43 protein-coding genes and 3 pseudogenes (1 of these 46 cut by a window edge) are annotated in these 57,442 nt (G+C 72.8%); 28 read left to right on the top strand and 18 right to left on the bottom strand.

Translation table 11 applies throughout. The features are described from left to right. Both ABZ449_RS26245 and ABZ449_RS26250 read left to right on the top strand, forming a co-directional pair. Positions 1 to 171: pseudogene (locus tag ABZ449_RS26245) on the top strand (zinc-dependent alcohol dehydrogenase); the annotation flags it as partial. A 50-nt stretch (positions 172 to 221) separates the two neighbouring features. Beyond that, entirely contained in the window at positions 222 to 719 is a 498-nt protein-coding gene (locus tag ABZ449_RS26250; RefSeq protein WP_360350521.1) for a universal stress protein, read from the top strand. A gap of 8 nt (positions 720 to 727) precedes the next feature. On the opposite strand, the gene ABZ449_RS26255 is transcribed toward ABZ449_RS26250, so the two are convergent. The 3 genes from ABZ449_RS26255 to ABZ449_RS26265 all read right to left on the bottom strand — a co-directional run bounded on the left by ABZ449_RS26255 (position 728) and on the right by ABZ449_RS26265 (position 4,997). Further along, a complete protein-coding gene (locus tag ABZ449_RS26255) occupies positions 728 to 1,210 on the bottom strand; it encodes an SRPBCC family protein (RefSeq protein ID WP_360350524.1) in 483 nt (160 codons plus the stop codon). A 127-nt stretch (positions 1,211 to 1,337) separates the two neighbouring features. After that, the gene (locus ABZ449_RS26260; RefSeq protein ID WP_360350527.1) at positions 1,338 to 4,145 is read right to left on the bottom strand and encodes an AAA family ATPase; all 2,808 of its coding nucleotides are present in this window, start codon (positions 4,143 to 4,145) and stop codon (positions 1,338 to 1,340) included. A gap of 144 nt (positions 4,146 to 4,289) precedes the next feature. Beyond that, complete coding sequence (locus ABZ449_RS26265; protein ID WP_360350529.1) at positions 4,290 to 4,997, bottom strand: helix-turn-helix domain-containing protein; 708 nt, start codon at positions 4,995 to 4,997, stop codon at positions 4,290 to 4,292. A 37-nt stretch (positions 4,998 to 5,034) separates the two neighbouring features. On the opposite strand from ABZ449_RS26265, the gene ABZ449_RS26270 reads away from it, so the two are divergent. Both ABZ449_RS26270 and ABZ449_RS26275 read left to right on the top strand, forming a co-directional pair. Continuing rightward, complete coding sequence (locus ABZ449_RS26270) at positions 5,035 to 5,361, top strand: rhodanese-like domain-containing protein (protein ID WP_360350532.1); 327 nt, start codon at positions 5,035 to 5,037, stop codon at positions 5,359 to 5,361. A gap of 100 nt (positions 5,362 to 5,461) precedes the next feature. Next, positions 5,462 to 8,917 carry a hypothetical protein gene (locus ABZ449_RS26275; protein WP_360350535.1) on the top strand — a complete coding sequence of 1,152 codons (3,456 nt, stop codon included), beginning with the start codon at positions 5,462 to 5,464 and terminating at the stop codon, positions 8,915 to 8,917. Positions 8,918 to 8,984: 67 nt separating this feature from the next. Here ABZ449_RS26275 and ABZ449_RS26280 read toward each other — a convergent pair whose 3' ends face one another. Further along, positions 8,985 to 10,658: an FAD-binding dehydrogenase gene (locus tag ABZ449_RS26280; protein WP_360350538.1), complete on the bottom strand. Its 1,674-nt coding sequence runs from the start codon at positions 10,656 to 10,658 to the stop codon at positions 8,985 to 8,987. A gap of 192 nt (positions 10,659 to 10,850) precedes the next feature. On the opposite strand from ABZ449_RS26280, the gene ABZ449_RS26285 reads away from it, so the two are divergent. The 8 genes from ABZ449_RS26285 to ABZ449_RS26320 all read left to right on the top strand — a co-directional run bounded on the left by ABZ449_RS26285 (position 10,851) and on the right by ABZ449_RS26320 (position 22,033). Further along, entirely contained in the window at positions 10,851 to 11,807 is a 957-nt protein-coding gene (locus ABZ449_RS26285; protein ID WP_360350542.1) for a formylglycine-generating enzyme family protein, read from the top strand. A gap of 85 nt (positions 11,808 to 11,892) precedes the next feature. Beyond that, positions 11,893 to 12,459 (top strand): PadR family transcriptional regulator, encoded by a 567-nt coding sequence (locus tag ABZ449_RS26290; protein WP_360350545.1) that lies wholly within the window; start codon positions 11,893 to 11,895, stop codon positions 12,457 to 12,459. 228 nt (positions 12,460 to 12,687) lie between these two features. Further along, on the top strand, positions 12,688 to 14,262 hold the full coding sequence (locus tag ABZ449_RS26295) for a sulfatase (RefSeq protein WP_360350548.1): 1,575 nt from the start codon (positions 12,688 to 12,690) through the stop codon (positions 14,260 to 14,262). Between the two features lie 25 nt (positions 14,263 to 14,287). Next, positions 14,288 to 15,661, top strand: a complete 1,374-nt coding sequence (locus ABZ449_RS26300; protein WP_360350551.1) for an MFS transporter — start codon at positions 14,288 to 14,290, stop codon at positions 15,659 to 15,661. Between the two features lie 15 nt (positions 15,662 to 15,676). Then, positions 15,677 to 17,122, top strand: coding sequence for a sulfatase-like hydrolase/transferase (locus ABZ449_RS26305; RefSeq protein WP_360350554.1), 1,446 nt, complete (start codon positions 15,677 to 15,679; stop codon positions 17,120 to 17,122). A 40-nt stretch (positions 17,123 to 17,162) separates the two neighbouring features. Next, positions 17,163 to 19,613 carry a glycoside hydrolase family 3 C-terminal domain-containing protein gene (locus tag ABZ449_RS26310; RefSeq protein WP_360350556.1) on the top strand — a complete coding sequence of 817 codons (2,451 nt, stop codon included), beginning with the start codon at positions 17,163 to 17,165 and terminating at the stop codon, positions 19,611 to 19,613. Between the two features lie 102 nt (positions 19,614 to 19,715). After that, positions 19,716 to 20,057: a DUF202 domain-containing protein gene (locus tag ABZ449_RS26315; protein ID WP_360350559.1), complete on the top strand. Its 342-nt coding sequence runs from the start codon at positions 19,716 to 19,718 to the stop codon at positions 20,055 to 20,057. Between the two features lie 113 nt (positions 20,058 to 20,170). Beyond that, positions 20,171 to 22,033, top strand: a complete 1,863-nt coding sequence (locus ABZ449_RS26320) for a sulfatase (protein WP_360350562.1) — start codon at positions 20,171 to 20,173, stop codon at positions 22,031 to 22,033. 183 nt (positions 22,034 to 22,216) lie between these two features. On the opposite strand, the gene ABZ449_RS26325 is transcribed toward ABZ449_RS26320, so the two are convergent. Then, complete coding sequence (locus ABZ449_RS26325) at positions 22,217 to 22,753, bottom strand: hypothetical protein (RefSeq protein WP_360350565.1); 537 nt, start codon at positions 22,751 to 22,753, stop codon at positions 22,217 to 22,219. Between the two features lie 562 nt (positions 22,754 to 23,315). On the opposite strand from ABZ449_RS26325, the gene ABZ449_RS26330 reads away from it, so the two are divergent. From ABZ449_RS26330 to ABZ449_RS26340, 3 genes are all read left to right on the top strand, one after another. Next, on the top strand, positions 23,316 to 25,514 hold the full coding sequence (locus ABZ449_RS26330) for a M4 family metallopeptidase (protein WP_360350634.1): 2,199 nt from the start codon (positions 23,316 to 23,318) through the stop codon (positions 25,512 to 25,514). A 280-nt stretch (positions 25,515 to 25,794) separates the two neighbouring features. Continuing rightward, the gene (locus ABZ449_RS26335) at positions 25,795 to 28,029 is read left to right on the top strand and encodes an RICIN domain-containing protein (protein ID WP_360350568.1); all 2,235 of its coding nucleotides are present in this window, start codon (positions 25,795 to 25,797) and stop codon (positions 28,027 to 28,029) included. 180 nt (positions 28,030 to 28,209) lie between these two features. After that, a complete protein-coding gene (locus ABZ449_RS26340) occupies positions 28,210 to 28,854 on the top strand; it encodes a hypothetical protein (RefSeq protein ID WP_360350571.1) in 645 nt (214 codons plus the stop codon). Positions 28,855 to 28,935: 81 nt separating this feature from the next. Here the strand turns inward: ABZ449_RS26340 and ABZ449_RS26345 are convergent, their stop codons facing one another. Then, the gene (locus ABZ449_RS26345) at positions 28,936 to 30,873 is read right to left on the bottom strand and encodes a BTAD domain-containing putative transcriptional regulator (RefSeq protein WP_360350574.1); all 1,938 of its coding nucleotides are present in this window, start codon (positions 30,871 to 30,873) and stop codon (positions 28,936 to 28,938) included. A gap of 111 nt (positions 30,874 to 30,984) precedes the next feature. Here ABZ449_RS26345 and ABZ449_RS26350 point away from each other — a divergent pair, with 111 nt between their 5' ends. Next, entirely contained in the window at positions 30,985 to 31,863 is an 879-nt protein-coding gene (locus tag ABZ449_RS26350) for an alpha/beta hydrolase (protein WP_360350577.1), read from the top strand. Between the two features lie 125 nt (positions 31,864 to 31,988). After that, positions 31,989 to 33,200, top strand: a complete 1,212-nt coding sequence (locus ABZ449_RS26355; protein ID WP_360350580.1) for a cytochrome P450 — start codon at positions 31,989 to 31,991, stop codon at positions 33,198 to 33,200. A gap of 177 nt (positions 33,201 to 33,377) precedes the next feature. Here the strand turns inward: ABZ449_RS26355 and ABZ449_RS26360 are convergent, their stop codons facing one another. After that, positions 33,378 to 33,875: a MarR family winged helix-turn-helix transcriptional regulator gene (locus ABZ449_RS26360; protein WP_360350583.1), complete on the bottom strand. Its 498-nt coding sequence runs from the start codon at positions 33,873 to 33,875 to the stop codon at positions 33,378 to 33,380. Between the two features lie 110 nt (positions 33,876 to 33,985). On the opposite strand from ABZ449_RS26360, the gene ABZ449_RS26365 reads away from it, so the two are divergent. Both ABZ449_RS26365 and ABZ449_RS26370 read left to right on the top strand, forming a co-directional pair. Next, positions 33,986 to 34,837, top strand: a complete 852-nt coding sequence (locus ABZ449_RS26365) for an NAD(P)H-binding protein (RefSeq protein ID WP_360350586.1) — start codon at positions 33,986 to 33,988, stop codon at positions 34,835 to 34,837. 60 nt (positions 34,838 to 34,897) lie between these two features. Further along, on the top strand, positions 34,898 to 35,311 hold the full coding sequence (locus tag ABZ449_RS26370) for a MarR family winged helix-turn-helix transcriptional regulator (RefSeq protein ID WP_360350589.1): 414 nt from the start codon (positions 34,898 to 34,900) through the stop codon (positions 35,309 to 35,311). A 554-nt stretch (positions 35,312 to 35,865) separates the two neighbouring features. On the opposite strand, the gene ABZ449_RS26375 is transcribed toward ABZ449_RS26370, so the two are convergent. Both ABZ449_RS26375 and ABZ449_RS26380 read right to left on the bottom strand, forming a co-directional pair. Then, on the bottom strand, positions 35,866 to 37,953 hold the full coding sequence (locus ABZ449_RS26375; RefSeq protein WP_360350592.1) for a cation-translocating P-type ATPase: 2,088 nt from the start codon (positions 37,951 to 37,953) through the stop codon (positions 35,866 to 35,868). Continuing rightward, entirely contained in the window at positions 37,946 to 38,353 is a 408-nt protein-coding gene (locus tag ABZ449_RS26380) for a helix-turn-helix domain-containing protein (protein WP_360350637.1), read from the bottom strand. The genes ABZ449_RS26375 and ABZ449_RS26380 overlap by 8 nt, the downstream gene beginning before the upstream one ends. A gap of 113 nt (positions 38,354 to 38,466) precedes the next feature. On the opposite strand from ABZ449_RS26380, the gene ABZ449_RS26385 reads away from it, so the two are divergent. Continuing rightward, positions 38,467 to 38,598 carry a hypothetical protein gene (locus ABZ449_RS26385; protein ID WP_360350594.1) on the top strand — a complete coding sequence of 44 codons (132 nt, stop codon included), beginning with the start codon at positions 38,467 to 38,469 and terminating at the stop codon, positions 38,596 to 38,598. 243 nt (positions 38,599 to 38,841) lie between these two features. Here ABZ449_RS26385 and ABZ449_RS26390 read toward each other — a convergent pair whose 3' ends face one another. The 4 genes from ABZ449_RS26390 to ABZ449_RS26405 form a co-directional block, all read right to left on the bottom strand. Beyond that, the gene (locus tag ABZ449_RS26390) at positions 38,842 to 39,744 is read right to left on the bottom strand and encodes a glycosyltransferase (RefSeq protein WP_360350597.1); all 903 of its coding nucleotides are present in this window, start codon (positions 39,742 to 39,744) and stop codon (positions 38,842 to 38,844) included. Continuing rightward, complete coding sequence (locus ABZ449_RS26395; RefSeq protein WP_360350600.1) at positions 39,741 to 40,817, bottom strand: polysaccharide pyruvyl transferase family protein; 1,077 nt, start codon at positions 40,815 to 40,817, stop codon at positions 39,741 to 39,743. Before ABZ449_RS26395 ends, ABZ449_RS26390 begins: the two co-directional genes overlap by 4 nt. Next, positions 40,817 to 41,926, bottom strand: coding sequence for a hypothetical protein (locus ABZ449_RS26400; RefSeq protein ID WP_360350603.1), 1,110 nt, complete (start codon positions 41,924 to 41,926; stop codon positions 40,817 to 40,819). The genes ABZ449_RS26395 and ABZ449_RS26400 overlap by 1 nt, the downstream gene beginning before the upstream one ends. Before the next feature lie 127 nt (positions 41,927 to 42,053). After that, positions 42,054 to 43,184: an S-adenosylmethionine:tRNA ribosyltransferase-isomerase gene (locus ABZ449_RS26405; protein ID WP_360350606.1), complete on the bottom strand. Its 1,131-nt coding sequence runs from the start codon at positions 43,182 to 43,184 to the stop codon at positions 42,054 to 42,056. 411 nt (positions 43,185 to 43,595) lie between these two features. Here ABZ449_RS26405 and ABZ449_RS26410 point away from each other — a divergent pair, with 411 nt between their 5' ends. From ABZ449_RS26410 to ABZ449_RS26435, 6 genes and pseudogenes are all read left to right on the top strand, one after another. Next, complete coding sequence (locus ABZ449_RS26410; protein WP_360350609.1) at positions 43,596 to 44,144, top strand: flavoprotein; 549 nt, start codon at positions 43,596 to 43,598, stop codon at positions 44,142 to 44,144. A gap of 156 nt (positions 44,145 to 44,300) precedes the next feature. Then, positions 44,301 to 44,411, top strand: a pseudogene (locus ABZ449_RS26415) (family 1 glycosylhydrolase); the annotation flags it as partial. 353 nt (positions 44,412 to 44,764) lie between these two features. Continuing rightward, positions 44,765 to 46,069: a discoidin domain-containing protein gene (locus ABZ449_RS26420; RefSeq protein ID WP_360350612.1), complete on the top strand. Its 1,305-nt coding sequence runs from the start codon at positions 44,765 to 44,767 to the stop codon at positions 46,067 to 46,069. Between the two features lie 2 nt (positions 46,070 to 46,071). Next, positions 46,072 to 47,337 carry an MFS transporter gene (locus tag ABZ449_RS26425; RefSeq protein ID WP_360350640.1) on the top strand — a complete coding sequence of 422 codons (1,266 nt, stop codon included), beginning with the start codon at positions 46,072 to 46,074 and terminating at the stop codon, positions 47,335 to 47,337. Further along, entirely contained in the window at positions 47,334 to 48,305 is a 972-nt protein-coding gene (locus tag ABZ449_RS26430; RefSeq protein ID WP_360350615.1) for a hypothetical protein, read from the top strand. Before ABZ449_RS26425 ends, ABZ449_RS26430 begins: the two co-directional genes overlap by 4 nt. Positions 48,306 to 48,535: 230 nt before the next feature. Then, positions 48,536 to 49,114, top strand: a pseudogene (locus ABZ449_RS26435) (helix-turn-helix domain-containing protein); the annotation flags it as partial. A 166-nt stretch (positions 49,115 to 49,280) separates the two neighbouring features. Here the strand turns inward: ABZ449_RS26435 and ABZ449_RS26440 are convergent. The 5 genes from ABZ449_RS26440 to ABZ449_RS26460 form a co-directional block, all read right to left on the bottom strand. After that, positions 49,281 to 50,015: a DUF899 domain-containing protein gene (locus tag ABZ449_RS26440; RefSeq protein WP_360350617.1), complete on the bottom strand. Its 735-nt coding sequence runs from the start codon at positions 50,013 to 50,015 to the stop codon at positions 49,281 to 49,283. Positions 50,016 to 50,354: 339 nt separating this feature from the next. Continuing rightward, positions 50,355 to 51,422: a polyprenyl synthetase family protein gene (locus ABZ449_RS26445; RefSeq protein ID WP_360350643.1), complete on the bottom strand. Its 1,068-nt coding sequence runs from the start codon at positions 51,420 to 51,422 to the stop codon at positions 50,355 to 50,357. Positions 51,423 to 51,781: 359 nt separating this feature from the next. Then, complete coding sequence (locus ABZ449_RS26450; RefSeq protein ID WP_360350620.1) at positions 51,782 to 53,614, bottom strand: thiamine pyrophosphate-binding protein; 1,833 nt, start codon at positions 53,612 to 53,614, stop codon at positions 51,782 to 51,784. Next, positions 53,611 to 55,719 (bottom strand): FAD-dependent oxidoreductase, encoded by a 2,109-nt coding sequence (locus tag ABZ449_RS26455; RefSeq protein WP_360350623.1) that lies wholly within the window; start codon positions 55,717 to 55,719, stop codon positions 53,611 to 53,613. The genes ABZ449_RS26450 and ABZ449_RS26455 overlap by 4 nt, the downstream gene beginning before the upstream one ends. Positions 55,720 to 55,744: 25 nt before the next feature. Further along, positions 55,745 to 55,924 carry a hypothetical protein gene (locus tag ABZ449_RS26460; RefSeq protein ID WP_360350626.1) on the bottom strand — a complete coding sequence of 60 codons (180 nt, stop codon included), beginning with the start codon at positions 55,922 to 55,924 and terminating at the stop codon, positions 55,745 to 55,747. Between the two features lie 203 nt (positions 55,925 to 56,127). On the opposite strand from ABZ449_RS26460, the gene ABZ449_RS26465 reads away from it, so the two are divergent. Both ABZ449_RS26465 and ABZ449_RS26470 read left to right on the top strand, forming a co-directional pair. Continuing rightward, complete coding sequence (locus ABZ449_RS26465; RefSeq protein ID WP_360350629.1) at positions 56,128 to 56,295, top strand: hypothetical protein; 168 nt, start codon at positions 56,128 to 56,130, stop codon at positions 56,293 to 56,295. A gap of 238 nt (positions 56,296 to 56,533) precedes the next feature. Beyond that, the coding region annotated (locus ABZ449_RS26470) for a type I polyketide synthase (RefSeq protein WP_360350631.1) crosses the window boundary (this coding region is incomplete at its 3' end): on the top strand, positions 56,534 to 57,442 show 909 of its 10,444 nt. Its footprint extends 9,535 nt past the window's final position.

Genomic DNA, 57,442 nt, shown 5'->3' on the forward strand with positions numbered 1-57,442 from the left:
GGCTCGATCGTCGGCACCCGCGAGGACCTCGCCGAGGTCTTCCGGCTGCACGCCCTCGGCCGCACCCGGGTGATCCGCGAAACCCGCCGACTCGACGACGTGAACGCCTGCTTCGACGAGGTCCTGGCCGGAAAGGTCTCCGCCCGCCTGGTCTTCGACCTGCGCGGCTGAACTCCGGGCCGCGCCCCCAACCCTGCTCAACAGACACGAAAGGGAACACCATGGACAGGATGACGGCGCAGCGGCGGATCGTGGTGGGCGTCGACGGATCGGCGTCCTCCCGGGCCGCCCTGCGGTGGGCGGCACGGCAGGCCGCCCTGGTCGGTGCCACGGTCGAGGCGGTGATCACCTGGGAGTACCCGGCCGTCTACGGCTGGGGTGTGCCCGTGGCCGAAGCGGACGACGCGGAGATCGCCGCGTACGCCGGAAAGACGCTCGCCGAGGCCGTCGCACAGGAGGTCGGCCCGCAGTGCCCGGTCGAGGTGCGCGAGCGGGTGGAGTGCGGCAACGCCGCCCAGGTCCTGTTGAAGGTCGCCGAGGATGCCGAACTCCTGGTCCTCGGCAACCGCGGCCACGGGGGCTTCGCCGGAGCGCTGCTCGGCTCGGTCAGCCAGCACTGTGTCCACCACGCCTCGTGCCCGGTCGTCGTCGTCCGGGACACCGGGCACGAGCAGACCGAGCACACCGGGCACGCCGAGGGGCCGGCCGCCGGACGGTGACCCGCAGGTCAGGAACTCCAGGGAGCGTGGTCCGCGATCCGCTCGATCTGTGCGTCCCACAGGTCGCTCAGATGCTCCGTCCAGGTCTCGGCCAGCCTGTCGAGACTCTTGGGGGCGGTACCGCGGACGACGTTCTCGGTCACGATGTGCGTGCCGTCCTCGGCGGCACCGAACAACCAGGCCTGGTACAGCTGCACGCCTGCGCCGATACCCAGCCATCCGATCCTGTGGGGTGGATCGCTCTCCCCCAGGAGGACCTCGAACCGGTGCCCGTGCCACTGCACGGTGAACATCTCCGCGAGAGCGTCGATGCTCACCTCGGTGACGCCCGGGGACCACATCGGCCACTGCGCCAGATCGGTGAGCAGCGCGAAGGCCCGATCGGGGGCGGTGCGCACCACGGCCTTGCGCTGGAAGAAGCAGTGCGCGTCGCCGGGTGAGAAGCCGGCCGGCCAGTGGATGTCCGGATGGGCGCCGGGAGCGTCGTGCATCTGGTGTTTCCCTTTCGCGCTGCTGCGGTGCCGGTGCGTGGCCGGGGTTGTCGACCCGGAGGCCGCTCGTACCTTCATGGTGTGCGACGGGCCGGAGTCGCACATACGTCATCTGACTGGTCGGGCGCTACCGGCCTCCGCCGCTCTCCTGGTCGGTGAGGGAGTCGAGGGCGTCGCGCAGCGCCGTCCGGGAGCTGATGCCGAGTTTGGGGTAGATCTGGTACAGGTGTGTGCCGACGGTACGGTGCGAGAGGATCAGCCGCTCGCCGATCTGCTTGTTGGTCAGCCCACTGGCCGCGAGTCTGGCGATCTGCATCTCCTGGGCGGTGAGGTCGGCGGCTCTCGCCTGGGCGACGGCGGGGCCGGCGGGGCCGGCGTAGCCCGCGGCGCGGAGTTCGGCGCCGGCGCGTGCGCTCCAGGGGGCCGCGCCGAGCTGCTCGAAGGTCTCCAGAGCGGCGGCCAGCTGGTCGCGCGCCCCCTTCGTGGAGCGCTGGCGTCGCAGGCGCTCACCGTAGAAGAGCCGCACCCGGGCGACGTCGAAGGGCCATTGCTCGCGCTCGGCGGGGGCGAGTGCCCGCTCGAAGAGTGCGAGGGCATCGGCGCCGGGTGTCACCAGGGCCTGGGAGGCCAGGACGAGGAGTTCCAGCCGGGGGGAGAGGCCGGCCATCGCGGATTCGCGCATGGCGGTGGCGTGGGCGACGGCCTGCTCGGTCCTGCCGGTTCTGAGGGCCGCTTCCACGAGATCCATCGCACCCCACATGGCGTGGGGAACGTAGGGGGCGATGGTGCCGGCCGGACTGAGGTTGGTGGCGTGACGGTACGCGGTGTCGAAGTCACCGCTGCCCAGCGCGGCGAGGGCCCTGGCGTGCATGGCGAAGTAGCGGGCGCCGTGGGCACCGCGTGGTGTGGCCCACCGGTTGATCTCCGCGGTGAGTGCCTCGCTGGTGGCGACGTTGCCCCTGGCGGCCGCGACGAGTGCCTGGACGTACTGGAGTTCCCAGGCGAAGAACCGGTACCCGTGCTCCTCGCACAGGGCGAGACCGTCGCCCGCCAGACTGGTCGCGTCGTCCCAGCGGCCGAGGAGGTAGTAGTCCAGGCCGAGGTGCATCATCGCGCCCAGGCGGCGGCGTACCGGTGTGGCGCCGACGCGGCCCTGCTCCACCAGGCGCACGTTCGCCTCGCGGACGTCGGCCAGGCGATCGGGGTACACCGAGGCGGTGCCGAGGCGCACGATCCGGGTGGGGTCGTCGCCGATGCTCCGCCGGAGCGCGTCGAAGCGTGTCATTCCGCCGGGACCGGTGCGGGCCGGGTCGGCGAAGGTCCGGGCGAGCACCCACAGGAGGTCGGGTGGAGCGGGGGTCAGCCGCTCCAGGGCTTTGAACAAGGGTTCCCACAGATGGGCTGCGCCGCCGTACCAGCAGAGCAGGACGAGGCTGTGGAGGGCGTCGACGAGGGCGGCGTCGGACGCGTCGTAGCCGTGGTCGCCGTTCTCGATCGCACCGACCAGCAGGCGGTGCGCGGTCTCGATGTCCCCGTCCTTGTTGATGAGCAGGAAGGCGGAGGCGGTCGCGGCGTGCAGGGAGTCCTGGCCACTGGGTGCGGCGCGTCGGGCGCTCGCCAACAGCCTTGAGGCGTCGACCAGTTCCCCGCCCGCTTCGGTTCCGATGTAGGCGGCCTCCGCCAGTCGGCGGCTCTCGTCGGCCCGGTCGGGGCTGAGGGTGGCCGCGCGCGTGAGGGCGGCCACCGCGCCGAGCGCGTCGCCGCGCCGCATGCGCAGGTGGGCGGCCTGTTCGAGGAGGAGGGCGACGTTCTCGTCGGGGTGCACGGCCGACTCTCCGAGGTGCCAGGCGCGCCGTTCGGGGTGGTCGAAGAGAACGTCCGCGAGCGCCCGGTGCGCCCTGCACCGGTCGGAGGAGGTGGACTGCGCCACGACCGCCGAGCCGATCAGCGGGTGCCGGAACGACATCTGTCGGGTACCGGCCGTCACCGCCACGAGCCGGTCGCGCTCCGCGGGGGCGAGGTCGTCGAGGACGGCCCGGCCCGCTGCCGCGGCCTCGATCGTTCGCAGGTCCCCGATGCCGTCGAGCGCGGCGATGAGCAGCAACTCCCGTGTCGGCGCGGGAAGTTCGGACACGCGCGTGGCGAACAGCGTCTGGAGGCGTTCGTTGAGGGGGAGTACGGAGGGCACCGCCCCCAGTGTCCGGCGCGCCTCGCGGCTCAGGGCCGCGGGTAGTTCCACCAGTGCGAGCGGATTGCCGTGGGCTTCCGTCACGACGCGCCGCCGTACCGCGGGTGAGACCTCGGGGTGTACGAGGGCGAGCAGTCGGGCGGCCGAGGCATCGTCCAGTGGCTGCAGGCAGTGCTCGGTCAGGCCGCTGGACTCGAAGAAGCTGTCGGAACCGGTCCTGCTGGCCGCGATGAAGCCCACGTTGCTGCCGACGAGCCGTCGTGCCACGAAACCGAGCACGCCGGTCGTTGCCCGGTCCATCCACGGCAGGTCGTCGACCATCACCAGGAGCGGAGTCTCGACGGAGATCAGCCGGAGCAGGAGCAGCACGGCGGTGGAGGCCAGGAGGCGGTCCGGCGTGGGGCCGCTGCCGATTCCGACCGCGACCCGCAGCGCATCGCGGTGGACGGGATCCAGGACCTCGAAGTCGTCGAACAGCGGCACCAGCAGCTGGTTGAGTCCGGCGTAGCTGATGTCCGCCTCGAACTGCACGCCTCGGGCCCGCAGAACCCGGACGCCCTTGCGGGTGGCGCCGTCGGCGAGGGCGTTCAGGAGCGCCGTCTTGCCCACTCCCGCCTCGCCCGTGAGCAGCATGGCCGCGCCCCGGATCACGGAGTCGCTGAAGAACGAATCGAGGTACGCCAAGTCGGCGTCCCGGCCCACCAACTGCGTCGGGGGCAGGGCAGCCGTGGCGACCGGGCTGTTCATCGAGCTGCCTCCAAACGGCCACGACGTGGGAGAAGCCCGGCTCTGCCCCCGACTCCGTTCCGTCATGCAATCATCCGAGTGTGACGACTGTCCACTCGCTGTGAGGATTCCGAGCACGGTGGTGACGGCGGGTTTGAGTGGTCGTCAGGTCGAAGCCCCGTCCGGATCGGCGGCGCGGGCGAGTCGGGCGGCGAGCCTGCGGGCGCCGCGGCGGAGCCGCTGCTCGCCGAGCTCCGGCAGCAGCGCGGACACGTGCTCGGCCGCGAGTGCGGCGAGCAGCGCGTGTGCGTCGTGCTCGGGGTCCGGGGCGCCGGCGCGGGTGAGCAGGATCGTCGCGTGGCGGTGCCAGAAGCGGTAGGCGCCGACCTGGTAGCGGGCGCCGCTGCCCGCCGTCTCGGACATCCGCACCAGGTCGAGGTGGGCGAGCAGGTAGTCCAGGTAGGCCGTCACGAAGGCCGTCAGCCGCTCGGCCGGGTCCGGCTCCGGGGTGCCTCCTGGTCCGGGCCCGGGCCCGAGCGGTGCGGGTCCGCGCAGGATCGCGTCCTGGAGCACCCGCTCGCGGGCGTCCAGCAGGGCCACCCCGAGCCCGGCCTTGCTGCCGAAGCGCCGGAACAGCGTGCCCTTGCCGACGCCCGCCGCTGCCGCGACCTGGTCCATCGAGACCGCCGCCACCCCGTGCTCGGCGAAGAGCCGGGCGGCCGCCTCCAGTACGGCGGCCCGGTTGCGGGCGGCGTCGGCGCGCTCGGCAGGGGGCGGGGTGCGGAGCAGTTCGAGCGGGGCGGAGGCGCTGCCCGTCGGTCCGTCCGGGGGGATTGCAGAAGCGGACTGCGGTCCGCTACGGTCGTGAGCCATAACCGGACTATAGTCCGAATCTCAAGGAGGTAGTGGCATGACCGCGCTGATCACCCGGGACGACCTCGTGGCCGCGATGGAGAGCGACTCCGTCACCGTCGTCGACACCCTCGGCGGCGAGTACTACGCCATGCAGCACCTGCCCGGCGCCATCGCCCTCGTCCGCGCCGACGTGGACACCCTGGCGCCCACCCTGCTGCCGGACCTCGACGCCGCGATCGTCACGTACTGCTCCAACCCCGCCTGCCCCAACAGCGGCCAGGTCGCCGAGCGGCTCACCGCCCTCGGCTACACCAACGTCCGCAAGTACCGTGAGGGCATCCAGGACTGGACCGAGGCCGGCCTGCCGGTCGAAGCCGCCTGATCGCAGCGCCCGCCCGCGGGTGGGGAGGGGCCGCACAGGGGACCGCCCCCTCCCCACCCGCGGGACCGGTCACCTCCCCCCTCCGGCGTAGGGTGAGAACATGCGGTCGGTCCGCAGAGTTCAGCGGTTCCCCCGGCCGGGTACCCGGCTGTGGCCGGTCCCGTTCCTGATGGCGGTCCTGCTGGTCCTGCTGTCGGGAGGCCCGGGCCTCGTCGCCACCCGGGTCGCGTCCGCCCAGCCTTCCCTCCCCGGCCTCTGTGCGCTGCTGCCCGAGGGGTTCTCCACGCCCTCCCTGCCGCCCGGCCCCGCCGCGGACGGCCTCGTCGACGCCTGCCTCGCCACCCGGGTGCTCGACCCGGCCACCAGCTACGGCCTGCTCTTCACCATCCGGCAGTACCAGACCACCGACCAGGCCCACCAGGACATCGCCACCTTCGCGGGCACCACGCGCTCGGACGTCCAGCAGGCCCCGAGCACCAGGTTCGGCGAGGAGGGCGTGGAGGGGACGTACACCCAGCAGGCGGCCGCCGACTACGGCGTGACCGGCTACGACCAACTGGCCTTCCGCCGCGGCTGCTACACCGTGTACGGCCAGAACGGCGCGGAGAACGCCGGTGCCGCGGCCCCGGTCGCGATGGACCCCGGGCTCGTCCAGGCCACTGCCCAGGCCGTCGACGACCAGCTCAAGGCGATGCCGCCCTGCGCCGGCGCCGCCGCCCCCGCCGCGCCGGCCGCCCCCGCCCTGGCGGCGGGCCTGGCCTGCGACACCGCCTCCCTGCAGGACACCGGGCAGGTGCTCTGCACGGCGTCGGTCTCCAACGAGGCCCCGGGCGCGCGGATCGTCTACGACTGGACCTTCGACGGGCAGGCGCAGCCCGCCGACACCGGCGACACCCTCACGCTCGACCAGGTCGCGGTCGGATCGCACCAGGTGGCGGTGGTCGCCCGGGACGTCCAGAACAACCTGAGCGCCGCGCCGCAGAGCGTGTCCTTCACCCGCGCACCCGCCGCGTCCTCCAGCGGGACCCCAGGCGCCCCCGCCGCCCCAGGCGCTCCCGGTGCCCCCGGCCTCGGCGCCGGCAACGGTCCGGGCCCCACCCCTACCGGCGGCCACGGCGTCAGCCCGGGCCTCGTGGTCGGCGGATCGGCCCTGGCGATCGGGACCGCGCTCGGCCTGCTCGCCCTGCTCAAGCACCGTCGCCGCGCCCGCCCCGCCCCGGCCGGCGCGCACCCGGCCCCGGCGCCGCCCGCCCCGCCCACCCCGGCCGCCGCCACCGTCCCGGTGCCCCCGCCGGTCCGGCGCGGCCGGCAGGACGACCCGCAGGTGACGCTCACCGTCCGGCTCAGCCCCTCGGTCCGCACCCGCGACCACTACGGCGAGGACGACGTCCACCTCTGGGGCGACGGCGTCGACCTGCTGTTCGCCGAGTACGACGTCCAGGTGAGCCCGCCCCCGTGGGTGCTCGACGAGGTCGAGGAGGACCCGGCCGGCACCGGGCAGCAGCACCCGTTCACGGCCCGGTCCATCACCGGGCCGGGGACCGGCGGCCAGGAGTGGGTCGCCCGTGCCGAGACCCATGTGCCGAGCATGCGCTACTCGTTCGCGGACGGCCGGACCGTCTTCCCGCACCGGCTGCGGGACGCCGGTGCCGCCCCGGCCGTCGGGCCCGTCCGGCCGCCGCACACCCAGGTGGTGATCAAGGCCGGGTGGAGCGACCAGGACCACGCGCTGACCGTCTGGGCGGCCCTGGACGTGACGGTCCGCAACACCACGACCGGCGAGACCCGGCGCATCCCGCGGGTCGCCAGCCCGCCCCGGACCGTCCAGGTGGTGGGCGCCCGGCCCCGGCTCGAACTCTGGGCCGACCCGGACAGCCAGGGCTGCGCCGACGGCACCAGCACGATCCGGGTCGAGCCCGCGCTGTTCCTCTTCGGTCAGGACGCCGCCGGGCGGGACCGCCTCTACTCGGGCGGCCTGGAGCTCCTCGGCCTCCCGGACAAGGCGAACGTCCCCGGACCGGACACCCCGTCCGAGCAGAACGCCCTCCGCTTCACGGACTACTTCGAGCCGACCAAGGACCCCGTCGGGCCGGACCGCGCGGGCCTGCGCCAGGGCGTGACCCTGCGCTGCCGCTTCCACCTGCGCGACACCGCCATCCGCAAGCTGGAGACCGCGCCGCAGGGCGGCTACCCGCTGAGCTTCAACGCCCGTCCGACCGGCTACGGCCTCGGCCAGGAGGCCACCGCCGGCGACTTCGACTGGATGGCGAGCGAGCACCACAAGGCCTGCCGGGCGAACATCCCGCAGGTGCCGCCGGAGCGGGTCCAGCCGGTCGTGCTCACCCTGCTGCCCTCGACCGTCCGGCTCGACCTCGACGTGGTCGACCTGCCCCGCTACGACGGGCCGGCCAAGGACCTCTGGCGGGTCCGGGTCTCCGGCACCGTCCGCTCCTTCGCCGACCGGATCGTCCGGGGGCCGGACATCCGCCGCGACCGGCCGACCGGCGTCGGCGGCGTCCAGGCCAAGGTCGAACACTGGTACCTGGCACGGGAGTCCCGGCCGCCCACCGTCCCCAAGCTGCGCGCCTGGGACCCGGTGCCGCTGGACCTGCCGCCGGTCGACGTCGACGACGTGGACGAGCAGGGCCGACTGACCTTCGCCGTCCCCGCCGACGAGGGCGAACCGGACGACCCGGCCGGGACGACCCACCCCTGGTACGACTACGACCACTGGAGGAAGGGCTTCGACCCGGCCACCCGCTACCTGCGCGGCCAGTGCACCCGGGTGACCTTCACCCTGCACACGGACCTCGACGAGGAGGACCACCGCCAGGTCGCCCTCTGGCCGCCCTGCAAGATCTACGCCTACGTGGACTGGGGCCGCTCCGTCTTCGACAGCCTCGACGACCTCTGGGACAACCTGACGTGGAAGCCGCCGGACTTCACCGGACACGCCTCGGTCGGCCTCGTCGACGTCCGGGGCAAGGAGATCCGGGCCGGACTGATGCCCTGGGCCGGGCTGCCCGAGGGCCCCGGCTACCTCAACGACGACGGCGAGCCGGTCCACGAGTTCCACCTCTGCCGCGCCTGGGACATCAGCCACGAGGAGTACTGCGCGGCCCGGGCGCGGATGAACGAGTGGAAGCGGGAGTCGGACCTCGGGAACCTGATCTACGGGCTGCTCGGCACCGGCGCCGCACCCCGGACCGGGAACTGCGTCACCTTCGTCGTCGACCTGACCGCCCACGCCGACGTCGTCCTGCCGCAGCTGCGGGGCACCGACCGCCCGGGCAACGTCGACCTCGCCGCCGCCGGCCGGCGGGTGGAGCACAACCCGCGGTACAAGGGCGAGTTCTTCCCCGGCCACCCCTGGGACTACGGCCCCCGCACCACCCCCGGACTCGTCCACCTCGACAGTGAGCTCAGCCACTTCGAACCCGAGTGGAAGACCGGCCCGCCGGCGCCGCCCCTGCCACCCGAGCCCGAACCCGGCGGCCCGCACCGCCCGCCGCCGCCCGACACCAACCGCCCCGGCCCGCTGCGCCCCAAGGGCTGACCCCGCCGTCAGCCGAGCGGAATCCGGACCCCAGGGTGCGGAACGGGTCGCGCGCCCCCGACCCCGATCACGCGATGTGCCGGGCGGCGGCGCGGCCGGCCTGCCGGCCGCTGAAGAGGCAGCCGCCGAGGAAGGTGCCTTCGAGGGCGTTGTAGCCGTGGAGGCCGCCGCCGCCGAAGCCGGCGACCTCGCCGGCGGCGTAGAGGCCGCCGACGGGGCGGCCGTCGTGGCCGAGGGCGCGGGAGTCGAGGTCGGTCTGGATGCCGCCGAGGGTCTTGCGGGTGAGGACGTGGAGCTTCACGGCGATGAGGGGCCCGTTGGCGGGGTCGAGGATGCGGTGGGGAGCGGCGGTGCGGCCGAGGCGGTCGCCGAGGTAGCGGCGGGCGTTGCGGATGCCCTGGACCTGGGAGTCCTTGCTGTAGGGGTTGGCGATCTGGAGGTCGCGCGCGGCGATCTGGCGTCGGACGGCCGCCGGGTCGAGCAGTGGTTCGGCGGTCAGCCGGTTCATTCCGGCGATGAGGTCGTCGAGGGTGCGGGCGACGACGAAGTCCTCGCCGTTGCGCTTGAAGGCCTCGACCGGTGCGGGCGCCCCGCGGCCGATCAGGCGGGTGCGCAGGAAGGCGACGCGGTCCTTGCCGGTGATGTCGGGGTTCTGCTCGGATCCGGAGAGCGCGAACTCCTTCTCGATGATCTTCTGGGTGAGGATGAACCAGGAGTGGTCGTACCCGGCGATGTCCTCGGTGGTGCGCAGGTGCCGCAGGGTGGCCAGGGTGTCGTAGCCGGGCAGGCACGGGTCCGGCAGGCGTCGGCCCAGGGCGTCGAACCAGAGCGGGGACGGGCCGGGCAGGACGCGGATGCCGTGGCCGGGCCAGACCGGGTTCCAGTTGTGCAGGCCCTCGGTGTAGTGCCACATGCGGTCGCGGTTGACCAGCCGTGCGCCCGCCCGCGCGCTGATGTCGAGCATCCGGCCGTCCACGTAGGCGGGGACGCCGGTGACCATGTGCGAGGGCGGGTTGCCCAGGCGTCGGGGCCAGTGGCGCCGGATGAGGTCGTGGTCGGCGCCGATGCCGCCGGTGGTGAGGACGACGGCCTGCGCGGTGAGTTCGAACTCGCCGGTGACCTCGCGGTTGGTGGCGGCGCCGCGCGGACCGTCGTCCGCGGCCAGGAGAGCGCCGCGCACTCCCTGGACGACGCCGCCGCTGACGACGAGTTCGTCCACCCGGTGGCGGTGGTGGAAGGTGAGCCTGCCGGTGGCGGCGGCCTGGTGGGCGCGGCGGACGAAGGGGGCCACGACGCCGGGCCCGGTGCCCCAGGTCACGTGGAAGCGGGGCACGGAGTTGCCGTGCCCGTCCGCGCGCAGGCCGCCGCGCTCGGCCCAGCCCACGGTCGGCAGGAAGGTGATGCCGTGTCCGGCCAGCCAACCGCGCTTCTCACCGGCCGCGAAGTCGACGTAGGCCCGGGCCCAGCGCACCGCCCAGGAGTCCTCGTCGTCGAGCCGGTCGAACTGCGCGCTGCCGCGCCAGTCGTTCCAGGCCAGCTCGACGGAGTCCTTGACGCCGAGTCGGCGCTGCTCGGGGGAGTCGACGAGGAAGAGCCCGCCGAACGACCAGAACGCCTGGCCGCCCAGGTCGGCGGGGCCCTCCTGGTCGACGAGGGCCACGCGGCGGCCGCGGGCGGTCAGCTCGTGTGCGGCGACGAGGCCGGCGAGACCGGCTCCGACGACGATGACATCGGTGTCCATGGCTGGTGTTCCTTGTTCGCGGTGCGGAAGGGGCCCGGCCGGCCCCGTGGTGCGGGCGCCGCTGTGCGGGGCGGTGGGAGGCGGCGGTCGCGTGACGGCCTTCGCAGGGGATGTCGCTTCTCCCTGGGCTATGTACGTTAGAACATAAGTGCCGGAGGCGATAGGCCCCGGCCGGCCCGGAAGGAACCGAGCATGACCGACCCCACCGCGCCCGCCCGTTGCTGCATGCCGTCCGGAGGCGGCACCGCGACGCCCGCTCCGCCGACGCCGCCGTCACCGCGCCGGACGGCCGCCGCCGACGACGGGACGGTGCTGCTGCCCGGCGGCGAGTTCCTGATGGGCACCGACGACGCCGAGGGGTTCCCCGGTGACGGGGAGGGTCCGGTGCGCCCGGTGCGGCTGGACCCGTTCCGCATCGACGTCCACGCCGTCACCAACGACCGGTTCGCCGAGTTCGTCGCCGACACCGGCCACCGCACCGACGCCGAGCGCATCGGCTGGTCCTACGTCTTCGCGGCCTTCCTGCCCGCCGGGCTGCGCCGCGGCGCGCCGCGCCCCGAGCGCACCCCCTGGTGGTGCGGGGTGCGGGGCGCGGTGTGGAACCGCCCCGAGGGCCCGGGCAGCGGCGTCGAGGAGCGGGGCGACCACCCGGTGGTGCACGTGTCCTGGAACGACGCGGCCGCGTATGCCTCCTGGGCCGGCAAGCGGCTGCCCACCGAGGCGGAGTGGGAGTACGCGGCGCGCGGCGGCCTGGAACAGGCCCGTTACCCCTGGGGCGACGAGCTGGACCCGGCGGGGGAGTACCGCTGCAACATCTGGCGCGGAACCTTCCCCGCCAGGAACACCGCCCTCGACGGCCACCGCGGCACCGCCCCCGTCGACGCCTTCGAGCCCAACGGCTTCGGCCTGTACAACACGTCCGGCAACGTCTGGGAGTGGTGCGCCGACCGGTGGACCACCGACCACCCGGCCGAGCGCCCGCTGGTCAACCCCACCGGCCCCGCGGCCGGTGCCGAGAGGGTCATCCGGGGCGGTTCCCACATGTGCCACAGGTCCTACTGCAACCGCTACCGCGTCGCCGCCCGCACCGCCAACAGCCCGGACAGCTCCAGCGGGCACGCGGGCTTCCGCTGCGCCGCGGACGCGTGAAGAGCCCCCGGTGGGGGTCTTGACATCCGCCTACCGCCGGGTAAACCTGTCGGTCATAAGTTCCTCAGAACATAGGTGCCCGCACATGCAGCTCGACTATGTGATCCTCGGGGCGCTGACCCTGCGCCGTCTGTCCGGCTACGACCTGCGCCGCTGGATGGACGGGCCGGGCCGGTACATCGGGTACGGCGTGCAACTGCCGCACATCTACCGCCGGCTGGCCAAGCTCCTGGAGCGCGGCTGGGTGGACTTCGAGGTCGATCCGCGGGAGGGCCGGCCGGACGCCAAGGTGTACCGGCTGACGGAGGAGGGCCGCGCGGCCCTCCTGGAGTGGGCGCGCTCCCCGTTCGTGCCGTCGCCCCGGGCCAAGGACCCCGACTTCACCCTGCGCTTCTTCTTCGCCGGGCAGCTCGACCCCGAGATCGCCCTGGACGTCGTCACCACGGAGCTGGAGTACCGGCTCAAGGAGCACGCGCAGTCGGCCGCCATGCCGCTGCCCGATCCGTACGACCCGCAGATCCCCGAACTCGACGCCGCCTGGGCGCGCGAGGTCCACACCATGGCCCACGAGAACGGCTACGCCTTCGGCGCTTCGTACATCGCCTGGCTCCAGCTCACCAAGGCCCGCCTGGAGGCGCGGCTCGGCCGCTGAGCCGTCGCCCGTCGCCCACACCGCGACCATCAGGGTCGTCGCCCACACCGCGACCATCCGGGTCGCCGCCCACCCCGCGGCGGCCCGGCCCGCCGCGACCCCGGCGGGCACCCTTGCCCGCCGTCCTCCTGGCGGCCCCACCCCGCAGCGACCGGTCGTCCGGGTTCCCCTCCCATCGGGCGCACCGGCGCGGTCCCCTGCCCAACTCCTCCCCAGGAGTCCCCCCCCATGCGCATCATCTACGTCGACGTGGACACCCTCCGCGCCGACCACACCACCCCCTACGGCTACCACCGCCCCACCACCCCCCACCTGCAGGCCCTCGCCGAGAAGTCGGTCGTCTTCGACCGCTACTACTGCTCGGACTCGCCCTGCCTGCCCTCCCGCACGGCCCTGACCAGCGGCCAGTTCGGCATCACCAACGGCGTGATCGGACACTTCGGCCCGGCGGCGCAGTTCCGCCTCGACTCCGGGCACGGCCCCGAACCCGACCGTCCCCTGCTCGGCCAGGTCCTCGGCTTCGGCGGCCACTACACCGCCGCCGTCTCGGTGTTCGCCGAGCGCCACCGCGCCTACTTCTTCCACGCCAACTTCCGCGAGTCCATCCGCGCCACCGCCCGCTTCGGCGACGAGGAGGCCCAGGACGTCAACCGCGCCGCCACCGACTGGATCCGCCGCCACGCGGACGACGACGACTGGTACCTGCACCTCACCTACTGGGACCCGCACACCAACTACACCCAACCCGCCGAGTGGACCGAGAAGATGGCCGCCTCCGGCCCCGTGCAGGAATGGCCCGACGAGGACACCATCGCCGCCCACGCCGAGGTCTACGGCCCGCGCAGCGCCCTCGACCTGCACTACTCGCTGACCGGCGACGGCGCCTCCCCGGTCCCGCACAACATGCCCGACGCCATCCGCTCCCGCGCCGACTTCGAGCACCTGATCAACGGCTACGACGGGGCGGTCCACTACTGGGACCACCACCTCGGCCGACTCCTCGCCACCCTGGAAGAACTGGGCATCGCGGAGGAGACCGCCGTGATCGTCAGCGCCGACCACGGCGAATCCTTCGGCGAGCAGGGCTCCTACGCGGAGCACGGCCTGGCCAACGAACCGACCCACCGGCTGCCACTGGTCGTGTACTGGCCCGGCGTCACCGACGAACTGCCCGCCGAGGCCCGGCACAACGACGCCCTCCTCTACAACATCGACCTCGCCCCCACCCTCTGCGACCTCCTGGGCCTGCCCACCCCCGCGGGCTGGCAGGGCACCTCCTTCGCCGCCGCGCTGCGCGGCGAGACCATCGAGTCCCGGCCGTACCTCGTCCTCGGCCACGGCGCCCACACCTACCAGCGCGCGGTGCGCACCCGCGACCACCTCTACATCCGCACCTACCACCCCGGGGCCTTCCGGGCCGAGTGGGAGCAGCTCTTCCACGTCACCGAAGACCCCTACCTGACCCGCGACCTGCTCGCCGACGAGCCCGAACTCGCCGCCACCATGCGCTCCCACCTCGCCGAGTGGTGGAACGACCACGCCGGCCGCCCCGGCAGCCTGCCCGACCCGATGCAGGCGACCCTGCAGACCGGCCCGACGTACTACAACGACCCCGTCCGGTACGCCCGCCACCTGAGGGACACCGGCCGCGAGCACCTGGCCGAGGACCTCGAAGCCCGCCTCGCCTCCCTGAACGTGCCGGTGTCCTGGCACGCGCCCGACCGCCCGCGCACGGCCGAACTCGCGGCGCGCTGGGCGGCCCTGCTGCAGACCCGCGACCAGCGGTCCGTCCAGCCCGACTGACCCGCGCCACGCCAAGGGAGTCCAGATGTCCGCCGAATCCCCTCCGCCACCCACGACGGTGGCCTCCCCACCCGACTCCTCCGCCGACGGCCGGGCGAAGCAGGGCCGCTGGCGCCAACTCGGCCTGCTCAGCGCCGCCCTGGGCACCGACAGCGGAGAACACAGCGCCGTGTCGGTGATGTTCCCCGCGATGCGCACCGCCCTGGGCCTGCCGCTGTCGGCCCTCAGCATCCTCGTCGCCACGGGGCGGCTCGCCGGGGTGCTGTTCGGCCCGCTGTGGGTGGGCCTCGCGCAACGCTTCCCGCGCAAGTACGTCCTCGCCGGCTGCGCCGGACTGTGGGGCGTGTGGACCGTCGCCACCGGGTTCGCCCAGAACTACACCCAGCTCCTGGTGCTGTTCGCGGTCGCGGCGGTCGGGGTCGCCGGAAGCGGCCCCCTCGTCAACGGCATCCTCGCCGACCTCTTCGACGACCGGACCCGCGGCCGGGCGTCCGGCGTCCTGTTCGGCTCCGTCGCCCTGTTCACCGCGCTCCTCGGCCCGCTGCTCGGGCAGCTCTCCGTTCTCGACGGCGGCTGGCGGTACGGGTTCTTCGTCCTCGGCGGCCTGCAGCTGCTGGCGGGCGTCGCCATCCTGCTGTTCTTCGAGGACCCGGGCGTCGGCGCCTCCGAGCCCCAACTCGCCGGACTACGGGCGGAATCCCGCACGCCGCGCAGCCGGGCCTTCGACCGGGAGAGCCTGCGCCGGCTGATGGCCGTCCGCAGCTTCCCGCTGATGTGTCTGCAACGCCTGCTCAGCGCCCAGTTCGTGATGGTCGCCTTCGGCGTGGTGTTCCTGGTCGACGCCCGCGGTTTCGACAACTCCGAGGCCTCGCTGGTGGTCCTGCCCGCCGCACTGTCGTACCTGCTCGGCACGCTCGCCGGCGGGCTCGTCGCGGACCGTGCGCAGCGCCGCTTCCCCCGCGCGGGCCGCGTCGCCGTCCTGCAGGCGGCGTTCCTGGGGTACGGGGCCATCGCCTACGTCGCCACCCAGATCGCCTGGACACAACTCGCGGTGTACGCCTTCCTGTTCTCGCTGCTGGGCGCCCTCCAGGGCGTGCAGCCGGGCGTCAACCGGCCGGTGGTCATGGCCATCACGCCGCCCGAGCTGCGCAGCGCGGCCTTCGCCGTCTTCATCGGCATCGAAGGGGTCGGCTGGGCCGCCATCACCCTGGCGGTCGGCTACCTCGGGGACACCGTCGGTCTCCAGACCGCGTTCCTGTGGGTCCTGGTCGTCGTCATCCTCGTCAACGGCCTTCTCGTGACGCTGCTGTACCGGCCCTACGCCGGGGACGTCGCCGCCGTCCAGGCCGAGCTGGACCGCCGTGCCACCGAGAGCCGGCCCCTCCCGACCCAACCGTAGACCCAGGAGCAGCCCATGACGTCCCGCCCCAATTTCGTGATCTTCATGCCGGACCAGCTGCGGGCCGACGCGATCGGCGCGTTCGGCAACCCGCACATCAGCACCCCGCACATCGACGCCCTCGCGGCCCGCGGAACCACCTTCGACCAGGCGTACGTCCAGCACCCGGTGTGCTCGCCCAGCCGGGCGTCCGTCCTCACCGGCTGGTACCCGCACACGGCGGGGCACCGGACCCTCACCCATCTCCTCAAGGAGCACGAGCCGAACCTGCTGCGCATCCTCAAGGACGCCGGCTACCACGTCACCTGGGCCGGAGCCCGCGGCGACACCTTCGCCCCGGGCGTCACCGAGGCGAGCGTCCACGAGTACGGCTTCTCGGTCATGCCCACCGTCGGGTACAAGGGCGAGTACCCCGACGGCGTCTGGTCCCGGCTGTTCTACCGGGGCCGGGTGCCCGACGACGGGCGCATCGACCCCGACGAGGCCGCGGTCCGCTCCGCCGAGCAGTGGCTGGCTGACCCGCCCGAGCAGCCCTGGGTGCTGTTCGTCCCGATGGTGGCGCCGCACTGCCCGTTCCAGGTCGAGGAACCCTGGTTCTCCCGGTTCGACCGCGACGCCGTCCCCGACCCGGCGGCGCCCGGCGACCCGGCCGGCGAACCGCGCTACATGCGGGCGATCCGCGAACGCTACGGCATCGGCGAGGTCACCCCGGAGCAGTGGCGCGAGGTCGTGGCCACCTACTACGGGATGATCGCCCGCCTCGACGACCAGCTCGGGCGGGTGATGCGCGCGGTCGCGGACGCCGGCGCCGAGGACGACACCGTGACGCTGTTCTTCGCCGACCACGGTGAATACCTCGGCGACTACGGGCTGATCGAGAAGTGGCCGTCGGCGATGCACGACTGCATCACCCGCGACCCCCTGATCATCAGCGGCGGCGGCTTCGCCGGGGGACAGACCTGCGACGCGATGGTCGAGATGGTCGACGTCCTGCCCACCGTCCTGGAGCTGGCCGGTGCGGAGGCGCCGCACCGCCACTTCGGCCGCAGCCTGGTCCCGCTGCTGCGCGACCCGACCGCCCCGCACCGCGAGTACGCCTTCACCGAGGGCGGCTTCACCGTCGAGGAGGAGCCGCAGATGGAACGCCCGGGCTTCCCGTACGACCTCAAGGGCGCGCTCCAGCACGAGGACCCCGCCCTGGTGGGCAGGGCCGTCGCCGTCCGGGACCGGGAGTGGACGTACGTGTGGCGGATCTACGAGTCGCCCGAGCTGTACCACCGGGCGGGCGACCCACAGGAACGGACCAACCTGGCCGGCCGCGCGGAGCACGCCGCGACCGAGCAGCGGCTGCGGGACGCCGTGCTGCGCTGGATGGTCGAGACCGCCGACGTCATCCCGGCCGAGCCGGACCCCCGACTGCCCGAGGTCGCCCTTCCCGCGCCCGGCGCCGGTGCCCGCTAGCCGGAACCCGCCCTCCGAACCGAAGAAGGAAGCACCGAACGTGGACCACCCCGACCCCACCCCCGTCATCGAAGCGGCCCTGGCCCGACTGGACCTGGAAGCCAAGACCCGGCTCCTGGCCGGGCAGGACCTGTGGTCGCTGCCCGCACTGCCCGAGATCGGACTGGCCTCCCTGGTCATGTCCGACGGCCCGATCGGCGTGCGCGGCTACGCCGAGGGCGCCGACGACGACCCGTCCCTGGCCCTGCCCAGCCCCACCGCGCTCGCCGCGACCTGGAGCCCCGGGCTCGCCCGCCGCGCCGGCCGGGCGCTCGCCCAGGAGGCCCACCGCAAGAGCGTGCACATGCTGCTCGCCCCGACCGTCAACCTGCACCGCTCGCCGCTGGGCGGCCGGCACTTCGAGGCCTACTCCGAGGACCCGCTGCTCACCGCGCGCATCGGCGCCGGCTACGTCGAAGGGCTCCAGGAGAGCGGCATCGCGGCGACGGTCAAGCACTTCGTCGCCAACGACGCCGAGACCGAACGCTTCACCGTGGACAACCGGGTCCCCCCGCGGGCCCTGCGCGAGCTCTATCTCGCCCCCTTCGAGGAGATCCTGGCGACCGCCGGCCCCTGGGCGCTGATGTCGGCGTACAACGCCGTCAACGGCACCACGATGACCGAGCACCGCGACCTCCAGGTCGGCGTGCTGCGCGAGGAGTGGGGCTTCGACGGCGTCGTCGTCTCCGACTGGCTGGCCGCCCGCGACACCGTGCGGGCGATCCAGGGCGGCCTGGACGTGGCCATGCCGGGGCCGCTCACGGTCTACGGCCCGGCGCTCGCCGCCGCCGTGCGCGACGGCCGGGTCGCCGAGGCGACGGTCGACACCGCCGTACGGCACGTGCTGCTGCTCGCCGCGCGCCTCGGCCTGCTCGAAGGCGTCGCCCCCGCGGTGGCGCCGGAGCAGCGGCCCGCACCCCTCGACGGCATCGCCACGGCCCGGGAGATCGCCACCCGCTCCCTGGTCCTGCTGCGCAACGAGGCCCGGGCGCTGCCGCTGGACGCGAGCGCGCTGCGCAGGATCGCGGTGATCGGCCGGGCCGCCCGGGACGCCCGGTTCCGGGGAGGGGGCTCCTCGACGGTCTACCCCGAGCAGGTGGTCTCCCCGTTGCAGGGCCTGCGTGAGGCGCTGCCCGCCGAGGTGCTGGTCGACCACCTGGCGGGAGCCGACCCGGACGACGAACTGGGCGTCGCCGCCGAGGGGTTCACCCTGCGCGCCGTACTGCGCGACGCCGGAGGGAAGGTCCTGGCCGAGCAGCCGCTGGCCAGGGGGCAGCTGCGGTGGATGAGCACGGACCTGCCCGGCGGCGCCGACTACCAGGCCCTGGACACGGTCGAGATCACCGGCACCTTCACCCCGCGCGACAGCGGTGTGCACCGCTTCGGCACCGGCGGCTCCGGGTCCTTCCTGCTGACCGTCGACGGCGCCGTGCTGTTCGACGGAGCGGATCCGGAGGGCGCCGACCCGATGGAGATGCTGACTGGCCGTGCCCGTCAGCGGGGCGTCGCGGCCCTGGAGGCCGGCCGACCGGTCGAGGTCAGCCTCCTGGACCGCACCCCGAAGGTCTCCTACGGCCCGATCCACGGCGTCACCTTCGGCCTCGTCCACCGCGACCCGGAACACGACGGCGACCGGCTGATCGAGGAGGCCGTCGCGGCCTCCCGGGCCGCCGACGCGGCGGTAGTCGTGGTCGCGACCACCGAACGGGTCGAGAGCGAGGGCTTCGACCGCGCCGACCTGCGGCTGCCGGGCCGCCAGGACGAACTGGTCGCCCGCGTCGCGGCGGCCAACCCGCGCACGATCGTGGTGGTCAACTCCGGTTCCCCGGTGGAGATGCCCTGGCGTGAGGACGTCGCCGCCGTGCTGCTGTCCTGGTTCCCCGGCCAGGAGGGCGGCGCGGCCCTGGCCGACGTCCTGCTCGGCCGCGAGGAACCCGGTGGCCGTCTGCCCACCACGTGGCCCGCCCGGCTGGCCGACGCCCCGGTGCACCGCGTCACCCCCGAGAACGGGGAACTGCCGTACAGCGAGGGCGTGTTCATCGGCTACCGGGCCTGGGACCGGCACGGCACCGCACCGGCGTACCCCTTCGGGCACGGCCTCGGCTACACCGACTGGACGTACGAGCACATCGAGGCGCCGGACGCCCGCACCGTCCGCGTCCGGGTGCGCAACACCGGCGACCGGCCGGGCCACGAGGTCGTCCAGATCTACGTCGCCGCCGACGACCGCGACGGCGTCGAGCGCCCCCGGCGGTGGCTGGCGGGCTTCGCCTCCGTCACCGCCGAGCCCGGCGAGGCCGCCACGGCCGAGATCACCCTGCCGGAACGGGCCTTCCAGGTCTGGGACGAGGCCGCGTACGGCTGGGCGACCGTGCCGGGCGGCTACCGGATCCACGCCGGCCGCAGCGTCGCCGACCTGCGGATCTCGACGCACCTGACCATCGGTTCCTGAACGCCCCGATGGCCGGTCGGCGCACACCCGCGGAGCGATCCGCCGCCGGGTGCGCGCCGGCCCGCTCCGCGTCCTTCTCCGCCCGTCCCCGCAGGGAGACCCATGCCCACCGCGTCCCGCACCAGCCGTACCACCCCGTGGTACGACGAGGGCGAGGAACCGGACTACCGGTTCTCGCTCGCCAACGAACGGACGTTCCTCGCCTGGTTCCGGACGGGCCTCGCCCTGATGGCGGCCTCCCTCGCGGTGGCCCAGTTCGCCGCGCCGCACGCGCGGGGGACCACGGGAGCGGTGCTCGGTGCCGTACTGGCGGCGGTGGGCGCCCTGCTGTGCACGACGGCGTACTTCCGGTGGCGCGCGGTCCAGCGGGCGATGCGCTCATCGCGGTGGCCGCACTGGCCGCCACCACGAAGGCCGACACCCGCACCAGGCTGGCGAGGATGACGACCTGCGCGGCCGCCGCCGGCCTCCTGCTCGCCGTACGGACGGCACTGCGGGCATGAGGTGAGAACCGGACCGAGAACACCCCGACTTCCCCCACCCCCGGAGGTATCCCCATGAAAGCGATCATGGTCATGTTCGACAGCCTGAACCGGCGCTTCCTACCGCCGTACGGCGCGGACCGGACCCACGCGCCGAACTTCTCCCGGCTGGCCGAACACAGTGCCACCTTCGACACCTGCTACGCCGGCAGCATGCCCTGCATGCCCGCCCGCCGCGAACTGCACACCGGCCGCTACAACTTCCTGCACCGCAGCTGGGGACCGCTGGAGCCGTTCGACGACTCCGTGCCGCAACTGCTCGGCGAGGCCGGGGTGTACACCCACCTGGCCACCGACCACCAGCACTACTGGGAGGACGGCGGCGCCACCTACCACAACCGCTTCCGCACCTTCGAGTTCTTCCGCGGCCAGGAGGGAGACGCCTGGAAGGGACAGGTCGCCGACCCCGAGATCCCCGAGAGCCTCAAGCTGTTGCGCACCGAGTCCTTCCGTCAGGACTGGGTCAACCGTGCCCACCTCGCCGACGAGGCCGACCACCCCCAGACCCGGACCTTCGACGCCGGTCTGGAGTTCATCGCCACCAACCGGGCCGAGGACAACTGGTTCCTGCAGATCGAGACCTTCGACCCGCACGAGCCCTTCTACAGCTACGCCCGCCACAAGCGGCACTACCCGCACGACTACGACGGTCCCCACTTCGACTGGCCGGACTACCGCAAGGTCCTGGAGACCCCCGAGCAGGTCGAGCACGGCCGCCTCGAGTACGCCGCCCTGCTGTCCATGTGCGACGCCTCGCTCGGACGCGTCCTGGACGCCATGGACGAGCACGGGCTGTGGGACGACACCCTCCTGATCGTCTGCACCGACCACGGCCTGCTGCTCGGCGAGCGCGGCTGGTGGGGCAAGAACGTCCAGCCCTGGTACGACGAGACGATCCACACCCCGCTGTTCGTCTGGGACCCGCGCAGCCGGGTGCACGGCGAACGGCGCGCCTCCCTCGTCCAGACCGTCGACCTCGGCCCCACCCTGCTGGACTGGTTCGGCGTCGACCTCACGCCGGACATGCAGGGCCGGCCCCTGAGGGACACCGTCGCCGACGACACCCCCGTCCGCGAGGCGGGCCTGTTCGGCTCCTTCGGCGGCCACGTCAGCGTCACCGACGGGCGCCACGTCTACATGCGGGCCTGCGCCGAGCCGGCCAACGGTCCGCTGTCCGAGCACACCCTGATGCCCACCCACATGCGGGGCCGGTTCCGGCCCGAGGAACTGCGCGGTGCCGAACTCGCGCCGCCGTTCGGCTTCACCAAGGGAGTCCCGCTGCTCAAGGTCCCGGGGTTCACGTTCAGCAACCCGTACGCCTTCGGCACCCTCCTGTTCGACCTGGAGACCGACCCGGACCAGCAGCACCCGCTCGTCGACGAGGAACTGGAGCTGCGGATGGCCCGGCTGCTGGTCGAGCAGCTGCGCGCGGCCGACGCCCCCGAGGAACAGTACGTCCGCCTCGGCCTGCCGCCGGACGGCGCGGTCACCGAGGAGCACCTGCTCGCCCGCCGCCAACAGCCCCAGGCGCTGGCCGCCCTGCAGCCGCCCGTCCAGCCCGCCGACTACCCGGACCACCCCCTCGGCGTGAACACCCCGCTGAGCGAACTGCTCGCCGACCCCCGGGCCGGCCGGGTCCTGCGACGCCACCTGGGCGAGCAGGTGGTGAGCGGCGCCTACGCCGGCGCCGTCGGCGGCCTCTCCCCGGTCCAGATCTCCGCCTTCGTGCTCGGGCTGCTGCCGAGGCCGCGGCTCGACGCCATCGCCGCCGAACTGCGCGCCCTGCACGCGGACGGCGCCGACGAGCCGACGGGAGCCGGTGCCCGGGGCGGGCGGGACGACGGGGCTCGGGGCGGGCGGGACGACGGGGCTCCGTGACCGCGGAGGCCCGGGCCCTGCGCAGGGCCCGGGCGGCGGTACGGGTCGGTCCTCGTCGGCGGAGTCCTCGGGCCGGGGTCGACCCGGCTCCCTGACGACCGGCCGCCGGGCCCCGGTAACCCCGGGACCCTCCGAGGTCCACCCGCCTCGGCCGGCTTCACGCGGTGCGCGAAGCCGTCAACGCTACTTCTCGTTGACGCAGTACGCCCCCTTCTCCTGGAGCTCCACCACGATCTTGTCGATCGTCGCCGTGGGCAGATCCTTCAGGTCCCTGTCCTTCTTGGCCGCGTCTTCGATCCTCTTCAGGAGCCGCTTCTGCTCGTCCACCGACGGCTTCAGGGGGCCTGTCATGACTTCAGCGTCGACGATCCTCTGGAGCGCCTTGAGCTGGGCGTCGGTGAGATGCGCCTCCTTCCCCTTGCGCGCAGTATTCTCCTTCTCCATCTCCGCGTTGACGCACTTGACGACCTTTTCCCGTTGCGCCTTCCCGTCCTCCGCCGAGGCGTGGGTGGGGCTGCAGAGCAGAAGGGCGGTGGCCGCCATGAGTGTGGCGGCCGGGCGAGCGAGATTCATTCCGTTCCTCCAGGATCGCCGGACGTCGCCGTCCGGGCATCGTTGCCTTTGAAGACGTGCGTCGAGCGCCGATCGGGTCCGAGACCGATCCGTCCGTGCCGGATCCGCCTCCTTCACAGTGCTCGGCCTGCTGCCGATCTTCGCCATGGTGAACAGGAAGTCCCCGTAGCGACACACGCGGGTGGGCCCACGGCTGGTGGGGTGGTGGTGGCTTGATGCCACGACCACCCCACGCGAGTCGTGCGTGCGGGCACGAGGGCGACCGGCGTCGACGCCTACCGGTTCATGGCCTTCGACCGCCCGCCCGGGAGTTCGGGAAGGAGGGGCCGGGGACGGTGCGGGGCGGTCCCCGGCTCCCGTCTGATTTCCCCCCGCATTACCCGCCTGCTGACGGTGGATTACCTCGACATTACGTCTATCACGAAGCATTCCGGCCAACTTGTCGCCGCACGGGTGACGCGTTCCCAACAAAGATGGCACTGTACCGTCCCATCGCTGCAGTGGCCCTTGCTGTCGCACGCGCACCATCCGCTGCGGCGATCACGCGGAGACTGTCCCCCACTCGAACCACCAGCTCTACCGGGCGGCACCAACCCTGCCCTCCCGGCTGGCTCCGGCCGTACCCACGCGGCCGTCGCAGAAGGAGTTCAGTGTGACTCGATCCTCCCGAAAGACCACCGCCGCAGGCGCGTTGATAGCCAGCGCCGCGATGATCGTCGCTGTTCTGACATCCGGTGTCGCCGCCGCCGACGAGGCCCCCGCCGAGGCCCCCGCCGGGGGACAGGCCATCGCCGGCGCGCTGCCGGTGCAGCTGTCGCCGGAGCAGCGCGGCGAGTTGCTGGCCTCGGCGGACGCGTCCCTGGCGGAGACCGCCAGGTCGCTGAGCCTGGGGTCGAAGGAGGCGCTGGTCGTCAAGGGCGTCACCAAGGACGCCGACGGCAGCGTGCACACCCGTTACGAGCGGACCTTCGACGGACTCCCGGTGCTCGGCGGCGACCTGGTCGTCCACACCGCCGCGGACGGCTCCACGAAGGGCGTCACCAAGGCCACCGACGCGGACATCGCCGTCGACACGACCGCCAAGGAGAGCGCCGACTCGGCGAAGGGCCTCGCGCTCGACAGCGCGGAGGGCGCGAAGGTCGCGGAGCCGGCGGCCGACGGCGCCCGCAAGGTGGTCTGGGCGGCTTCCGGCACCCCGCGGCTGGCCTGGGAGACGGTGGTCACCGGCACGCAGGAGGACGGCACGCCGTCCGAGCTGCACGTCATCACCGACGCGAACTCCGGCAAGAAGATCTTCGAGTACCAGGGCATCGAGACCGGCGTCGGCAACAGCAAGTACTCGGGCCAGGTCACCATCGGCACCTCGGCGGTCGGCGACGGCTTCGCGATGACCGACAACACCCGCGGCGGCCACAGCACCTACGACCTGAACGGCACCAGCTCCACCAAGAAGCTGTTCACCAACCCGACCGACACCTGGGGCGACGGCACCGTCGCCAACCGGCAGACCGCCGCCGTGGACGCCGCCTACGGCGCCCAACTCACGTGGGACTACTACAAGAACGTCCACGGCCGCAACGGCATCAAGGACGACGGCGTCGGCGCCTACACCCGGGTCCACTACGGCAAGAACTACGTCAACGCGTTCTGGTCCGACAGCTGCTTCTGCATGACCTACGGCGACGGCGAGGGCAACGTCAAGCCGCTGACCTCCATCGACGTCGGCGCCCACGAGATGACCCACGGCGTCACCTCCGCCACCGCGAACCTGATCTACAGCGGCGAGTCCGGCGGCCTGAACGAGGCCACCTCCGACATCATGGCCGCCGCCATCGAGTTCTGGGCGGGCAACTCCGAGGACAAGGGCGACTACCTGGTCGGCGAGAAGATCGACATCAGGGGCAACGGCACCCCGCTGCGCTACATGGACAAGCCCTCCAAGGACAGCCGCTCCAGGGACAGTTGGTCGACCGACCTCGGCTCGATCGACGTGCACTACTCCTCCGGCCCGGCCAACCACTGGTTCTACCTGGCCTCGGAGGGCAGCGGCGCCAAGACCGTCAACGGCGTGGCCTACGACTCCCCGACCTCCGACGGCCTGCCGGTGACCGGCATCGGCCGGGACGCCGCCGCCAAGATCTGGTACCGCGCCCTCACCACCTACATGACCTCGTCGACCAACTACGCGGCGGCCCGCACCGCCACCCTGCAGGCCGCCGCCGACCTGTACGGGCCGACCAGCGCGACGTACATGAACACCGCCAACGCCTGGGCGGCCATCAACGTCGGCCCGCGCGTCGTCGACGGCCTCATGCTGGACCCCGTCGCGGGCCAGATCACCGCGATCGGCGCCCCCGCCGATCTCCAGATCAAGGCCGTCAACTTCAACCCCGGCATCGTCACCTACCACGCGACCGGCCTCCCCGAGGGCCTGACGCTCCACCCGGTCACCGGCCGCGTCACCGGCGTCCCGGCCCTTACCGGCACGTACACGGTCACCGTCACCGCCAAGGCCTCCCACCACAGCAGCCTCGCGACGACGTTCACCTGGAAGGTCTCCCGGGGCATCTACACGAACACCACCCCCCTGCCGATCCCGGACGGGGGCCCGGCGGTCTTCTCGGACATCGTCGTCGACCGGATCCCGGACCGGGCGCCGAGCGACCTCAAGGTGGGCGTGGACATCAAGCACACCTGGCGCGGCGACCTGGTCGTCGACCTGGTCGGCCCGGACGGCACGGTGTACCCGCTGAAGAAGAGCAACGTCGGGGACTCGGGCGACAACGTCATCGAGACCTACACGGTGGACGCCTCCGCCCAGCTCGCCAACGGCACCTGGCGGCTGCGGGTGCAGGACATGTACCGCACCGACTCGGGCCGGCTCGACGGCTGGAAGATCATCTTCTGACCGCGTCCGCACTGAGCACTGACCACTGAGGTGATCCGGTCGGCGAAGGCACCCACGTCGCCGGCCGGATCACCTCTCGGTTGTACGGCACGGTCCGTCGCCAGGCTCCGGACCACCCCCGGACGGAACCGGCGCCGCCGTCGCCCGCGGTTCGAACGCACTGAATATTTTCGCAAGAGGTTTCTGTTATTCCCGGTCGTCCCTCGTGCTCTCCGGAGTGTCGGAAGGCCCGGACCCCTTCACCACAGGGTCCGGGTCATCGCACGAGGAAAGGAACGCGATGGGACACCGGAGCACCGAGCTTCGCCGGCGCAAGCGCCGCAGGCTCACCCGCAGGAGCGCCCTGGTCGCCGCGGCGGTGGCGGCAGGGCTGGTGGCGGGAACGCTCGGCATCCGCACCGCGCTGGAGCCGGCGGCCCTGAACGGCGCCGTGACGGCCGCGGCCGACGGGGTCGACGGTTCGGGGACGCAGGCCGGACTGGTCGGCTACGACGGCGCACCGGGGGAGACCGGCACCGCCGAGGGGGCCACCCAGGCGCCCGCCCCGAAGCGGGACCAGAAGGCCGCGCCGCTCAAGGCGATACCCAAGGACGAGCCCGAACGCGGTCTGGTCTACGCCGGACTGAGCCTGCCGGGCAGCGACCGCTGCGGCGGCACGCTGGAGGTCACCGGCAGCGCCCAGTGCAGCCACGGCCCGGACGTGCCGCCCAAGGGCGTGGACATCCGCCAGGACGTTCCGCCGGTCGCGGCCCCGGCCGCCCAGACGCCCGCGCTCACCCCCGCGGCCGGAGCCCAGGCACCCGCCGCCGCCGACCTGCTGAAGGGCTCCGCGCCCGTGCTGGACGCCACGCAGAAGGCACTGCTCGGCGGTGCCGGCACCGCCGCGGACGCCGCCCCGGCCGGAGCGGCCGCGCCCGCCGGGTCGAAGCTGGTCTGCGAGGGCGACGGCAGCAGCGGCAACCGCGTCCAGGTGGTGTACGTCCACAGCCCGGGCAACGACCGCTTCGCCCAGTACCTGGCCTCGTTCAAGAAGTGGGCCGCCGACGTCGACGTCATCTACAACGCCAGCGCCGGGGAGACCGGTGGCGAACGGCACGTCCGCTTCGTCACCGAGTCCGACTGCAGCGCCTCGGTGCTGAACGTGCAGATCTCCGACGCCGAGATCCAGGACTTCAACGCGAGCAACCGGGCCCTCGCCGCGCAGGGGTTCAACCGCAAGGACCGCAAGTACATGATGTTCACCGACGCCAAGGTGTACTGCGGGATCGGCACCTTCGCCGGCGACGAGCGCCCCGGTCAGGACAACCTGAGCAACTTCGGGCCCTCGTACGGCCGGACCGACTCCGGCTGCTGGAGCGGCAGCACCGCCGCCCACGAACTCGGCCACAACCTGGGCGCGGTGAACAACAGCTCGCCCAACTCCAGCAAGGCCGGGCACTGCGTCGACGAGTGGGACGTGATGTGCTACTCGGACGCCCCCGACTACCCGCAGATGCGGACCGTCTGCCCGGACCGCGCCCATGACGACCGGCTCGACTGCAACCACGACGACTACTACAACACCGCTCCGTCGCCCGGCAGTTACCTCACCACGCACTGGAACGTCGCCAACAACCGCTTCCTCATCGCCGGTGGCGGCAGCGGCCCGAACCCGACGCCCACCCCGACGCCCACCCCGACTCCGACCCGCACGCCCTCGCCGTCCCCGACGCCCACCGGCGGCACCACCCCCACGCCGACCGGCTCCCCGTCGCCGACCGCGACCCCGACTGCGACCCCCACTCCGACCGCGACCCCGACTGTGACCGCGACCCCGACGGCGGGCAACACCGGCCCGGCGGTGAGCGTCAGCCAGGTCACCCAGAACTCCGCCGTGCTCAGCTGGACCGCCGCACCCGCCGCGGCCGGCTACGACGTGCTGCTGAACGGCCAGGCGATCGGCACCGTCCGCTCGACGGTGGTCGGCGTGGTCCGCCTCGCCCCCGGCACCTCGTACACCGTGGCCGTGGCCGTCCGCGACGCCGCCGGAGCGGTCGGCAAGCCCGGTCGCACCGCCACCTTCCGCACGGTCGCCGACGCCGGCCGGCCGCAGCCGGGCACGCGCTACACGATGGTCAACGGACTGACCGGGCAGGCCGCCGACCTGTGGGGCAGCTCGATGAACGACGGGACCGTGGCCATCGCCTACCAGCGCACCGGCTACGCCAACCAGAAGTGGCAGTTCGAGGACGCCGGGCACGGCGCGGTGCGGATCAAGTCCGCGCGCTCCGGCAAGTGCCTGCAGCTCGGCGGTGCCCCGGTGGCCGGCCAGTACGTCGCCCAGCAGCCGTGCTCCGACACGGCCGCGCAGAAGTGGCAGCTCAACGCCGTCGAGGGCGGGTTCACCGTCACCGCGGACGGCGCCTCGCTCGTGCTGGGGCTCAGCACCCGCTGGTACTACGGCGGTTGGCTGCTGGAGCTGCAGCAGGCGAACGGCCGGCCGCAGCAGAACTGGTCGCTCCTGAAGACCACGTAAGCAGGCCCCTCCGACCGCCCGCGGGCCGCGCGCCCGCGGGTCGTGGGCCGGCAGCCCGGTGCCACGGACCCGCACGTCGCCCGACCCGCACGCCGGGCGCGGCCACCCGTTCCGGGGCGGCCGCGCCCGGCGCACCGCTTCCCGTACCCGTCCCCCATACCGCCCCGAGGAACCCCCGTCATGCGAACCCGCCCGCTCCTCGCCGCCTGCGCCCTCGCGGCGGCCGCCGTCCTGCCCACCGCCGCACCGGCCGGTGCCCACGGCGACAGCGTCCACCTGGACATCACCGGCCAGCAGAACGGTCGCGTCAGCACCGTCGCCACCTGGGAGAACGACCACGACCCGGTCACCGAGGAGTTCGCCGGCACGCTCTCCGCCACCGCGGCGGACGGCCGGGCGGTGGGCCCCTGGCGGCTGGTCGGCGTCCCGGGCCGCCCGGGGACGTACACCACCCGGGAGATCCTGCCCGCCGGGCACTGGCAGGTGACTGTCGACTGCGCCTTCCCCTCGCTCGGCCACGCCCAGCGCGAACTGGACGTGGCGGATGCCGTCATCGACGACCCGGTGCCCGCCGGCACGGGGGCCGCGTCGCCGTCGCCGTCGCCGTCGACGGGGACGGGAACGGGGACGAGCGCCGGGCCCGTCCCGGTGTCCGAGCCCGCTCCCGCCGGTTCCGCACCGACCGCGGCCTCCGCCTCCGCCTCCACCTCCGCCTCCGCGCGCGACACCGCCGACCCCATCACCTGGGCCGCCGTCGGCACCGCCGTCGCGGCCGTGCTGCTGGTCGGCGCCGGGCTCTGGCTCCGCCGGCACCGCCGGGCCTGAGCCGCCGGCCCCGGACGCCGGGCCGAGCAGTCCGACCCGTGCGCGACCACGGGATCAGTCAAGCGTGCGGACCGCTGTCGCTCACCCGGCCGTGGCGCAGGCCCGCGCCTCCGCCAGGTACCGCGCCACCGGGCCGAGGGTCAGCATTCCGCTCGCGGCGCCGGCGTGTTCCGTGGCGGCATCGCGCAGGGCGGCCTCGGCGTGCGCGGCGACCGTGCGCTCGCCGAGGTGCACGGCGGCGCGGGCGGTCAGGCACCACATGGCCTCCTGCATGTGGTCACGCGGGGGTTCGGGCACCGTGGCGAGTGCGGTGCGGGCCTGCTCGACCCGGTCCTGGGCGAGCAGCACCAGAGGGCGTGTCCACGGCCGGTACGGGCCCCAGTCCAGGCGCGGGTCGGTGGGCGCGGGCCGGTCGTGCAGCAGGCGCAGCCCAAGAAGCGCGAGCGCGAGCAGGCCGCGGTGCAGGCCCGGCATGCCGGCCGTCCGCAGGGCGTCCTCGGCGGTGCGGTACTGCTCCGCGGCCGTGGCGGCGCTCGGTCCGCCGGGTTCGGTGCTGCGGGTGGCCGTGGCCCGGGCCCGCAACCACCCGGTGAGCACGGGGACGAGGGGCGCCTCGGTGGTGGCGGCGAGCCGTTCGGCGGCTTCGGCGTGCGAGGCCGCGGTGTCGAGGTCGCCGAGGGCAGAGGCGCTCTGCAGGCGGACGAGTCGTCCGAGGATGGCGAAGTTCGGCAGCTCGTGGCGGGTGGCGAGGTCGATGATCTCGGCACCGATCCCGTCCCGCGCGGTCGCGAGCCCGCAGCGGGTGAAGGTCTGCAGGAACACCCCGTTGAGGGCGAACGCCAGTACGGCGCGATCGGCCAGGTCCCGTGCCAGCGCCTCGGCCTGCCGGGCCGCGTGCAGCGCGCGCCCCCGCTCGGTTCCGGACAGGTCGGCGCTGCGGCTTTCGACGGCGATCGTGGCCAGGAGGCGGGCGCGCAGGTCGGCGGGGCCGTCGGGGCCCAGTGCGGTCAGCGTCTGCTCGGCGGCCGCGACGACGGCGCGGGACTGCTCGGGGTCGTCGGCCCGACTCCAGAGGGCGGGCACGTCGTAGGCGCCGATGATCCGGGCGGTCAACCGGAGGTCTCCCGTGTGCTGTGCCGCCCGGACCGCGGCGAGGCGATCGCGCCGCGAGCGGACGAGGGCGTCGCCACCCGCCAGTGCCAGGGTGCGGGCCAGGTCCACAGTGGTGCGAGGGCCCAGCCGTACACCGGGGCCGTTCCACGTGGTTCCGGCCCCTTCCAGGGGCGCCGACTCGCTGAGGAGGTCCGTCTCCAGACGCCGGAGTTCGGGGCCGGGGTCCAGCCCGAGCCGGTCCACGAGCATCACGCGGGCGCGACGCAGAGCGGCCAGCGCGTCGGCCCGGCGGCCCGCGCGGTGCAGCGCGCGGGCGAGCAGCCCCCAGGCCGGCTCGCGCCACGGGTGTTCCGCGACGTGGGCACCCAGTTCGGCGACGAGACCAGCGCCTTCCCCGGAGTCGAGGATGACGCGGGCACGCAGCTCCACCGCCTCCAGCCGCCACTCCTCCAGCCGGGTCCGCTCACGCTGCGCCCATGCGGAGTCGGGGACGTCGGCGTAGGCGGGCCCGCGCCAGGCCGCGAGTGCCGCGTCGAGGTCGGTCACCGCGTCGGGGTCGCGCCGGGCGCGGAGCAGGATGTCCTGGAACCGGTGGACGTCCACGTCCTCGCGCGGCAGGCGCAGCGCGTAGCCGGGGCCTTCGGTGACGAGCACGTGCGGTGGCGTGCGGGGCGGCCGGTCGGGTTCGAGGGCGCGGCGCAGCGCGGCGACGAACGTGCGCAGGGCGCCCACGGCGCGGGCAGGCGGGTCGGTCCACAGGTCGTCGACCAGGGTGTCGGTGGTGACCATTCGTCCCTCGGCGGCGACGAGCCGGGCGAGCACCTCCCGATGGCGGGGCCCGCCCAGGTCGACGGGGCTTCCGTCGTCGCGAAGGGCCCGCACGGCACCCAGTACGTCGATTCGCATGCCCCCATCCTCCGTGCCGGAGCCGACCGCGCCCAACCGTACTGATCGGTTGCTGATCGACGTCGTCCAGGCTGGCCCGGTCACTCCCCGACCTGAGAGGACGGTCTTCCCATGACGCTCACTGTTCCCGGCTTCGACCGCGTACGCCTGCCCGGTGCGGACGGTGTGGAGCTGGCCGCCGCCGTCGGCGGCAGCGGCAGCCCGGTCGTGCTGCTGCACGGATTCCCCCAGACCCACCTGATGTGGCGGCACGTCGCCGAACGGCTCGCCGGCGAACACACGGTGATCTATCCGGACCTGCGGGGCTACGGCGCCAGCGACAAGCCGACGGCCACCGGCCCGGGGGTGTACGCCAAGCGCACCATGGCCGCCGACGTCGTGGCCCTGTCGGCGGCGCTCGGCCACGAGCGCTTCGCCCTGGTCGGCCACGACCGGGGCGCCCTGGTCGCGTTCCGGGCGGGGCTGGACCATCCCGAGACCGTCACGCACCTGGGCATGCTGGACGTCGTGCCGACGCTTGACATGTGGAACGTCCTGCACGGCGTCCCGGCGGCGGTCGGCTACCACCTCTTCCTGATGGCGCAGCCGCCGGGCCTGCCGGAGACGATGATCGCCAACAGCGCGGACGCCTTCTTCGGCTCGTTCCTCGACGCCTGGGCCGCAGACCCGGCCGCCCTGCCGGAGGACGTGCGGGCCGAGTACCTGCGAGCGAGCGCCGCGGCGGTGCCGTCGATCGTCGCGGACTACCGGGCCTCGGCCGGAATCGACGTCGTGCACGACCAGGCGGACCTGGACGCCGGGTCGCAGCTGGCCATGCCCGTGACGGTCGTCCAGCAGGACTGGGGCGCGCAGCTGGGCTACGACGCCGCCGCGGTGTGGAGGGCCTGGGCGCCGGACCTCGACCACCGGCTGACCCGGGCGGGGCACTTCATGGCCGAGGAGGCGCCCGAGGAGATCGCGGAGGCGATCCGGAGCCTGCTGGCCCGCTGAGTGATCACCGCGCGCCGGCCCTCCGAGCCGAGTCCAGTGATCCAGAAGAAATGGGGATGCGTCCCCGGTTTGGTAGGGTCGAGCCACCGCCGGGGAGTACTCCCCGTTTTCGAGGGGGGAATCCCATGCCGGCTCCGACGCTCCAGGAACTGTCTCCCGCGGGACTCGACGTCACCATCGACCCGTACCCCGCCTACGCGGCACTGCGCGAGAAGGGGCCGGTCCACCGGGTACTCGTCCCGGGATCCGGCGAAGCATGGCTCGTCGTCGCCCGTGACGAGGCCCGCGCCGCGCTCACCGATCCCCGGCTGAGCAACGACATCCGGCGCTCCTCCTCGTGGGTCGACGACGGCGGCCACGCCCTCGGTGTCAACATGCTCCAGAGCGACCCGCCCCAGCACACCCGGCTGCGCGAACTGGTCGCCGGCAAGTTCACGGCCGGCCGGATCCGGGCGCTGCGCCCCCGCATTCAGGAAATCGCCGACACCCTGATCGACGCCCTGCCCGCCACGGGGTCCGTGGACCTCGTCGCTTCCTACGCGCTGCCGCTGCCGATGACCGTCATCTGCGAACTGCTCGGCGTACCGGCGGCGGACCGCGCCGGATACCACGCCTGGTCCACCGAACTGGTCGCGCCCAGCTCGCCGCAGGCCGCCGCCGCGGCGGCAGGCGCCATGACCGGTCACCTGACGGCCCTCATCGAGGAACGCCGGGCCGACCCGCGCGAGGACCTGCTCAGTGCGCTCGTCACCCCGACCGCGGACGGGCTCTCCGCCGAGGAACTGCTCGGGATGGCCTTCCTCCTCCTCGTCGCGGGGCACGAGACCACCGTCAACCTCATTTCGGGGGCGGTCCTGTCCCTGCTCGCCCACCCCGAGCAGCTCACCGCCCTGCGCTCCGATCCCGGCCTCGTCGACAGCGCGATCGAGGAGACCCTGCGCCACGACGGGCCGGTGGAGTCCGCGGCCTTCCGCTTCGCCGCCGAACCGGTACGGATCGGCGACACCACCATCCCGGCAGGCGACAGCGTGCTCGTCTCCCTGGCCGCGGCTTCACGCGACCCGCTCCACTTCCCCGACCCGGACCGGTTCGACATCCGTCGCAAGCCCGTCGGTCACCTCGCCTTCGGCCACGGCATCCACCACTGCCTCGGCGCCCCCCTCGCCCGGGTCGAAGCCGCCGTCGCCCTGCGCGCCCTGATCGAGCGTCGCCCTCACCTCGCCCTCGACGCCGACCCGGCAGACCTCGTGCGGCGGCCGAGCACCATGCTGAGGGGACTGGCGAGCCTGCCGGTGCGGTTCCACGACGCGATGCCGCGGCTTGACGTGCTCCCGTAGGTGCTCAGGTCGCGGGGATTCCTGATCGCCCAGTCGGGCGCCGGGTCGGACGCTCTTGAACGCAGGCGGACGCAACTGCGACGGCTGGAGCGCCCGCCGCACGATGCCTCCTGCGACACGCCGGCCTCATGACGCATCCCGCAACAGGCCGAATCCCAAGGGGCGACGGGCCTGCGGTCAGGATCCCTTGGCGCCATCGGTCAGGCCGCGATCGTTCAAGTGAGCGAGGGAGCCGACGTACTTGAGCATCAGGCGGGCGAACTCCAGGCGGTCGCGCTCGGCCCAGTCGGCGGTGATGTACTCGAACGCCGCGCGCTGGTGGTGCCGGAAGCGCGCCATGAGGTCGGTGCCTTCGGCGCTGAGCAGGAGGACGGTGCGGCGGCCGTCCTGCTGGGAGGCGGCACGGATCAGGTAGCCGGCCTTGATGTTGTCGGTGACCATCCGGCTGGCGACCGAGGGGTCGACGCCGAGGAGTTCGGCCACCGCTCCGACGGTGATCTCCTTGTCGGAGTCCCGGGTGTGCTCCAGGACGATGTTCAGGACCAGGGTGCGGCTCAGGTCCTTGGCCGAGATGGGATTCTCGACCTCCAGCAGTGAGGTGCGGCGCAGTTTGGAGAACGCGGGCCCCACGGCGTTCAGAAGCTCCTCGGCCGTCTGCGGCTCGTTCGTCGTCATGCACCCATCGTAATGTCCCTGAGTGGCCGAAGGCATGTGTTGACGCGAAATTATGTGCATGCAATCATGCATATGTTTCTGAGCATGCTTCAAGCTGTCTGGGAGTTACCATGACCACCCTCATCACCGGCGCCCGCGGCAAGGTCGGCCAGGCTGTCATCAACCGCCTGCACGCCGCCGGCCTGCCCGTCCGCGCCGCCAGCGCCAAGCCCGCCGAGCTGGCCGTCCCGAGCGGCGTCGACGTCGCCGAAGTCGACCTCAGCCGGTCCGAGACCTTCCCGGACGCGCTCGACGGCGTGCGCCAGGTCTTCCTCTATCCCCAGCCCGAGGGCATCGGCGCCTTCGTCGAGACCGCACAGGCCGCCGGCGTCGAGCACATCGTCCTGCTGTCCTCCTCCTCGGTCCTGGCCTTCGACGCCGAGACCGACCCCCTTGCCTCGCACAGCCTCCACGTCGAGCGTGCCCTCACCACCGCCGACCTGCCCTGCACCTTCCTGCGCCCGGACGCCTTCGCCAGCAACGCCCTCGGCTGGTCCTACTCCATCAGCCACGGCCTGCCGATCCAGCTCGCCTACCCCGACGCGCACATCGCGCCCATCCACCCCGAGGACATCGCCGACATCGCCGTCGAAGCACTGACCGACACCGCCCTCCGCGGGCGCGCGCTCACCCTCACCGGCGGCCAGTCCCTCACCTTCCGCGAGCAGATCGCCGTCCTGGCCGACGTCCTCGACCGTGACATCCGTGTCGAGACGATCACTCACGAGCAGGCCGAGCAGCAGATGGGCCGTTTCATGCCGGCCCCGATGGCCGGCTCCCTGCTCGCGCTGTGGGCTGCCGCCTCCGCCGGTCCCGCCCCCATCGCCGACACCAGCCGAACCCTGCTCGGCACGCCGGCGCGCACCTTCCGGCAATGGGCGACCGAGAACGCCGCCGCGTTCACGGCGTTCGCCGCGCGCTGACTGCCGCCGCTCACGCGCCCTGCTCGGTCCGCCCGACCTCACTGAAGGACCATCACCACCATGAAGCCCATCGGCTACTGGCTCAACCGCACCGACGAGGCCCTCACCCGCTACATGAACGGCATGCTCGACGAGTTCGGCCTCACCCGGACCGCCTGGCAGGTCCTCAACGTCATCCGCGACACCCCCGACACCCCCGACGCCGCCGACGCCGACGTCCACACGGCCCTCGCGCCCAGCGCCGACCTCTCCACCCTGACCGCCGCCATCGACACCGTTCTCGCCGGCGACTGGGCCACCCGCCCCGCACCTGGCCGGCTGGTGCTCACCACGAACGGCCGCCGGCGCCTCGTCGCCGTCGATGAGCGGATCAGCGCCTTCCGCGCACTGTCCATGACCGGCATCACCGCGGAGGAGTACCGCACCGCCGTCAACGTCCTCGAACGCATGACCCATAACCTCGAAACCCGCTGATCACGGTCGTCGACCCGCGGCTGTGACCACCGCGTGCGGTCGAGCGGCTCCCACCCACAGCTGGTCGGGCGTCAACGGCCGGCGTGCGGAAGTGCCACCAGAACTGGGGAAGGGGGACAGGTACGGCCCGGTGTCGGCCCGTTCCCCGTGGTCCCCGAAGGATCGGACGCGCCCGCGACAGCAGGGATCAGGTGGCGAACTCAGGGCGGGACAATCGATGCGCGGGTCAGAAACCCGAGTCGCTGCGCCGGTTCAGGTCAGCAGGGGTTCCCAGGAACGCGAGCGACTTTTGGTCGCCCGCTTCGAGGATCTCGGGCCCACCGCCCACGCAGGCCCTGATCAGCTCGTCCGCGGCTCGGTCGTGGTCGCCCGACGCGAAGGCGGTCTGGCCCGACCGAAGGTGGATGTGCGGATTGCCGAGTCCGCCGGGACGCTGAACAGCGCTGTGGAAGCACTTGTAGGCCCGGTCGTGAACACCGAGTCGGAAATGCACGTCGCCGACGGCCCGCACCGTGGTGTGCGGGCCGTCGGCCCCAGCCGTCGATCAGTGGTGGTCAGCCGTCGCAGCCGCAGTTTCCGGAGCAGCAGCCGCCGGAGGCCTTCGGCGTCGGGGCGCCCGCGGTTCCGATGGGCAGGAGGACCTTGTCGGCCGGGACGGCGGACAGCGCGAGGAGGGCCGGGGCGGCCGACGCGGGCGCGGCGGCCTTCTTCGCGGTCGCGGTGCGCAGGGGCGGGTGAGCGGGCAGGTGCTTCCTGCGGCCCGCGCGGATCCCGTTGCCGATGACCAGGACCTCGGCGAGCTCATGGCTCGCGACGACGGCTGCCAGGCCCAGCATGCCGGTGGCCGCGAGCGGGACGAGGGCGAGGAGGATGGCGCCGGACATCAGCAGGTTCTGCGTGAAGACGCGCCGGGCGGCACGGGCGTGGGCGATCGCGTCGGGCAGGCGGCGCAGGTCCTCGCCCATGAGGGCGGTGTCGGCGGCCTCGACGGCGACGTCGCTGCCCATGGCCGCCATGGCGATGCCCGCGTCCGCGGTGGCCAGGGCGGGGGCGTCGTTGAGGCCGTCGCCGACCATGGCGACCGGCCCGTGCACCTGGAGTTCGGTGACGATGCGGGCCTTGTCCTCGGGGAGGAGTTCGGCCCGGACGTCCTCGATGCCGGCCTGCGCGGCGACGGCGGCCGCGGTGCGGGCGTTGTCGCCGGTGAGCATGACCACCGTGATGCCCTGGCGCTCGAGCGCGGCGACGGCCCCGGCGGCCTCGGGGCGGATCTCGTCGCGGACCGCGACGGCACCGAGCAGGATGCCGTCGTGCTCGACCAGGACCACGGTGGCACCGGCGTCCTGCAGGCGCAGGACCTCGTCGGTGAGAGGGCCCGCGTCGATGAAGCCGGGCTTGCCGAGCCGTGCCGGCCGTCCGGCGACGGTGCCGGTGAGGCCGTTGCCGGGCGCGGCCTCCACGTCGTCGCCCGGAACCAGCGCCTGGGGGTCGGCGGCGGCGAGGACGGCGGCGGCGAGCGGGTGCTCGCTGCGGATTTCGAGTGCGGCGGCCAGTTGCAGAACCCGGGCGCGGTCGGTGCCGGGTGCGCTGACGACCTCGATGACGGCGGGTTCGTTGCGGGTGAGGGTGCCGGTCTTGTCGAGCGCGACGACCTTCACCTTGCCGAGCGCCTCGACGGCGGCACCGCCCTTGATCAGGATGCCGGCCTTCGACGCCGAGCCGATGGCGGCCAGGACGGCGACGGGCACGGAGAGGGCGAAGGCGCACGGTGCGGCGGCGACCAGGACGACCAGCGAGCGCTCGATCCACACGGACGGGTCGCCGAGCAGGCCGCCCAGCCCCGCGATCAGCGCGGCGAGCACCAGTACGCCGGGGACCAGCGGCTTGGCGAACCGTTCGGCCAGGCGCTGGCTGGCACCCTTGCGCTCCTGGGCCTCGTGGACGGTGTGGACGAGGCGGGTCAGGGAGTTGTCCTCCGCGGTCGCGGTGACGGCGATCTCCAACGCGCCGGCCCCGTTGACGCAGCCGGCGAAGACCTCGGCGCCGGGACCGACCTCGACCGGCACCGACTCGCCGGTGACCACGGAGGTGTCGAGCGCGCTGCGCCCCGAGGACACGGTGCCGTCGGTGGCGATCCGTTCGCCGGGCTTGACCAGCAGGGTGTCGCCGACCCGCAGGTCGCCGGGGGTGACCTCGGTCTCGACGCCGTGGCGGCGGACGGTGGCGGTGGCGGGGACGAGGTCGAGCAGGGCGCGCAGGCCGTGCCGGCTGCGGGCGACGGCGTAGCCCTCCAGGCCCTCGGCTACGGAGAACAGGAAGGCCAGGGTGGCGGCCTCGCCGTACTCGCCGAGCGCGACGGCGCCGACGGCGGCGATCGTCATCAGCAGGCCGACTCCGAGCCGTCCGCGGGCCAGGCCGCGCAGGGTGCCGGGGACGAAGGTCGCCCCGCCGACGGCGAGCGCCGCCAGTTCGGTGGCGCCGTCCCACGGGCCGGGCAGGAACAGGGTGGTCGCCAGGAGCACGCCGGCGACGGCGGCGGCCTGGAGTTCGCGGACCTGCCACACGGGCGCGGGCGGCTCGGCGGGCTCAGTGGCCGACGGTGCCTGGGCCGGGGTGTCGGTTCCGCAGCACGCGTCAGCCATGCCGGATCTCCTCGGGAGCGGTGCTGCCGATGCGAGCGTCGTCGGCGCAGGCGTAGTCACCGGGGGTGCAGGCGTCCTCGGCGGTGTTCCGCGCGTCGACGAGCAGGACCAGGGAGGCCAGGTCGGCGAGGGCGTGCGCGAGCTTCGGGTCCGCTAGTTCGTACCGGACCCGGCGGCCGTCGGCGACGGTGCGCACCAGGCCGCAGCCGCGCAGGCACGCCAGGTGGTTCGACACGTTGCCGCGGGTCATGCCGAGCGTTTCGGCGAGGTCGGAGGGGTAGGCGGGCGCTTCCAGCAGGGCGAGCAGCAGGCGGCGCCGGTTCTCGTCGGCCAGCGCGGTGCCGACCCGGGCCAGCGCGGCCGCGTCGACGGCGACGGCAGGGCCGCCCGTTCGAGTCATTTCCACGCCGAGAACAGTACAGCGAATCCTGAATCAAGCCCAGGCTGAATCATTGGCGTGCGCACCGGGACCGCGCGCGGGCGATCGCCCAGGCGCCGGTGAGGTCGGGGCGGGTGCGGTCGGCATTCGACGACGGCAGCACGACCACCGTCACCCTGCGCCCGGGCGACACCGCGGACATCACATCCACCGCGAGGGCGGTGGTGCTCAAGCCGATCCAGGCCATCGCATGGAGCGTCGACTGACCGTCCCCGCATCCGGCCGAGCCGAGACACCCGCCGGCCGCCGAGCGACCCGGAGCAGGCGCAACCACCGGCGCACCCCGGTCCTGTCCCGTCTCCTCGACGGCTCATGCCGGGTGCCTTGCCCCTCTCGTCGTCGCCCTGGGACCGGCGCGCCGGTCCCAGGGGCGGGCGCCTGGCGGCCGGCCTGGGGCCCGTCGGAGGGGTGGTCGGCAGTGGTCGCGGTGTGGTGGTGGGGCCGGCTGGTCACAGGCACGGCACCCGGTAGCGGATGCTGCCGTTGAGGCGTCCGACGCGGAAGGCGGCGTCGTAGCACCAGCGGCCGGCCCGTTCGCGGTCGGTGAGTTCGGGCAGTCGGCGCAGCAGCTGCAGCCAGGTGCGTGCGGCGGTCGCGGGAGTGATGGCCGGCAGGCCGTGGGCGCGGAAGTCGCGCATCAGATGGGCGTCGCCGTTGCCGTAGCCGTACGCCTGTCTGACGAGCGGCCCGAGGTGTTCGCGTTGGTGGTACCGCATCACCGCGTCAGGCGCGTAGGCGAGGGTGTAGTCGGCGAGGAGCGCGCGCCAGCAGAACTCGACTTCGTCGCCGCCGCCCGCGTAGCTCTCGTCGAATCCGCCCAGGGCGTGGAAGACGTCCGTGCGGACGCCGAGGCTGCAGCCCATCGCGAAGGGCAGGTAGTCCAGCGCGACGGGGAGCCGGTCGCGGGGCTGCGGCGTGCGCCAGGAGCGGGCGTGGTGGTTGGCCGTGGTGTACGGGGCCGGGTAGCCGCCGACGAGGTGGGCGGTGCCGGCTGCGCGGGCCATGGCGCGGAGCCATCCCGGTGTGGCGGTGTCGTCGGCGTCGCAGAAGACGAGCACGTCGCCCCGGGCGGTGACGGCGCCGGAGTTCCGGGCGTGGTTGATGCCGGTGCGTGCCGGGGCCGCGACGACCCGCAGGTTCGGCAACCGGTCGGCCCACCGCAGGGCGGTCGCCGCGGTGTCGTCGGTGGATCCGTTGTCGGCGACGACGACCTCCCAGCGGCCGGGGTAGTCCTGCCGACCGAGCGCGGCCAGTTGGCGGGGGAGGAGGGCGGCGGCGTCGCGGGCCGGGATGACCACGCTGAGCAGTTCGGGTGCGGGCAGGGCGGTGAGCGGGAGCGGCTCTCGGCTCATGATCGTGTCGCCTCCCGCGGCCCGGCCGCCTGTGCGGCGGCGTGCAGCAGCGCCTGGTGCGGCGTGGGGGCCATGTGGGTCTGCGGCCATGCGTGCCGGTGACGCCAGGTGTCCCGGTAGCTGCTGATCTTCCCGTTGCGGTCGTCGAGCACGGTGTGTTCGAGGCCCAGGAGCAGGCAGAGGAGGTGGGCGTGAAGCCGGTCGGTCACGACGGCCCTGGCACCGCCGAGCAGCCGGCAGCCGCGGCGCAGGTGCAGCCGGGCGTGGGCGTCGAAGACGTCGGCCAGGGCGTCGGCCGACCGGGCGGTCGGGGTTCGTCGCAGTGCGTCGGCTGCTGTCCGGATCGCCAGGCGGGCGCCTCGTAGGCGCGCCGGCCAGTCGGGGCCGCCGCCTTCGCCGGCGTTCCAGTCGGTGCGGTGCACCGTGCCGTCCGGGGGCGGTTCGGCGTGGGGGGCGGCCTCGTGGTCGGTGCGGCCGAGCCACAGCAGGTGGTGGTGGGGTGTTCCGGCGGCCGGCAGGTCCTGGAGCGCGAAGGCGGAGTCGGGGGCGAGGAGGCTGCGGGCCGCGAAGGCGTCGCGGGCCCGGTGCAGGCTGCGGGTGTCGCGCAGCAGTAGCGTCAGATCGGGGTGGGCGTCGAAGACTTCCCGGGCACGAGCGAGGTTCCGCCGGTCGTCGAAGTGCACCGATTGCGGGAGTTGGATGATCCGGTGCCGTGGGAAGGCGCGGATGACCCGTTCCCGCAGCTGCTGGTGGTGGGGCCACAGGTCGCCGAGGTTGCCGCCGCCGTGCAGCAGGATGGTGCCGCTCGGCAGGCACCGGGCGAGGTCGTCCTCCGCGAAGGTGTGCCGGTCGCAGAGGTAGGCGAGGTCGACGCCCAGGTCCCGCAGCAGGGCTCGTTCGCCCAGCCAGATCGCGGAGTCGCCGACGTTGGCGTGGCGGGGGAAGTCCACCAGGGCGCACCGGGTGCCCGGCGCGATCAGTTCGCGGAGCACCGCGGTGGCCTCGGCCCTGGCCAGGGTCCGGGCCAGCGTCCGGGCCGCGGCCGCCGGGTCGGCGTCCCCTCGGGCGGACACTACGCGGCTCCCTGGGACAACCGCCGCGCGGCGCTGCGGTGGGCGTGTTCCGCGGCTTCGGCGATGTCGTGCCGTCCACGGGCGGTGGCGTCCTCGGCGAGCGAGCGCATCGACTCCATGGCGCCGTCCGACCGCAGCGGCGCCGTACGGAGCCGGTCGAGGTCGAGCACCCCCGGCAGGGTGCGGCAGTGCTGGAGCGCACCGGCCATGTCGAAGGCAGCCATGGTCCGCAGGCACTTCTCGCAGATCCCGCAGTTGTGGGCGGGCCGACTCAGCCAGCACACCCCGAGGTTCTCCCACACCAGGGGCGAGGCGGCGAGGTGTCGCTCGATCTTGTCGGTGCGGGTGGCCTCGGCGCCGTCGTGCACGATCTCCAGGCTCTCGGTGGACCACAGGTGGTCCAGCAGCGGGTGGGACCCGAGCGGCGGCAGACGGCTGTACTGGTCGCTGGCGGCGATCAGGCACCGGCCGAGCACCCCTTGCAGGGCCAGTGCGACGCCGGCCAGCGCGGCCCCGTGGAACTCCTCCCAGTGGACCAACTCGGCTGTGGCGGCACGGACGTTGGTCTCCACCACCACCGCCGCGCAACCGGACTCGGCGGCCACGTGGCGGACACGGGAGAGCAGTCGGTCGTAGTCCGCCCCCCGGTGCTGGTCGAAGTTGGCGTGCACCAACGTGGTGACCGGCCGGTGCCCGGGGCGGCCGCGCCGGCTTCCGTCCTTGAACAGGCTGTAGAAGCAGTCCACCCCCGTGGTGAAGAACAGTCCCACGCCGTCCGGAGACGGCTCCGGCACTGCCTCCTCCGCCGCGTCGAACCGCACCGGCCGCAGTGTTCCCCACCACGCGTGATAGATCTCCATCGCGGTCTGGGCCGACCTGAGCAGACGTGCCGAGACCGGGGCGGCGACGGTCAGGTCCTCGCCCAGCGCCATGGCCGGCATCACCAGCGCGGCGAGGAAGGCGTCGCCGCGCGCCGGCAGCCAGTCGCGATCGCCCCCGCGCACGGTGAAGTACAGGTGCCGGCCTTCGGGCCACGACGCGGTGCGCACGATGGCGGACAGCCGCCAGCCGTCGGCCACCGGAACCCGAACGACGCTGTCAACGAGCACTGAGATCACATCCGATTCATCGACAGCCAGGCCGGCGGACGACCGCCGGAGCGGTGAGGACGCGGTCCCGGTCCCGGCCTCCAGGGCGTCCTCGACGGTCGCTCAGGCAGTCGGGGCCGAAAGACCGTCAGACGATCAACATCGAGTCGCCGAACTCATGGAAGCGGTACGCGCCAGGCACCAGCTCCCGCCGGTAGACGTCGAGCAACGGCTCACGGTCGGTGAACGCGGACGTGAGCAGCAGCTCCGAACTCCGGGGCCGGTGCAGGTTCGTCAGGAAGGCGTCGCAGGCGCGAAACCGATGTCCCGGGGTGATCCGGAGCCGCGTGAAGCCGCGCCTCGCCGACACCACGCCATCCGCGCCGGTCACCGTCTCCAGGGTGCGCAACGCCGAGGTGCCGCACACCACGACCCGGCCGCCCCTCGCCCGGCGATCGTTGATCGCCTCCGCGGCGGGCGCGGTGACCTCGTAGCGTTCGGCGCGGGGGAAGTCGAAACCCTCGGCCCGGGCGGCACGGTCCACCTGGTTCTCGGCGGCGACATCGCCGACACCGCCCTCGGCGACCCGCTGCCGGAACAGCTCACGGACGAAGTGGTGCGACCGGGCCGCGATCAGCAACGTCACCTCGGCCACCTCGACTCCCTTGCCCCGGAGCCGATTCAGGACCTCCGGCGTGAAGTGGCGCCCCGCCGACGGAAAGAGGACGGCCCCGGGGTGCGTGCCGAAGACGTTCTGGTAGTACTCCGGGTCGGCGGGTGCCTGTTTGAGGTACCCGGGGTAGATCGGCTCGGCCAGCCGGTACAGCGTCTCGCCGTCACCGGGGGAGAGCCGGATCTCCCAGACACCGGGATCGGCCTCCGCGCCCAGACGCCCCGTGACCTGGTGCTCGGGCCCCAGACGGAACACGGCGCCCGGCCGGCACACCGCGGCCGGTGCCACCAGGCAATGCCACTCGCCGTCCCCGCGCGGCGAGTGGATGCTCACCGCGACGACTCTGCCTTCACCGTCCTCTCCGTACAGCAGCGTCGGCACCACGCGCGCGTTGTTCAGCACGAGCACGTCCTCGGGCTCGAAGTACGCGTCGATGTCGCGGAAGCTACGGTGCTCCACCCGCGCCGTGCCACGCCTCAGTACGGCCAGCCGAGCATCGCACCGCTCGCCGCCGCGCGCCTCGGGCGGCTCCTGGGCCACCAGATCGTCAGGCAGGTCGAACGAGTAGTCATCAGGGTTGTCATCGGCTCGCGAGGGCTCCACCACGCGACTCTCCCGTCGTCAGCAGCGGCGCATGCGTCATCGGACCGCGCTCCAGCAGCACCCTTCGGCACCGCTGTGACGAAACGGGGGCGACGACGGCGCGCACTGCGCGTACACGGTGTCGGCGGGCGCCGGAGACCGGGCGAATCTCCTGCGGCTCGGCAAACCACCGACTGCGGAGAAGCCGACGGCTGGCGTCCGCCGACTGGACCTGCCATCCCACGCTATGGGGCCACGCCCGGGGTGTCGTCCGTGCACCGGCCAATCGGGTGAGTCCGCCCACGGATCGATCGCACGAACGATCTCACCGCGCGAGATCCTCATCGCCGACTGCTCCTGGACGGCCCGAACGCGAGGACCCGTCCGGCACGGGCCCGGTTGCAGCCCGCGTGACGCGCGCTGTGGACTACACGCATGACCGCCCGCACCCTGTACCTGATCGGCTGCGCCGCCCCGCCCGTGCGCGACATCGGCATCGGCGTCCGCGCCGCCCAAGCGGCCGAATGGGACGTCTGCCTCATCCTCACTCCCACCGCACACCGATGGGCGGACCAGGACTTCCCAGGTCTACTCGAAGAGCTCCGCGAGCTCACCGGCCACCCCGTACGCCACCAGTACGATCTACCCTCGCAGTCAGGCAGGACGCCCGCACCCGATGCCCTCCTCGTCGCACCGCTGACCGCCAACACGCTCAACAAGTGGTCCGCCGGAACCTGTGACACTCTCGCGCTCGGCGTCTTGACCGAAGGGATCGGCCTGCGCCTGCCCATCGTCGCGCTGCCGCACTTCAACACGGCTCTGGCCGCGCACCCCGCCGTCCGACGCAGCGTCACCGTCCTGCGGGAGGAGGGGGTGGCGCTACTCCTCGGCGAGAACGGCTACACCCCCCACCCGCCGGAACGGGGAAACATCGCCGCCTACCCGTGGGCAACCGCCGTCGCCGCCCTCCCGAAGAGGAAGTGACCGACGGCGCGCGGCGCGGCAGTTCGGTAAATATTCAGGTCAGCGCACGCGGCCGCGGGGCTTGAGCGGGGTGCCCGGGAGCTCCGGGGAGGGCAGCCGGTTGCCCGGGTAACCCTGGACCGCGCCGAAGCGGCCGGAGGCGGCCACTTACGGAGAGCTGAGGGCTACCACCAGCGCTTCGGCCTCGTCCACGTCGACTTCGAGACGCAGTTGCACACCCCGAAGGCCTCGTGCGCCTGGTACCGCGATCGCGTCGCGGCACACCGGGAACGGTCTGCGGCGATGGATCATGACGAACAGTCAACCCGGCTGCCCTGTAGGGCACTCGGGCCGGGCGGCGGGACGATGCGGGCGGCGGGACGGTGTCGTCGCCCTATTGATAGGGAACTTTACTTTCTATTACGCTGTCGGCTGGCGGCTTGGCGCGGCGTCCGTGCAGGAGGGGCGTGACGCGCTCAGTGAGAGCTCTGACCCGGCCGCCGCGGCGGTGTGACGCCGCTTGCCGGTGAGTTCGTGTGGTGTGGACCGGAGTCCAGCTCTCGCCGTTTCTCAAGGTCATGGAGTCAGGGATGCGTCTGGGTGTCTCGGCAAGGCCTGTTCGTGTCGGAGTATTCGCCGCTGTGCTCGCGTTGCTCGGCGGCCTGTTGCTCGGCTGGTCCGAGCGGGCGGGGGCGGCGGGCGATCCGCTGATCTCGCAGGGGAAGGCCGCGACGGCCTCGTCCGCCGAGGGGTCGTCGTACGCGGCGGGGAAGGCGTTCGACGGGAGCGCCTCCACGCGGTGGGCGAGTGCGGAGGGAGCGGACCCGCAGTGGCTGCTGGTGGACCTCGGAGGGAGCGCGGGGATCTCGCGGGTGAAGCTGAGCTGGGAGGCCGCCTACGCGAAGGCGTACCGGGTTGAGGTGTCGGCGGACGGGGTGACCTGGACGACCGCGGCGGAGGAGAAGGCCGGGAACGGCGGGACGGACGACTGGCCGGGGCTGGGCGCCAGGGGCCGCTACGTCCGGATGTACGGGACGGCGCGCGGGACGTCGTACGGGTACTCGCTGTTCGAGATGCAGGTGTACGGGGTGCCGGACGGCGGTCCGTCACCGACCGGCCCGTCACCGACCGGTACCACGCCGGGCGGGGCGTTCACCGTGGTGGCGGCGGGCGACATCGCCGCGCAGTGCACCGCCTCGGACAGCGGCTGTGCGCATCCGAAGACGGCCGCACTGGCCCAGCGGATCAACCCGAGGTTCTACCTGACGATGGGTGACAACCAGTACGACGACGCCCGGCTGGCGGACTTCCGCAACTACTACGACAAGACCTGGGGGGCGTTCAAGGCGAAGACCCACCCGGTGCCGGGCAACCACGAGACCTACGACCCGGCCGGGTCGCTCGCCGGGTACAAGGCGTACTTCGGCAGCATCGCCTACCCGCAGGGAAAGAGCTGGTACAGCTTCGACGAGGGCAACTGGCACTTCGTCGCCCTGGACTCCAACGCCTTCGACCAGAGCGCCCAGATCGACTGGCTCAAGGCCGACCTCGCGGCCAACGCGAAGAAGTGCGTGGCCGCCTACTGGCACCACCCGCTGTACTCCTCGGGCGGGCACGGCAACGACCCGGTCTCCCGGCCGGTGTGGAAGATCCTCTACGGCGCCAAGGCCGACCTGGTGCTGAACGGGCACGACCACCACTACGAGCGGTTCGCCCCGCAGGACCCGGACGGGAAGGCCACCGCGGACGGGATCGTGGAGATCGTCGGCGGCATGGGCGGCGCGGAGCCGTACCCGATCGAGCAGGTCCAGCCGAACAGCCAGAAGCGGATCAGCGGCGAGTACGGCGTGCTGAAGCTGGACTTCACCGACTCCGGCTACGGCTGGAGCTACGTCGGAACGGACGGCCAGGTCAAGGACACCGGCCCGAAGTACAGCTGCCACTGATGATGTACCTGGCCACCACCGGCCGCCGTCCGGACGCGCCGCCCCGCCCCGCCGGGCAGGGGCGGCGCGTCCCCGGCACGGTCATCGCGCTCGGCGCGGTCAGCCTGGTCACCGACGTCTCCTCGGAGATGGTCACCGCCGTGCTGCCGCTCTACCTGGTGCTGGGCCTCGGCCTCTCACCCCTGCAATTCGGCTTCCTCGACGGGCTGTTCAACGGCGCCACGGCGGTGGTCCGGCTGCTCGGAGGCAGGCTCGCCGACCGCGGCGGCGGCCGGCACCGGACCGTCGCCGGGGCCGGCTACCTGCTCTCGGCGCTCTCGCGGCTCGGGCTGCTGCTGGCCGGCGGGGCGGCCGGCGGCATCGCCGCCGCGCTGGCCGCCGACCGGCTCGGCAAGGGCGTGCGGACCGCGCCGCGGGACGCGATGATCTCGCTCAGCGCACCGCCGGAGGCGCTCGGCCGGGCGTTCGGAGTGCACCGGGCGATGGACACCACGGGGGCGCTGCTCGGACCCCTGGTCGCGTTCGCGGTTTTGTGGGCGACTACGGACGCGTACGACGCGGTCTTCGTGGTCAGCTTCGCCATCGGGCTGTTCGGCGTGCTGGTGCTGGTCCTGTTCGTCCCGGCGGGGGCGGTGCCGGGGGCCGGGACGGCCGGGGCGGCGGTAGCGGCCGCCGAGTCGACGTCCACCGGAAGGAGGAGGAGCAGGGCGCTCGGCGACCCGGTGTTCCGGCGGGTCGTCACGGCCGCCGCACTACTGGGGGCAGCGACGATCGGCGATTCCTTCCTCTACCTTCTGCTGCAACGCGGCCTGGACCTGCCGCCCCTGCTCTTCCCGTTGCTTCCGCTCGGCGCTGCGGCCGGCTACCTGCTGCTGGCCGTACCGGCGGGCCGGGTCGCGGACCGGACCGGGAGGCGCATTCCGTTCCTCTGCGGGCACGCCGCGCTGCTCGCCGCCTACCTCACCCTGATGGCCCCGCCGGGATGGCCGGCGGCCGTACTCGTCCTGGTGCTCCTCGCCGTCTTCTACGCCGCCACGGACGGCGTGCTGATGGCACTGGCCGGGCCGGTGCTGCCGCTCGACGGCCGCGCGAGCGGCCTCGCGGTGCTGCAGACCGGCCAGGCGCTCGCCCGGCTGGTCGGTGCGGCCGGCTTCGGTGCGGCCTGGACGTGGTGGGGGCCGCGCCCGGCCCTGGCGGTGGCCGCACTCGGGCTGGCCGCCGCACTTGTCGCAGCATGGCGGATCCTGCCGGAGAGGGAGGCCTCGTGAAGGCGCGTCCAGTGGTGCTGATCGCAGCCGCTCTGGTACTGCTGGGCGGTTCGCTGGGGTACGTGCTGCACGCCCGGCAGCGCAACGGCGGGCAGCGGCTCGTCGCCGCGGAGAGCTCGTTCACCTTGGACGAGCCCGGGCTCTACTACCGGGACACCGCCAGCGGGCGGGTCGCCCGCAGCCCGGGGGTGCCGGACGGGCCGTCCTGTGTCCGCTTCCACGCCGGGGGAGACCGGGCCCTGTGCCTGCGGGCGCTGCCCGGTACCCCGGCGCGTACCCAAGCGGTGGTGTACGACCGACGGTTCACCGAGCTCCAGACGGTGACGGTGCCCGGGATCCCGAACCGGGCCCGGGTGTCGGCCTCCGGGCAACTGCTTTCCTGGACCACCTTCGCCGTGGGGGACTCCTACGCGGCGGGTACCTTTTCCACCCGGACGTCGATCCTGGACCTGCGCACCGGCTATCTGGTCAAGTCGGTCGAGTCCATCCCGCTGACCGTCGACGGTGCCCGCCACCACGCCGCTGACGTCAACTACTGGGGCGTCAACTTCGCCTCGGACGACAACCGTTTCTACGCCACCGTCTCGACCGGCGGCCGGACCCACCTGGTCGAGGGCGACCTCCGGGCGTGGTCGGCCCGCACACTGCGGGAGAACGTCGAGTGTCCCTCGCTCTCGCCGGACGGTACCCGGATCGCCTTCAAGAAGAAGGTCTCGGCCGACCCGGCGGCGCCCTGGCGGCTCCACGTCCTGGAACTGGCGGGACTGCGCGAGCACCCGCTGGCCGAGTCGCGCAGCGTGGACGACCAGGCGGCCTGGCTCGACGGGGAGACGCTCGGGTACGCGCTGCCGGCCCAGGACGGGAAGGGCACCGACGTCTGGAGCGTGCCGGCGGACGGCAGCGGGACGCCGCACCTGCTGGTGCCCGGCGGTTCGTCGCCGGTGACCGTTCCGGCGGCGTCGAAATGACCCGGCGGCCGGCGCCGCACAGCCCCTACCGCTCGGTGGGGTGCTCGGCGTCATCACCGACCCCCACCGCGGAGCCCCACGACGGCGCGCGGCCTACCGGCCTGGACGGCGTCCGTTCCGGCCGCTCATTCAGCCCGCCCTGACCGGATCGTTCCGCATCCAGGCCCGATGGGGTCTTCATCCGGGCACCCCGCGGCGGTGAGGATCGAGGCATGACCAACGCACTCCTCGTGGCTCGCCGCTACCCGAGGGCGGTGGTAGTGCGCGACGTGCTGTGCGTGGTGGACGACCGGGTGGTGACCTCGGCCGGCATCGCGAGCGGCATCGACCTGGCCCTGCATCTGGTCGCCGTCCGGCACGGGCCGGCAGCGGCCGCCCGGATCGCGCGGGAGATGGTCGTCTACGCGCGCCGCAACGGCGACGAGCGGCAGGTCAGCGTGATGCTTCGGCACCGCGCCCACGTGGTCGACGCCGTCCACCGGGTGCAGGACCTGATCGACGCCCGCTTCACCGCCCGGCTCAGCCTCGCCGACCTCGCCGGCGCGTCGGGCGTCAGCGAGCGTACCCTCACCCGCCACTTCACCGAGGCCACCGGACTCACCCCGCTGTGCTACCAGCAGGAACTGCGCGTCGAGCGGGCAGAGCACCTCATCGCGCACGGCGCCACCACGGAGGCCGCCGCCCGCGCGGCCGGCTTCCAGGACGCCCGGATGCTCCGCCGTCTGCGTGCCCGCGCCGGAGTCGTCCACGCCGGTGCGGTCCGCGGCGTGGACGGGCCGGCAGAGTGCGTCAACTCCTCCGTCGGATAGTTGACTTGATGAGAGCCAGTGCCTTTCGGTCAAGGTCTTGCCACAATGACAGCCCGTTCGACGGGGGGTAGTTGGGCCCGTCCCCCCATGCGCCGCCGGGCTGTCGGCGTCGCCCGGTGCAGGGATAGCGCGCCACCATGCGGATCCGCCCAAGTCGGTCGAATCCTCAGGGTTTCCCGTACTCGTCGTGGCGGCGCAGCCAGTGGGTCTCCTCGCCCTCCTCGTGGCGGCCCAGCGGCGTCCGGTCGAGGAGGCCGTAGTAGGCCATGACGGGCTCAAGGCCGCGCGCAGTGGTGACGTACGTCCGGTAGACGGTGCCGTCCGAGCGCGCGTAGGCGCTCAGCCCGGGCCCCTCGGTGACGTATCCGAGCACGTCCGTGTCGCAGGCCTCCGCCATCTGGCGCACGGTCGGTGGGATGTCGCCCTCGAGGAACGGCTTCAGTTCCTCCTCGGTGTACTGGAATCCGAGGTCACGGTGGAAGTCGCTGCCGCCGGTGGAGACCCAGTCGAAGCGCCAGCCCATTCGCTCCCGATAGGCGAGGAGCTTGTCGATCGGCGCCCGGGAGGAGCAGATCAGCGTCACGTCGCGGGCTTTCAGGTGGACCGCGTTGGGGCTGAGGGTGTCCGCGATCGAGGAGCAGACCGGGCATCCGGCCTCATAGGGCGGGCCGAACATGAAGTGGTACACGAGCAGCTGCGAGCGCCCGCCGAAGAGGTCCGCGAGGGACTTGGTCCCGCCCGCGGTCTCGAAACGGTAGTCCTTCTCGACCGGCACCCAGGGAAGCTCCCGCCGCTTCCGCGCGAGCTCGTCACTTCGTCGGGTGAGCTTCTTCTCCTCCGCCAGCAGTTCCTCCCGGGCCGCCTCGAACTCGTCCTGCGTGCCGATCCTGTGCTCGGGCATGGCCTTTCCCTCCTGTTATGGGAGCAGAACACCGCATCGCGGCGTGCGGTCACCCGCAGTGGCAGCCGGCAGCGCGTGCCGCCGGCTACCCGTCCGGCCGTACATCCACCGTACGCGCGCGGCGGCAGGCCCTCGCGACCGAGCCGAACGGCCTGTTCGGCGACGTGATCACACGGCGGATGGAGGCTGCGCCTGCAGGTGATCGATCCGCGTCGGCGAAAGCCCCGCCCTGTGCTGTCGGGCCGGGTCGGGTCAGGCCGGGGCGGTCCCGGTCACGGTGGGTACCGTCGATGGACGGGCTCCCGGCGACCGGGTGCCCACGGGGCCCGGGCCATCCGTTCACTCGCCCGGTATCACGTTCGAGAGCGGCAGGCCTTCGAAGAAGGCCACCGCCTCCTCACGCCAGTGCGGGCGCCAGCCCTGGGCTTCGGTGCGGGCCGCATCCGCGCAGCGGCGCATGTCGGAGCGGAGCTTCCCGTCCACGCCCAGCAGCCGGGCCAGCTCGCGGATGTGCTCGACCGTGTCGGCGGGGCAGTGCGGGTCACCGAGCGCGGACGCCACCACGGCCCGCTGCGTCTCGTCCGCGGCGGCGAGCAGGGCGCTCACGGCGTAGCTGCGGCGGCCCGCGCGGAGGTCGGTGCCGGTGGACTTGCCGGTGGTGTCGTCGTCGCCGAACAGGTCGAGGTAGTCGTCGCGGAGCTGGCCGCCGATGCCGACCAGGGTCGCGTACCGGCGCAGCCGTGCGTCGTGGCGGGCCACGTCCTCACCTGCGGCCAGCAGTCCCAGTCGCAGCGGGGCGAGCACGGAGTACCGGGTGGACTTGTACTCGCAGACGGTGTGCAGGAACTCCTCGTCCGGGAGCGGTCGGAAGTCGCGTTCGAGGTCGACGATCTGGCCGGTGACCGTCTCGGCGCCAGCGTCGAGCTGTACCTCCAGCATGGCCTGGCGCAGCTCGGCGGGGACGTCCGCGTCCAGGAGGACACGCATCGAGAGGAAGGCGGCGAGGTCCCCGGCCAGGAGGGCCAGGCCGAGGGCGGTGCGGTCCGCCTCCGGGAAGTCCTGGCGGTAGGCGTAGTAGGTGGAGGGGCCGCCGCGGCGCAGGGGCGTGTCGTCGATGATGTCGTCGTGGACGAGCCCGTGAGTCTGGAGCAGTTCGATGCTCAGCGCGGCCTCGGCCAGGCCGGGTACCGGGTCGGTGGTCACCAGTCGGGCGGCCTCGTACAGGAGGGCGACCCGCAGCCGCTTGCCGCCGCGCAGTGAGAGGTCACGCAGCAGTTCCAGGCAGCGTGGGGTGAAGCGGCTGAGCGGCGGGGTGTCGAGGCGTTCCGGCAGGGCGGCGAAGTAGGCCTCGAAGTGGAGGTCGAACCGGTGCCGGTGTCCGGCGGCTCGTTCGCGGGCGGCTGCCATGATCGTCTCGTTCACGCGACCCACCCTCTCATCCGCACGGGCGCGCCCTCGCCGCCGGGTCGTGGCCGGGTCCGTCGACGTCCGCGATGTGCGGGCCGCGCCCGGCGGAGCGGGAGCGGTGACCGAACCGGCCGCCCGCCGGCTCCACACAGTGCCGGGCGGTGGCGATGACCCTGCGGTTGGCGCTGGAGACGACGTCCGCGGTGCACACGCCGACCCCGGTGAGCAGCCGCCCGTGGTGCCCCGGACGGAGTGGATCGGCTCCAGGGCCTCTGACCGCCCGCGCGGCGCGAGGGCGCCGAGACCGGGAGCCGGCCGTACCCGAAACCTCGGGTGCGGCCGGCCGCCGGACGAGGGGCTTACTGGCACTTCTCGTCGATCTTGTACTGAAGCGCCCTCGGGTAGTCGTGCCGGCTGAGCCGGACGCGGGCCAGGATCGGCGCGTGGTTGATGTCGTTGCCGGGGTCGGCGATGTCCAGCAGGAGCGATTCGAGCTCGGCGTGGGTGGTGAGCTCGTACCCGTGCATCCGGTCCTTGTCCGTGCCGAAGACCTCGGCCAGCTTCTCGTACCGCCACGGGTGCAGCACGTTGTAGAAGTCGGCGCCGTCGGACGGCTTGTCCTTGTAGTAACAGGGGCTGACCAGCATCTGTTCGATGCCGTAGAAGCCCTCGTTGTCCAGGACGAAGACCACCGGCCGCAGGTGGTGGCGCACCTGGGTGGACAGCTCCTGGCAGATCTCCTGGAACGAGCCGTCCCCGACGAACACCAGCGGTCGCCTCGGCGGCGTCTGCCGGCCCAGCGCCACGCCGGTGGCCGCGCCGACCGAGTAGCCGATGGACAGCCAGCTGTTCTGCGCCAGGAAGCCGGCCCGCTCGGTGATCCGCAGGTTCATCGAGCCGATCAGCGCGAACGCCGCGTCCGAGACCACCGTGAACGGCGAGGGGGCCTGCGGGTCCCCGCCGGTGGCCTGGTGCTCCAGGAAGTGGTTGACGTGTTCGAAGAAGCTGTCGTACGTCAGCTCCTCCGGGTATCGGTCGGTGCTCAGCGACTCCAGGAACTCGGCCGTGGTGGCCGGGACGTCCAGGCCCGCCGCGTTGGCCAGCGCGAAGTGGTCGGCCGGGAAGGTCTGTCCCTGCAGCGCGTTGCGCAACGCCGGGATGAACCGGCCGAGTCGGACCTCGGGGAAGTACGTGGCGCCGACGCTGACACCGCCGCGGGCCGCCACGATCCAGTCGTCGCCGATCGACTGCTCGCCGCCGAGGTTCTTGGACGTGGACCAGGTTCCCAGGCCGATCCGGCACCCGGCGTTCTTGAAGGTGTCCCGGATCTCCGGCAGGCTCGCCTTGCCGTTGTAGACGCCGGCGAACAGGGGATGCCGTTCGGAGACCACGGACTTCGCGCCGACCGTGGTGCAGAACTGCATCCGGGTGGTCTGCACGAACTCCAGCAGCTCGGCCTCCAGCCGCTGGCGGACGAGTTCCTCGCCGGCCCAGACGATCGGCGTGCCGAACTTCCCGATCAGCTCCACCGCCGCCTTGACCGCCTTGGCCAGCATCTCCTCGTTCCGCTTGGTGGACACCCGCTCGTGAGCCCGGAGTTCACCCTGCGGCGGCTCGCACGGCGCGTGCCAGAGGTCCTCCATCACCTCCAGGTAGACGGGCTTGTGCTCGGTCAGGCACGCGGTGATCGCGCTGTCGATCTGCCAGGGCGCGAGCCCCGGGTTGGAGAGCACCTGCGCGTCCACCGTGACCTGCCGGTAGACGTCCAGGTTGCTCTCCCGGCGCGGGCTCATGTGCGAGGTGAGCAGGCCGACCGCCTGCTGGTTGAGCCACTGTTCGTACGAGGGCGCCGCGTTGATCGCGATCAGCGGCACGTCCTCGACGTACGCGCCGCCGATGGTGTTGAGCAGGCTGAACGCGCCCACCCCGTAGGTCACCGCGACCGCGCCGACGCCGACCTCGCCCTTGTCCGGGTCGGCGTCGGCGCCGCGCACCCGGGCGTACGCGTCCGCGGCGTAGCCGCCGCCCATCTCGGTCGGGGTGCCGATCCAGCGCACCTTGGTGGTGGCCTGCATGATCGTCAGGAACGGGCCGAGGAAGTCGCCCGGCACCCCGAACAGGTACTGGATGCCCAACTGTTCCAGTCTGGTGGCCAGGTAGCGGGCCACCGTCCATTCGTGCTCGCCGCTCATCCGCTGATCGCCTCCTGTCGACGCTCCCCGCGGACCCGCACGTCGGGCCGGATCTCCGCTTCCACCGGGGGCGGTGGTGGTGGCGCCTCGTGGACGGCGATGGCCGCCCGCACGGCGGTCTCCACCGCTCCCTCGATCCAGGCGTGCTTGAGCGAGACGTGCTCGCCGGCGAAGTACACCGGGCCTTCCGGCTTGACCGCGTCGAGGTGGAAACTGGTCATCTGGTGCGGGGTGTACACCGCCGCCTCGCCGAACGCGTACGGGTCGCGCAGCCAGCTCTGGGTCTTCCCGTAGCCGGTGTAGAACACCTCGATCCGCCGGCCGTGCACCGACTGGAGGTTGCGTAGCGCGTAGACGTACCGCTCGTCGTCCTCCATGGAGTCCCAGCGCACCGCGTCGTCCGACCAGCTGTAGCCGGCCAGCACCACGCCGCCCCCGTCGCCGTCGGGCACCGGGTGCGAGGGGTAGTACATGAAGCGGTTCGGGTTGTCGGTGGTCGAACCGCCGCCGAAGCAGTTGGTGGCCGGGCGCACGCTCGCCCGGAGCAGCGGGGTGTGCTGGTAGGCCTCCCGCTGGCCCTGGCTGATCCGGCGCTCGTCCACGCTCGCGTGCGCGCCGAGCAGCACCTCCGGCAGGTTGCGCGGGGGTCGGTGGCCGTTGTGGGCGGCGGCCACGGCCGCCTCGGCGTCCTCCTCGCCGGCCCGCTGGTAGTACTCGTAGAGGCCGGGTGCGATGGAGTCGAGCTCGACTTTCCAGTCCGCCTCGGTGAACTCCCACCAGCGGCGGGAGAACTCCAGCAGAACCTTGGTGGCCTGGTCGTAGTGGGTTTCGATGATCGCCCGGCGCTTCTTGTACGAGAACGGGGGCGTCACCTGGACGAACCGCAGGGCGGAGAACGGGACCGTCATGATCGCGAAGTCGCCCGTCCAGACGGTGGGTTCGGCCTTCGGGTCGTCCTCGGGAACAGTCATGACGGCGACCTGCGGCCCGTTCGGGCCGGCGCTCCGCGCGCCCCCGCCGTCCCGGCGCGTGTCCCAGTACTCCATCCGGATCATCCGTTCGCCCATCCGCAGCTCCGCCCGGAGCTCCTCGGCGAGCGCGTGGGGCAGGTTCCAGCTGCCGCCCTCGATCTCCCAGTAGGTGGCCGTGGGATTGATGTCGCTGCGGCCCAGGAAGGTGTGGAAGAAGGACAGGTGCAGCCGCGAGGTCATGTTCTCAACCGTGCCGATCGCCTCGATGGCCTCGTCGCTGAAGCCCGCGTACTCGCGCAGGAAGCGGCCCATCGAGTAGCCGTCGAAGTCGTGGATCACCCGGGCCCAGCCGTCCAGCCACTCGGCGAACGGCTTGTTCTCACGCTTGCCGTCCTTGACCACCGAGTAGTAGTCGCGGACCGGCTCGAGTGCCTGGTTGACCATGTCGGCGGCGGTGATCCGCACCTCGTCGCCGGTGAGGTGGAAACCCTCGTTGACGCAGCTCGGGTCGGCGGTGTACTCGCTGCGCCGGGCCTGGATCCGGTTGGTGCGGATCCACGAGTTGAAGCGCTTGGCCGGTTCGCGGAAGTCCGGGCTGTCCGCGCCGTACGTCCACACTTTCCCGGGTTCGAAGGACTCGTAGACCACCGGCGGCACGGGCGCGTTCTGGTTGCCGGTGTCCGGATCGACGTCGACGTTGAAGAAGAGCTGCCGCTGCAGGCCGAGGCTGTCGACCAGGGCCAGGGTGAGCGGGTGGAAGCTGGGCAGCCGCATCGCCCCGGCCTCGGCGTACTGCTCAGGGTCGTAGAACGGGCCGTCCACCTCGTCGTCGGTGGAGCGGAAAGTCTTGATCCGCCCGCCGACCCGGTTGGCGTTGGCCTCCAGGATGGTCACGCGGTGTCCGGCGTCCTTGAGCAGCTTCCCGGCGACCAGGCCGGCGATGCCCGCGCCGACGATCAGCACGTCCTTGGGCTCGTCCGTCTGCGGGATGCCGTCCTTGATCAGGACGTCGAGGTAGCGGAGCTTCAGGTCCTTGTCGTCCGGACCGATCAGTAGCAGTTCGCGCGCCAGCTGCCGGCAGGTCTGCCAGCGGGCGCGTTCGTTGGCGGTGCCTTTGATGACGGGGTTCTCCATGGTGTCTCCTCGGGGCGCTCAGGGGTCAGGAGCCGACCGGCTCGTTGGGGAGGTCCTTGCCCTCGGCGAGCAGGCGCAGCGTGCTGATCGAGGGGGTGAAGGCGTAGAGCGCGTCCCCCCGGGTGTCGGTGTTCGTGCGCCGCTTCGGTCGGGGTAACTGCTCGATGGACGGTACGGAGGTGGGACGGGTGGGGGGTGTGGTCATGGGTCGGGCTCCTCGCGCTGGGGGCGCGAGACAGGCAGTGCCGGTCACAAGATGCGAGAGTTTCGCTACTCAACGTAGCTTCGTCGTCGAGAGTCCTGTCAACCGGAGGTCAGCCTCTCGGTGGGGTCGCACAGCGTCACCAGGCGCCGTGCTTCCGTACAGGTATGGGTCGGTAGAACAGGTCCCTGTACATCCACCGTCGGTTGGGCCGGATCACCTTCGAGTTGGGCGACCACGACCGAGCCGCGGATGAGCTGATCAAGGCCTACATGGGCGGTGGGCCCGAGACCCTCGAAGAGGAAGACCCCGAGTATCTCGTGTTCCTGGGAACTCGTGCTGACCTGAACCGGCGCAGCAACTCGGCTTTCTGACCCGCGCATCCGTTGTCCCGCTCTGGGTTCGCCTCCTGGGCCTCGCTGTCGCGGACACAGCGGTGGGCAGCGTCAGACAACGCTCGTTGCCCCGCCCCACGGTGCGCGCGCGGGCCTCCCGCTGCTCCGCGACCCGCCCGCTTCCCGTGTCCCCATCGTGTCGCGGCCTGCGCTATCGAGTTGCTATGCGACTTGGGCAAGATCGGCGTCGCAGGTCCGGTGGCGGTACACGCCGGGCATGACGAAGGCGTTCCGGTCGGCGCGCGACCCGTGGGAGCGGGCCCCCGCCACGGTCCGGCGACTGATGGTCCTGCTCGCCGTGAAGGAGTCCGAAGACACGATGGCGCACCCCGACGGTACGGAAGCACCGCTGCTGTGGACACTGGCAGGCAGCGGCAAGGAGTCGCTGGCGGCCGGCGCGCGCGGCCTGCACGCGTACCTGGCCGGTCGTGACGACTGGAGCCCCCAGGACATCGCGTTCACCCTCGCGCGCACCGCTTCCGAGGGGAGCCGGCGGGCGGCACTGGTGGCGGACGGCCGCGACGGATTCCTGCGGCGGCTGGACGCGCTCGCCGAGGGCAGGAGCATGCCCGGCCTGGTGGAGGGCGCCGCAGGGGCAGGCCGCCGGGTCGCCTTCGTGTTTCCCGGACAGGGCGCGCAATGGCCCCGGATGGCGGTGGACCTGCTGGACACCTCCGCAGTGTTCCGCGACCGGATGGACGCGTGCGCGCAGGCCCTGGAACCGTTCGTCGACTGGTCGCCGATCGACGTGCTCCGCGACCCGGACGCGCCGGGCGCGCCTGCCGCGGACCGGGCCGACGTGGTGCAGCCCCTGCTGTTCGCCGTGACGGTGTCGCTCGCCGAGCTGTGGCGCTCCCACGGCGTGGAACCGGCCGCCGTGCTCGGGCACAGCGTCGGCGAGGTCACCGCCGCCGCGGTCAGCGGCGCGCTGTCCATGGACGACTCCGCGCGGGTGGTCGCCCTGTGGAGCCAGGCCCAGGCGACCTTGGCCGGGCAGGGCGACATGGTCTCCGTCATGGCCCCGGCCGACGAGGTCGAGCCGCGGCTGCGCCGCTGGGACGGCCGCCTCGTCGTCGCCGCGCACAACGGGCCGCGGTCCGTGATCGTCTCCGGTGACCGCGACGCC

Source organism: Kitasatospora sp. NPDC005856, from assembly GCF_040629945.1.
Lineage (GTDB): Bacteria > Actinomycetota > Actinomycetes > Streptomycetales > Streptomycetaceae > Kitasatospora.

What these genes read in the sequence shown, in the direction of transcription:
- ABZ449_RS26250 (WP_360350521.1), top strand. Translation starts at nt 222, where the DNA reads ATGGACAGGATGACGGCGCAGCGGCGGATCGTGGTGGGCGTCGACGGA.
- ABZ449_RS26255 (WP_360350524.1), bottom strand. Translation starts at nt 1,210, where the DNA reads ATGCACGACGCTCCCGGCGCCCATCCGGACATCCACTGGCCGGCCGGC.
- ABZ449_RS26260 (WP_360350527.1), bottom strand. Translation starts at nt 4,145, where the DNA reads ATGAACAGCCCGGTCGCCACGGCTGCCCTGCCCCCGACGCAGTTGGTG.
- ABZ449_RS26265 (WP_360350529.1), bottom strand. Translation starts at nt 4,997, where the DNA reads ATGGCTCACGACCGTAGCGGACCGCAGTCCGCTTCTGCAATCCCCCCG.
- ABZ449_RS26270 (WP_360350532.1), top strand. Translation starts at nt 5,035, where the DNA reads ATGACCGCGCTGATCACCCGGGACGACCTCGTGGCCGCGATGGAGAGC.
- ABZ449_RS26275 (WP_360350535.1), top strand. Translation starts at nt 5,462, where the DNA reads ATGCGGTCGGTCCGCAGAGTTCAGCGGTTCCCCCGGCCGGGTACCCGG.
- ABZ449_RS26280 (WP_360350538.1), bottom strand. Translation starts at nt 10,658, where the DNA reads ATGGACACCGATGTCATCGTCGTCGGAGCCGGTCTCGCCGGCCTCGTC.
- ABZ449_RS26285 (WP_360350542.1), top strand. Translation starts at nt 10,851, where the DNA reads ATGACCGACCCCACCGCGCCCGCCCGTTGCTGCATGCCGTCCGGAGGC.
- ABZ449_RS26290 (WP_360350545.1), top strand. Translation starts at nt 11,893, where the DNA reads ATGCAGCTCGACTATGTGATCCTCGGGGCGCTGACCCTGCGCCGTCTG.
- ABZ449_RS26295 (WP_360350548.1), top strand. Translation starts at nt 12,688, where the DNA reads ATGCGCATCATCTACGTCGACGTGGACACCCTCCGCGCCGACCACACC.
- ABZ449_RS26300 (WP_360350551.1), top strand. Translation starts at nt 14,288, where the DNA reads ATGTCCGCCGAATCCCCTCCGCCACCCACGACGGTGGCCTCCCCACCC.
- ABZ449_RS26305 (WP_360350554.1), top strand. Translation starts at nt 15,677, where the DNA reads ATGACGTCCCGCCCCAATTTCGTGATCTTCATGCCGGACCAGCTGCGG.
- ABZ449_RS26315 (WP_360350559.1), top strand. Translation starts at nt 19,716, where the DNA reads ATGCCCACCGCGTCCCGCACCAGCCGTACCACCCCGTGGTACGACGAG.
- ABZ449_RS26320 (WP_360350562.1), top strand. Translation starts at nt 20,171, where the DNA reads ATGAAAGCGATCATGGTCATGTTCGACAGCCTGAACCGGCGCTTCCTA.
- ABZ449_RS26325 (WP_360350565.1), bottom strand. Translation starts at nt 22,753, where the DNA reads ATGGCGAAGATCGGCAGCAGGCCGAGCACTGTGAAGGAGGCGGATCCG.
- ABZ449_RS26330 (WP_360350634.1), top strand. Translation starts at nt 23,316, where the DNA reads ATGATCGTCGCTGTTCTGACATCCGGTGTCGCCGCCGCCGACGAGGCC.
- ABZ449_RS26335 (WP_360350568.1), top strand. Translation starts at nt 25,795, where the DNA reads ATGGGACACCGGAGCACCGAGCTTCGCCGGCGCAAGCGCCGCAGGCTC.
- ABZ449_RS26340 (WP_360350571.1), top strand. Translation starts at nt 28,210, where the DNA reads ATGCGAACCCGCCCGCTCCTCGCCGCCTGCGCCCTCGCGGCGGCCGCC.
- ABZ449_RS26345 (WP_360350574.1), bottom strand. Translation starts at nt 30,873, where the DNA reads ATGCGAATCGACGTACTGGGTGCCGTGCGGGCCCTTCGCGACGACGGA.
- ABZ449_RS26350 (WP_360350577.1), top strand. Translation starts at nt 30,985, where the DNA reads ATGACGCTCACTGTTCCCGGCTTCGACCGCGTACGCCTGCCCGGTGCG.
- ABZ449_RS26355 (WP_360350580.1), top strand. Translation starts at nt 31,989, where the DNA reads ATGCCGGCTCCGACGCTCCAGGAACTGTCTCCCGCGGGACTCGACGTC.
- ABZ449_RS26360 (WP_360350583.1), bottom strand. Translation starts at nt 33,875, where the DNA reads ATGACGACGAACGAGCCGCAGACGGCCGAGGAGCTTCTGAACGCCGTG.
- ABZ449_RS26365 (WP_360350586.1), top strand. Translation starts at nt 33,986, where the DNA reads ATGACCACCCTCATCACCGGCGCCCGCGGCAAGGTCGGCCAGGCTGTC.
- ABZ449_RS26370 (WP_360350589.1), top strand. Translation starts at nt 34,898, where the DNA reads ATGAAGCCCATCGGCTACTGGCTCAACCGCACCGACGAGGCCCTCACC.
- ABZ449_RS26375 (WP_360350592.1), bottom strand. Translation starts at nt 37,953, where the DNA reads ATGGCTGACGCGTGCTGCGGAACCGACACCCCGGCCCAGGCACCGTCG.
- ABZ449_RS26380 (WP_360350637.1), bottom strand. Translation starts at nt 38,353, where the DNA reads ATGACTCGAACGGGCGGCCCTGCCGTCGCCGTCGACGCGGCCGCGCTG.
- ABZ449_RS26390 (WP_360350597.1), bottom strand. Translation starts at nt 39,744, where the DNA reads ATGAGCCGAGAGCCGCTCCCGCTCACCGCCCTGCCCGCACCCGAACTG.
- ABZ449_RS26410 (WP_360350609.1), top strand. Translation starts at nt 43,596, where the DNA reads ATGACCGCCCGCACCCTGTACCTGATCGGCTGCGCCGCCCCGCCCGTG.
- ABZ449_RS26425 (WP_360350640.1), top strand. Translation starts at nt 46,072, where the DNA reads ATGTACCTGGCCACCACCGGCCGCCGTCCGGACGCGCCGCCCCGCCCC.
- ABZ449_RS26440 (WP_360350617.1), bottom strand. Translation starts at nt 50,015, where the DNA reads ATGCCCGAGCACAGGATCGGCACGCAGGACGAGTTCGAGGCGGCCCGG.
- ABZ449_RS26445 (WP_360350643.1), bottom strand. Translation starts at nt 51,422, where the DNA reads ATGGCAGCCGCCCGCGAACGAGCCGCCGGACACCGGCACCGGTTCGAC.
- ABZ449_RS26450 (WP_360350620.1), bottom strand. Translation starts at nt 53,614, where the DNA reads ATGAGCGGCGAGCACGAATGGACGGTGGCCCGCTACCTGGCCACCAGA.
- ABZ449_RS26455 (WP_360350623.1), bottom strand. Translation starts at nt 55,719, where the DNA reads ATGGAGAACCCCGTCATCAAAGGCACCGCCAACGAACGCGCCCGCTGG.
- ABZ449_RS26460 (WP_360350626.1), bottom strand. Translation starts at nt 55,924, where the DNA reads ATGACCACACCCCCCACCCGTCCCACCTCCGTACCGTCCATCGAGCAG.